Genomic DNA, 56,766 nt, shown 5'->3' on the forward strand with positions numbered 1-56,766 from the left:
CCGGCCACCAGCGGGAACGCCGCCACCGCCGCCACCCTGCTCGCGTCCTGCCACGAGTGGCTCCCGAACGCGTACGCGAGATCGGAGGCGGCCGGCAGCGCCGCGGCGGCGAGCAGCACCGCGGCCGCCGTGCGCCGTTCGGCGCGCACGGCGAGCGAGTAGGCGACGACCACGGCGGGGGCCACGATGAGCGGGCTCAGCAGCAGGTGCAGGGGCGGCACCAGCATGCCGCACGCGGTCGTGGCCGCCATGGCGGCCAGGGGCGCCCGGTGCCGCGCGGGCAGCACGGCACAGGACGCCACGGCGATGAGGTAGGCGGCGGCGGGCGGCGGCGCCAGCGACTTGTCGTCGACCTGCAGCGCGCCGCCGAACAGGCAGAGCGCGAACGCGACCGCCGTGATCGTCCCCTCGCGCCACCACGCGCCGCGTGATCGCGAGCCACCGCCGCCCGGGTTCGCCATGGCCGGCTCAGCGCCCGTCGACGGGGAGCGGGGCGACCACGTCCGGCACGGTCGCGGAGGCGGGGGCGTCCGCGCTCAGTGCCCGACCCTCGATGTCCACGTTCGGCAGCACACGCTTCAGGCTACGCGGCAGCCACCAGGCCCGGTGCCCGAGCAGCGCCAGGACCGCGGGCGCGATCGCCATCCGGACCACGAACGCGTCGAAGGCGACCGCGGAGGCCAGGCCGAGGCCCATCGTCTGGATGGTCGGATTGCTCATCCCGACGAACCCGGTGAACACGCTGATCATGATGATCGCCGCGGCGGCCACCACGCGCCCGCTGTGCCGGAAACCGCCGACGATCGCCTCGCCGGGGGACGCGCCGTGGACGTAGGCCTCCCGCATCCGGGACAGCAGGAAGACCTCGTAGTCCATGGCGAGCCCGAACACGATCCCGATGATGAGGATCGGCATCAGCGACATGACGGGCCCGGTCTGCTCGATGCCGATCAGGTCCGCCGCCCAGCCCCACTGGAACACGGCGACCAGGACGCCGAACGCGGCGCCCACCGACAGCAGGAAGCCGAGCGCGGCCTTGACCGGGACCAGCACCGAGCGGAAGACCACCATCAGCAGCAGCACGGCCAGGCCGATGACGACGCTCAGGTAGGGGACGAGCGCGTCGGACATCGCCTCGGAGATGTCGATGTTCAGGGCGGTGGTGCCGGTCACCAGGACGTCGGCGCCCGTCCGGGCCTCGACGCCGGCGACCGCGTCCCGGATCGCGTGTACCACGTCCTTGGTCTTCTCGTCGGCCGGCGCGGTCCGCGGGACGGCGGTGAGGACGGCCGTGTCCTTGCCCCGGCTGAGAACCGGGTCACCGACCGACGCGACCCCCTCCACGCCCCGTACCGTCTCGACGACCTGGTCCGCGGCGGCTCGCGGGTCGGCGGACCCCCGCATGTCCACGACCACGGTGAGCGGGCCGTTGAAGCCGGGGCCGAAACCCTCCGACAGCAGGTCGTAGGCGCGGCGCTGGGTGGTCTCCACCGACTTGGACTCGTCGCCGGGCAGCCCGAGTTCCAGGCTCAGCGCCGGCACGGCGACCGCGCCGAGACCGAGCCCGGCGACCAGCAGCACGGTCACCGGCCGGCGCAGCACGAACCGCGCCCAGCGGGTGCCGAGCCCGGACGCGGCGGCCCCCGGGCGCCCGCCTTCCGGCACGCCGCCCTTGCGGACGGCGCGGGACAGGACCCGCCGGCCGAAGGAGCCGAACAATGCGGGCACCAGCGTCAGGGCGACGAGCACGGCGAGCGCCACCGCGCCCGCGCCGGCCAGCCCCATCTTGGTGAGCTCCGGGATCCCGACGACGCCCAGCCCGGCGAGGGCGATGAAGACGGTCGCGCCGGCGAAGACCACGGCGGACCCGGCCGTGCCCACCGCCCGTCCGGCGGCCTCCTCCGGCTCGCCGCCCCGGGCGCGCTCGTCGCGGAACCGGGAGGTGATGAAGAGCGCGTAGTCGATGCCGACCGCCAGCCCCAGCATCAGCGCCAGGATGGCGACGGTCGACGTCAGGCCCAGCGGCACCGCCAGCGCGGTGACCAGGCCGAACGCGATGGCCACACCCCAGAAGGCGGTCAGCAGCGACAGTCCGGCCGCGACCAGCGAGCCGAGCGCGAGGACCAGCACCACCGCCGCCACCACCACGCCGACGATCTCCGTCGTGCCGCCCGGCGCCTCTTCCGCGTCCAGGGCCGAACCGCCGATCTCCACGGTCAGCCCCGCGTCCCGGGCCCTGCCCGCGGCGTCCTCCAGGGCCCGCTTGGTCGGCCCGGTCAGGTCGACGGCGTCCGCGGTGTAGGTGATCGTGGAGTAGGCGATGGTGCCGTCCTTGCCGACGGCCCCGGTCGTGTAGGGGTCGGTGACCGACGCGACCTGGTCGCCGCCCTTCAGCGAGCCGAGCGCGTCCTCGACGGCGGCCTTGCTCGCGGCGGCCGTCACCCGCCGCCCGTCCGGGGCCTGGAACACCAGGCGGGCGTCGGCGCCCTGGGCGTTGCTCTGCGGAAAGCGCTCGTCCAGCAGGTCGAACGCCTTCTGCGACTCGGTGCCGGGCATGGAGAGGTCCTCGTCCTGCCCGGCCGGCGCCGTGGCGGCGGCGACCCCGGCCAGTACCAGGACGCCCAGCCACAGGCCGATCACGAGCCGGCGCCGCCGGAAGGCCCACCGCCCGATCCGGTAGAGAGATGTCGCCACGTGCTGATCACTCCAGACACCGCTAGGGAAGGGGAATGCGCGAGATCCGCGCGTCTCCAACACTTCCTTCCGGCGCCCCGCCGGGGCATCGTCTCCCGCCGCCGTCCTCCCCTAGTGCGCCCGGACCAGCAGCTACACGCGTCCTAGTGCCTGCGCACTAGCCGAACCGTGCGGCCATGGCGGGGCCCTGCCTCGCCGGGGCCAGGCGCAGCCCTCCCGCGTCCTTGATCGCGGGATACTGGGGGCATGGAAGAGCCGACTCCGCGCACCGGGCGGGCGCCCACGAGCGTCGACGTCGCCAGGCTCGCGGGGGTCTCGCAGGCCACGGTGTCCTACGTGCTGAACGACGCGCCCGGGATGCGGATCACCGAGGCCACCCGCGCCAAGGTCCGGGAGGCCGCGGCCAGCCTCGGCTACGTCCCGCACGCGTCCGCGCGGACGCTGCGCAGCGGCCGCAGCGACATCGTGCTCATGCCGCTGCCGAGGGCCGGCATGGGCGCCCTCGCCGCCGCCCACCTCGACGCCCTCGGTGAGGAGCTGCGCCGGCTCGGGTACAAGGTCGTGCTCTACGGCGACGACCGCGGCAAGGGCATCGGCGCGGCCCGCGACTGGGCGCAGTGGCGCCCGTCCGCCATCCTGGTCGAGGCGGGGCGGCTGACCAGGGCGGCCGTCCGCCAGCTCCACGACACCGGCATCCCCACGGTCGTGGCGCTCGGCGACGCTCCGTCCCCGCTGGTTCCCACCTTCGTCTTCGACAACGAGGCGATCGGCGCCCGCGCGGCCGAGCACCTGGCCGAGCGGGGACGCTCCTCCATCGCGGTGCTCATGCCGAGGGAGAAAGGGCTGGAGGTCTACAGCCGTCCTCGCCTCGCGGGCGTGAGCAGGGTCGCCGCCGCCCACGGGATCGACGTCCAGCCCGTCGACCTCGGCTTCGACGAGGAGGAAGCCGGGGGCCTGGTCGCCCGGTGGGCCGCCGACCCGCACCGCCCGGACGCGGTGTTCGCCTACAACGACGACTACGCGATGCTCATCATGAGGGCGCTGGAGGACGCCGGCCTCCGCGTTCCCGGCGACGTGGCGGTCGTCGGGGCCGACGACCTGCCGCTCGCGGCGCTGCTGCGGCCCCGGCTCACCTCCGTGCGCGTCATGGCCGGTCCGACGGCCGCGGACGTCGCCGAGCGCATCGACGCCATGGTGCGCGACCGCAGCCGCGACCCGTCGATCGTCTTCGAACTGGTCCGGGCCGAGATCGTGGTCCGCGAGTCGTCCTGAGGGGAGCCCCCGGCGGCCCGTGAGCCGAGCGGGCACCGCGCGGCCGTGCTCGCCGTCAGCGGCGACGGGCCGGCGCGATGACGCCCAGGCGCGCCCCCGCGGGGTCGGTCATGATCGCGAAGCGGCCGGGCGGGATGTCGGACGGCGGGACGCGGACCCGGGCGCCGAGCTCGGCGGCCAATGCGGCGGCGGCGTCGCAGTCGGCGACCTCGAAGTAGGGCGTCCAGCGCGGCACGGCATGGGGCGGCCACTGCTCGTCCATGCGGACCATCCCGGCCACCGCCCGGTCGCCGATCTTGAAGTTGGTGTAGGTCGGGCCGTAGTACTCCCGCTCGGCGGCGCGCCAGCCGAAGACCGCCCCGTAGAAGGCGCGGGCCCGGTCGACGTCGCGGCACGCCAGCTCGACCCAGCACAGCGTCGACGGCTCGCCGGCCACCTCGGCCCCCTGGTGCTGGTCGGGTTCCCAGACGGCGAAGGACGCGCCCTCCGGGTCGGCGAACAGCGCCATCCGCCCGAACTGGGTGACCTGCACCGGCCCGGTCAGCTCCCGGCCGCCCGCCGCCAGGACGGCGTCCGCGCTGGCGCCGATGCCGGCGGTGCGGAAGAAGCACGTCCAGGAGGGCGGCAGGGTGTCGTCGGCCATCGGCTGCAGGCCGGCGACCTGCGGCCCCTGAGGTCCGCCGAGCGTGCACATCTCGTAGTCGCCGAGCGTGTCCACGGTCACCGTGTAGGTCGACCAGCCGAACAGTCCGGAGTAGAACCTCTTGGACGCCTCCAGGTCGGGCGTGCCCAGTTCGGCCCAAGTCGGCGTTCCAGGTGCGTATTCGGTCACCTCCGGCATGGCACCCACGCTAGAAGCGGGCGCGCAATATCCGCGGATGCCCTCGTGACCGGGCGTGCAAAGACCGCTTCAAGCGTTGTCTCCTTGACGCGCGCCGGAACCGGATGCTAAACAGTCGTTCAGCATTAAACACCTGTTCAGCATGGCCCGTCGACCGCCGCCCCCCGGCGAGACGGCCCCCTTCCCCACGACCCCCCCTGGAGGTGCGGCAGGTGAACGCCGGCGGCGAGATCTACTGGGACCCCTACGACGCTGCGCTCGCGCAGGACCCGTACCCGACCTACCGGCGGCTCCGCGAGGAGATGCCGCTCTACCACAACGGCAAGCACGACTTCTACGCCCTCACCCGGGCCGCCGACGTGGCGCGCGGGCTGCCGGACTGGCGGACGTTCTCCTCCGCCCGCGGCGACATCCTGGAGATCGTCCAGTCGGGCCTGGAGATCCCGTCGGGCACCGTCATCTTCGAGGACCCGCCGACCCACGACATCCACCGCCGCCTGCTGTCCCGGCTCTTCACCCCCCGGCGGATCGCGATGCTGGAGCCGAAGGTGCGCGACTTCTGCGTCCGCACCCTCGACCCGCTCACCGGCCTGGACGGCTTCGACCTGGTCGCCGCCGTCGGCGCGGAACTGCCGATGCGGGTCATCGGCATGCTGCTCGGCATCCCCGAGGCGGACCAGCCCGCGATCCGCGACATGGTGGACGACTCGCTGCGCACCGAGGACGGCGGCCGCATGGACCTCGACGGCGGCGCGGTCCTCAACGCCGAGGCGTTCGGCGAGTACATCGACTGGCGCCGCGAGCACCCGTCCGACGACCTCATGACCGAGCTGCTGACCGCCGAGTTCGAGGACGAGCACGGCGAGACGCGCACCCTCACCCGCGACGAGGTGCTCACCTACGTCTCGGTCGTCGCGGGCGCGGGCAACGAGACGACCGGGCGCCTCATCGGCTGGGCCGGGGCCGTCCTGGCACGCCACCCCGGCGCCCGCCGCGAACTGGTCGCCGACCCGTCGCTGATCCCCAACGCCATCGAGGAGATCCTGCGGTACGAGCCGACCGGCCACTCCATCGCCCGCTACGTCACCCGGGACGTGGAGCTGCACGGCCAGACCGTCCCGGCCGGGAGCGCCATCGTGTTCATCGTCGCCTCCGCCAACCGCGACGAAGACCGCTACCCCGACCCCGACCGCTTCGACATCCACCGCAGCATGGGCCACCTGCTCACCTTCGGCCTCGGCGGCCACTACTGCCTGGGCGCCGCGCTGGCCCGCCTGGAGGGCAGGATCGCCCTGGAAGAGATCCTGAAACGCTTCCCCACCTGGGAGGTCGACTGGGACAACGCCAAGCTCGCCCAGACCTCGACCGTCCGAGGCTGGGAGACCCTCCCCCTGATCGTCGGCACGTCCGCCTGACCACTCCCCGCCGGCGCCGGTGACCGGATCCGGGCGCCCTGGCCACCGTCCCGCCACGCGGCGCGTCTACCGGTTGTGCATCTTCGGCAGCCCACCAGGTCTCGCCGTCCTGCCGTACTGGTGGCTGTGATGGCGGCCATCGCCGCCGTCCTGGTCGTGGTGGCGGTCGGCGTCCTGGTGCACGCGCACGACGACACGCCCAAGCCCCGGCGCGCCGCCGTCCCGCCACCCACGGCGCCGCCCGCGACCTACGATCTGGCCGCGCGCCTGGCCTGCCACGACGCCCTCCTGGGCGTGGAAGGCACGGCCAGCGCGAACGAGACCGCCATGCAGCAGGCCGTGACGGCCGCGGAGGAGACCACTGTGGAGGCGCTGCGGGACATCCAGATCAAGTACGCGCCGACCGGCCGCCCCCCGGACGGCCCCACGCTGCAAGAGGCGGCGCGAGCAATAGGCCAATGGTGCAACGAACACCACGTGACCTGATCAGTCCACACCCAGTGCGCTTGCGTGCGAAACGCGATGGCCACTCCGTCCCTCTGTCCAGCACCGATCGCACCCCGCGGCACGCTCGGCCGTCGGCCCCACTCCACGCCATGGGTCCCTCCCAGGTTCACGGCACGTCCCCTAGTGGCCACGGCGATGCCCGTGTCCGCGGATGGGTTGCTGCGGATCTCGCATCGCCGCTGGGATCGCCATCTCCAGGTCGGGCGGAACGAGAGGACGCGGCCCGTGCAGACACAGGACCCGGACGAGGTCGAGGACGACGGGCACGGCCCCTGGCGCCGGCGGCTGGAAGTGCTCGGTGCGATCGCGGGCGTCATCGGCGCGATCGCGGCGGTGATCGCCTTGAAGCCGGTGGTACTCCCAGACCACGGTGCAGCGGACGACCGGCCGTCCCGGCCGGCGACGTTCGCCTTCACCGATCCAGAGCCGGAGACGGTGGTGAAGACCAAATGCTCGTTCGAGGCGCGGGGCCAAGGGACCCCGCCCCCCGGCAAGAGCATCGCGGTGGCGACCCAGGAGTTGAACGAGCGGTACTACTTCGAGTCGGCCGTCCATATCGAGCAAGGCAGGTGGACGGTCCCGATCCAGGTCGGCACCTCCGACACCCGCAAAGGGACGCGGTTTCAGCTCAGCGCGGTTTTGATGGACGCGGCCTGGGAGCGGTACTTGGGCGGGGTGACCGACGAGCAGGGCGCGACCTACTGGTCCTCCGAGGGCACGCCGGGAAGCGTAACCCTCAACACCCGCTGGACCACCCCGCCAACCACACCACCCAGCCCCGGCGTTTCATAGCCGAGACCCGATCAGGGCTCCGGCGTGCAGGTGCGCCTGACCTGTAACTTCGTGCGGGCCGGGGGTGGCGCGTCGGTTCGGTTGGTGGAGTTGTAGCGTGCGCTCCGTGGACGAGTTGTGCTTTCGGGGGAAAGATCGGTTCCGGCCGTCTTGGCTGCATTTCGCGGTTCTGGGCCTCGGGTTGGTCGTCGAAGGGGCCTTGACCTTCTCCCGGCTGGGCGTCGTCGGTTCGTGCGTGCTGCTGGGCGGGACGGCCCTGCTCGTCGGTCTGGGCAACGCCCTGGCGTTCCGGAGCTGGACCAGCGTCGGGGCGGCCGGCATCACCATCTGCCGGGGGATCGGGCGTGGTCGTGTTCACCCGTGGCGGGAGATCCGGTGGATCGACGTACGGGAGACCAAGAGCCAGTACGGGAGGGTGCTCGCGGCTCGTATCACCCTCGCGAACGGGCGGCGTCGGTCGTTGCCCGCGCTCCAGCACAGTGACCGGTATCCCGACCCCGATTTCCAGGCGGACTTTCAGCGGGTGCTCAACTGGTGGGAGTCGAGCACGGACCCGGCCGCGCGGTCACGGCCGCCGGAGCGGGTGCGGAAGCAGGCGACGCCCCAGATGATCGGACTCGTGCTGGGCGTGCTCATCACGGTCATCGTCGTGCTCGGCGTTCGCTGAGCGGACCGTCCGGACGGGTGACCAGGATGCCGTGGCCGTCGCTGACGTGGCGAGGGCGGCGGCGTCGCGCATGGCGCCGTTGATGACGACGCCGGCCCAGCCCCGGCGGCAGCGGGTCCAGTGACCTGCGCATCTCCAGCAGGTCCCGTGCCTCCTCGGCCCGAGAAGGTCGACGACGATTCACGGGGACGGGGCGAGCACGCGTCAGCTCGGCGGCCGGAGGTTCCGGTGCCGCCGAGCTGATGCGGATTCGCTGGTCGCCGCCGCGTCGGAGGCGTCGTCAGGTCGGTTCTCGTGTGGTCAGAGGATGCCGCGAGCGGCGAACGCCGACTGCGCGGCCTGTGCCGCCTGCGGACCGTACAGGCGCTGCGCCGCCGCGACCGTGGCCTGAGCGGCCGCCTTGAACGAGGTGTCCGGCGAGAACGCGAACTGCGCCTCGACGATCAGGGTGTCGGCCTTGGCCGCGCCGAGGGACTGGCGGATGTCCCAGAGCGCGCGCGACCAGATCTCGCCGTCGGCGTGGACCTCGCCGACGACGTCCTCGGGGTAGTGCTTGGTGCCGTCCAGCCTCCGCAGGCAGTGCGTCGGGCCGGGCGTGTAGGCCACCGAGTCCCAGTCGGCGACGCACGCCTCGGGCGTCTTGGTGGGCACGCCGGTCGCCCAACTGGTGACCGCCACCGCCAGGTAGTCGCCGAACGCCTCGCCGATCGCGCCCGACTCGGCGTTCGTCCCGAACCCGGGGACCTGGCCGTCCTGCACGGAGTGCCCGTACTCGTGGACGATCACTTCGGCGTCCTCGGCGTCGTCCACGCCGCCCTTGCCGAGCGTGATGTTGGCCTTGTTCCCCTTGAAGAACGAGTTGTCGCCGCCGTACTGGTTGATCCGCAGCTCGATCTGCCGCTGGTTGACGGGGCGCAGCGCGGACCCGAACCCGAGATGCTGCAGATACCGCTGCGCGGTCGTCACCCAGTAGTACCCCATGACCTGCTCGAACTGGTCGGTGTCACGGTGGTAGGCGGGCAGCGCGCCGCCGGTGATCCGGACCGCCTTGCCGGTCTCGCTCTTGACCGCCACGTACCGTCCGGTCAGCGTCCCCGACCCGTCGAGGTCGGTGAGGGTGACGTTCCGGTACGCGGGCGCCAGCGCGGCGTAGTCGGCGTCCTTGGCGTCGGTGAGCGACTCGTCACCGAGCTGCTGGACGGGATTGGGAAAGAAGACGGTCCCCGTGGCGGTGCCGCCGGAGTCCGCGGCCGAGACGGCCGACAGCGATCCCACTAGGGGAAACGCCATGACGGCCGCCAGGGCGAGACGTTGTGTCCTGCGCATGTGCGGACGCTATGGGCGGTCCATTCGGGGGGACAGGTCCAATTCGCGTCGGATCCCAAGTCTGTCTGACCCTGCCCGCCGGGGTCGCCGAAGGCTGGCGACCTTTGTCCTAGAACGCCCGCCGCGAACTGATTACACACGTCAGCGGAGGGCGCCGAGGCCAGCCGGATCCGGCCGCGCCGCGACCCCGGCCGGCGTCTCCTCGCGTCCAGCCCGCACCACCGAGACGAGGAGACCCATGGCCCCACGACGGACCTCCGCGACGGCGTCCGAGCCGGGGCGGGCTCTCCTCAGCGGCTGCCGGCGTGCCGTTTGATCTGGGCGGACGACATCTCGGGGGCGCGCGGCGACGCCGGCGGAGTCTCCGGGGCGCCGAGGCCGTACTGCACCGCGGCACGGGTGAGGTCGGCCTTGTTGCGGAGGCCGAGCTTCTGCCGGATGCGCTGGACGTAGGTGTCGATCGTCGCCTTGGACAGGCCGAGCTTCGAGCTGATCTGCTTGTGCGTCCAGCCCTCGGCGACCAGGGTCAGCACCTGCCCCTCCCGCTGGGTGAGGCCGCTCTGCAGGACGACCGAGGCGGGAGCGGGAGGCCCGGTGGGCTCGCAGAAGAGTTCCCCGCCGACCGAGCCGAAAAGGAAGAAGCGGTCCCGGGCCACGATGCTGAGGGCGACGATGAGGGTGCTGGCCTCGGTGGTCATGTCGAGGTAGCCGTGCAGCCCGGCGCGGATCAGCGTGGACAGCCGGTCGCGGTCGAGCATCTGGGAGATGCCGAGCACCAGGGAGCGCTCCGTCCAGCCGCGCAGGTCGTCGAGGAAGCGGTCGTCGATGATCTGCGGGAGGGCGAGCAGCAGGATGGGCGGCTCGCACGTTTCCTGGAGGAGCGCGTTCACTTCTCCGGCCGTCTGGATCGCGGTCACGCGGTAGAACCGCGAGGCCGACTCCAATGCGCTGAGGACGCCTCTCATCAGAAGCGAACCGTCGTGCAGGAATAACACGAGTTGCGGGGCGCGGTCGGCGTTGGCGGCGTCGATGATTTCGAGTACCGAGGGGGAGCGGATGTCGTCCGGTCTGTGTCCCAAGCTCATCAATCCTTCAGGGTGCCAGGTCTCCGAGCGTCTGTGCGAGGCGCGCTCCGAGGGCGGCGGGCGCATCGGTGGTGCGCCCGCCGTTCCCGACCTCGCGGTGGTGCGGATCTCCTTTTCCGTGAGCCGCCCAGCCGGCCGCATGGCGGCGCGCGTTCGGGTCCCCCGGTCTGGACAGCGACGTGATGGCGGTGTTCAGGGGCGGCATCGGCCGGTGTTCGTACTGGGCGAGCAGTTGGTAGTCGGCGCGGAAAGCGGGCTCGAAGACCTCGCGCATATCGTCGACCGCGGCGATCTCCGGCGGTATGCGGCCCTGCGAGACGAGCCGGCGCCAGAATTCCGCCGACTCCAGTGCCAGCAGTTCCCGCGGCGTGCGGTTGACGACGTCCGGCGGCGGATATGAGCTCACGACGAGGCGCACTGGCGGGGGACCGCCGAGTTCCTGGACGCGGTGCGCCACCAGGAAGGCCAGCAGGGCTCCCGAGCAGTCGCCGAAGAGGGCGTACGGGCGGGACAGGTGCGGGAGCAGCGCCTCGGCCAGCTCGGCCGTCAAGGGGGCCAGCTCCGTGCGCGGGGGTTCCCCGAACCTGGCCTCCCGGCCCGGCAGGGCCACCGCCCAGAGGTCGATCCAGCCGGGCAGCCGCCGGGCGAGGCCGGTGAAGACGTTGGGCCCGGCGCCCGCGTTGGGGAAGGCGAACAGGCGGATCGCCGGTTCCGCGGTATCCCCCGTCAGGCGCGTCAGCCAGAGGCCGTCCCCGGTCATTCGCGATGGGGGGCCGCGCGTCCGACGACCTCCGAGAACTCGCCGAGGGTGGGGGCGTCGAAGATGTCGAGGATCGTGAGTGAGCGGCCCAGGCGCTCGCGGACCCGGGTGAGGATCCGGGCCGCCGTCAGGGAGTCGCCGCCGAGCTCGAAGAACGATTCGTGGTCCCCGACCGGGCGCCCCAGGACCTCCGCCCAGATGGCCCTCAGTTCCGCGTCGGTGTCGTCCGGTGCCAGTGCGAAGCCCGCCATGCCGTCGCGTCCTCCCGGAGTGATCAACAACTTGTGTGCATGGTAAGTGACTCCATGGCGGTCTTCCTTGTCAATCAAATGAGACGTTGCTGTTCTTTCGGATGGCTCATTAATGGGACATCGGACCGTGCGACGGGGCGCGGACCTCCGAAGAGTGACTTGTCCGGCGCGACGCGCGGTTGATCGACTTACCGCGTGAGCAAGGCACCGATCATCCGCGTCGGGGACCGCGCCCGGCGGTGCGCCCGGCGGTGCGCCGGGTGAGCGGCCGCGTCGCGGTCGCGCTGACGGACGTGGCCAAGCACTTCCGGCAGGGCCGGCGGACGGTCGCCCAGCGGATCCGCCGGGCGCCCGACACCCGGCGGGAGGTCCCGGCGATCGACGGCGTGGACCTCGCCGTCCGCGACCGCGAGGTCTTCGGGCTGGTCGGGCCGAACGGCGCCGGCAAGTCGACCACCGTGCGGGTGATCGCGACGCTGCTGGAGCCGACCCGCGGCGCCGTCGAGGTGTGCGGGGTCGACGCGGTCGCGCACCCGCGGGAGGCGCGGCGGCACCTCGGCGTGGTGATCGGCGGGGAGCGCAGCGTCTACTGGAAGCTGACCGGCCGGGAGAACCTGGAGTACTTCGCGGCGCTGTACCACCTGCCGCCGCGCGAGACGCCGGGCCGGATCGAGCGGGTGCTGCGCGACGTGGAGCTGCTGGACCGCGCTGACGACTACGCCGAGCGCTACTCGACGGGCATGCGGCAGCGCCTGTCGCTGGCGCGCGCGCTGCTCCAGGAGCCGGCCGTGCTGCTGCTGGACGAGCCGACGTCCGGCCTGGACCCGCGCTCGGCCGAGCGGCTCCGCGAGCAGGTCCGCCGGCTGCGGGACGCCGGCCACTGCGTGCTGATCACCACGCACGACATGGCGGAGGCCGACCAGGTCTGCGACCGGGTCGCCGTCATCGACCGGGGCCGCGTCGCCCGGCTCGGCACCCCGGCCGAGCTGAAGCGGCTGGTCAAGGCCACCCAGGTCGCCCGGGTGCGGCTCGTCCTGCGGGACCGGGCCGGCGACAGCGACCTGCTGGAGTCGGTGGGCCGGTTCGCGACGGTGGCGGACAAGTCCGTCGACGGGCTCCGCGCCGAGATGACCCTGCACCTGGCGCCGGGCGTGGACCTCCTGCCGCGGCTGGTGGAGGCGGCCAACCGGCACGGCGCGACGATCCACGGGGTGGACGTCGAGCCGGTGACGCTGCACGACGTCTTCCTCGCGGTCACCGCCCCGGGGACGGCGGAATGAACCGCGCGGAGGCCGAGCTGCGCGCGATCGCCGCGACGACCCGCAAGGAGCTGCGGCTGATGCGCCGTTATCCCGCGGAGATCGTGGCGCTGGCCGTCTGGATGCTGCTGCTGCCGCTCGCGTACATCGCGCAGGCGACGGCCTTCAGCGGCGGCGGCCCGGCGTCCGTCGCCGCGTTCGAGCGGCGGGCGGGCACCGACGATTACGTCGCCTTCCTCTATCTCGGCTGGTCCGTCTACCTGTGGATCACCGCGGTCCTGTGGGGGCCGGGCCTGGCGCTGCGGCAGGAGCGCCAGCGCGGCTCCTTCGAGACCATGTTCGCCAGCCCGGCGTCCCGGTTCACCCTGCTGTTCGGCGGCGCCCCGGCGCAGATCGTCCCCGTGCTGGTGGTGTTCGCGAGCGCCGCCGCGTCGATGCGGCTGCTGTTCGGCGTGCCGCTGGACGGCGGGGACCTCGTCCGCTGGCTCGCCGTGCTCGCCCTCGCCTTCCCCGTGCTCATGGCGCTCGGCGCGGTGTTCGCGACGGCCTCGCTGTCGCTGCAGGACGCGTCCGGCGCCCTGCAGATCTCGCGGGGCGCGTTCACCCTCCTGTGCGGGGTGACCTATCCGCTCGCCGTCCTGCCGGAGCCGCTGCGCGCCGTCGGCAAGGCGCTGCCGCCGACGCAGGTGCTGGACGCCCTGCGCGCCGTGACGGCCGGGCACGAGGGCCTCGCGGCCCGGCTTCCCGGGCTGGCGGTCCTGCTCGGCGAGGCCGTCGTCGCCGCCGCGCTCGCCATGGCGCTGCTCTGGCTGAGCGTCCGGCACGCGCGCCGGGCAGGGAAGCTGGGGCTCTTCTGATGGCCGGGACGACGGGACGGGAGGGCCCGCTGACCTGGTACCAGGAGGCCGTCTGGTGGAGCCAGTACTGGAACCCGCCGGACGAGACCTACCCGCCGATGGCGGACGTCTGGTACCTGCCGGAACGTCCCACGGCGGAGGCGGTGCGCGCGGTGTTCGCGGAACTCGCGGCCCGGCACGAGGTCCTGCGCACCAGCCTGCCGCTGGGTGAGGACGGCCTGCCCCACCAGCGGCTCCACGCGCCTGGCGCGGCGCCGATGCCACTCCGTTCCGTCCCCTTGGGCGAGCTCCGCGAGGACGTGGCCGGGGTGCTCGGCGGCTTCCGCCGTCCCGGCACCGGCGATCCGGACGGTCCGCGCTGGCGGGCGGTGCTCGGCGTGAAGGAGGGGCGGGTCCCGGCCGTCGCCTTCGCCGGTGACCGGTCGGTCATGGACGGCGGGGCCGTCGCCGGACTGCGCCACCAGTTCCTGGCCGCGCTCCGCGGCCGCCGCGGCGTTCCACCGGAGGCGGGCGCGCTCGTGCAGCCGCTCGCCCGCGCGGACCATGAGCGCTCCGCCGCCGGACGGGCCAAGGCCGACGCGGCGCTCGGCCGTCTCGCCGGCGTGTTCGGCCGGGCTCCGGGCCCGCTGTTCACCGGCCCGCCGGCGCCGCCCGGCACGCCGCGGTACGTGGAGGCGTCGACGCGCTCGCCGGACCTGGCGGCCCGCGCCGCGCAGGCCGCCCGGATCCACCGGGTCACGCTGCCGAGCATCGTGCTCGCGGCCTTCGCGTCGGTGCTGGCCCTGCGCACGGGACGGTCCGGCGTGCCCATCCGGAGCCTGTGCGCGAACCGGACGACGGCGGCCGAGCGCGCGAGCGTCCTCGGGCTGTACCAGCCGGCCTACCTGATCCTCGACCTGTCCGGGGACCCGGTCATGTCCGACGTGGTGCGGCGGACGTGGCGGGAGTCCCTCAGCGCCTACGCGCACTCCGAATACCCGCCTGACGAGTTCCGCGAGACCGTGGTGCGCGCCGCGCGCGGACGCGGGTTCGTCCCGGAGTTCCAGCTCGACTACGACTTCCTGCCCGCGCCCGGTTCCGCCACGGCACGTGCCTCGGCGGGACGGGCGGCGGGAAACGCGGAGCCGCCCGTCGAGCACAGCGGCAGCGACCAGGGCCGTCCCGATTACGCCCTGTTCCAGGCGCGGATGCTCGGCGAGGAGCTGATGCTCGCGCTCGACGCCGACACCGCGCTCGTTCCCCGCGCCGAGATCGACCGGCTGCTGTCCTGGACGGTGCGCGCGCTGTTCCGCCTGGCCGACGCCTCCGCCGGCGCCCTGCGCTGCAGTGAGTTCGGCGCGGCGATCGGGCTGGAGCAGGAGGGCACGGAACGAGCGCAGGAGCCGACCGTCCTCGCCGACGCGGCGGCGGACCCGGCGGCCGAACGGGCCTTACGTGAGGCGTTCCTGACCGCGCACAGGGGAGTGGGCGACGTGGATCTCCGCGACGACTACGTGGCGGCCGGCGGACGGCTCCGGAAGGTGCCCCGCACGGTGCGCGCGCTCGCCGGTCACGGCTTCGGCGGACTGCGGGCCGAGCACGTCGAGACGCCGGTGAGCCTGCGGACGGTCGCGGCCTCCCTGCGGCGCGAGCCGTGCGAGGCCGGGCGATGACGGGCGGCGCCGTCCCGGCGGCCGAGCGGTTCCGCGAGCTGGCGCGCGACCGCCCCGACGAGCCCGCGCTGATCGTGGACGGCGGGCCCGCCGCCCCGGACACGGTGGTGAGCCGGGAGGAACTGGACGCTGCATCGGCGGACCTCGCCGCGCGGCTCGCGGTTCCGGCCGCCGCGACCCCGCGGCCGCCCGTGGTGGTGATCGACGCGGCGAACGACGCGCGGACCGTGATCGCGTTCGCGGCCTGCATGCGCGCGCGGCTGCCGTTCCTGCCCCTGGACCCGCTGATGCCGGAGGCGGAGGCGGCGCGGGTGCTCGACGCGCTGTCCGCGCACCGGTCCCCGGTGACCTTGGAGGACACCGCCTCCTCGCCGGGCAGGCCCGGCGTCGCGGAGGGCCGGGGAGGATACCTGCTGGCCACGGGCGGCTCGTCCGGGACGCCCCGCCTGATCGAGCATCCGCGCCCGCTCGACCACGACCCGGCGCGAGTACCGAACGCGATGCTGCGGGCCGTGGGATGGCGCGGCGGGCAGCGCCAGCTCATCGCGGGTCCGCTGCACCACGCCGCGCCGTTCATGTGCTGCTGGGAGGGCCTGCTGGGCGGCGACACGCTGGTGGTGCTGCCGCGCTTCGACCCCCGCCGGATGCTCCGCGCCATCGACGCGCACGCGGTCGAGTGGGCGCAGCTCACGCCCGTCCATCTCCAGTGGGGCCTGGCGGCGCTGGAGCGGTCCGCGTACTCGCTGCGCTCGCTCAACGCCGTGATGCACACCGCCGCGCCCTGTCCCGCCGAGGTCAAGCGCGCCTGGATCGACGTGCTCGGCCCGACGCGCCTCTACGAGGTCTACGGGGCCACCGAGGCGGTCGGGACCACGCTGCTGCGCGGCGACGAGTGGCTGGAACGGCCGGGCAGCGTCGGCCGGGGCTTCTGCACGCAGATCCGCATCGTCGACGAGGACGGGCGGCTCGTCCCGCCCGGCGTCGAGGGCGAGGTGTTCATGCGCCGCACCACCGGCCGCGACGCGGTGGGCCGGGAGCTCGGCGGCCCGTCCGGCGGCGTCCGCTGGACGGTCGACGGCTTCGCCGGGGTCGGCGACGTCGGCCGCCTCGACGCCGGCGGGTACCTGTACCTCGCGGCCCGCCGCCACGACATGGTGATCGTCGGCGGCGGCAACGTCTATCCCGCCGAGGTCGAGGCGGCGCTCGCCGAGCATCCCGACATCCTCGACGTCGCGGCCGTGGGCCGGGCCGACGGGCAGCTCGGCGGGCGGCTGCTCGCCCTGGTGATCAGGCGGCCGGGCAGCGCGCTCACCGAGGCCGCCGTGACGGAGTTCGCGCGCGGCCGGCTCGCCCCGCACAAGGTGCCGTGGACGGTGCGGTTCGTGACGGAGCTGCCGCGCACGGAGGCGGGCAAGCTGCACCGGCGCCGCCTCGCCGAACAGGAGGTGACGGGTGTCTGATCTCGACGACGGAGCCGGCGGGCCGGGAGGCGCCGGGGGCCGTTCCCCCTCGGGAGGCACTGACACGGTCGTCCCGGACCTCGGGACGCGGCGGGTCGAAGCGGTCCTGCGGGCCCATCCGGACGTGCGCGAGGCCGTCCTGCTGCCGGGCTTCGGCGACGGCCCGGGGGAGACGGCGCTGGTGGTGCCGCACGGGTACGCCGTCGGACCCGAGCTGGCCGCGCACGTGGCCGCGGAGCTCGGGATCGCGGCGATCCCGGCGACCATCGCGCTGCTGCCGGAGATCCCCCGCGGCCCGGACGGGGCGCCCGACGCGGCGGCCGTCCGTGAGCGGCTCGCCTCCTGGCCCGCCGTGTACCGCTTCGAACTGCCGCGCACCTCCGCCGAACGGCGCGTCGCCGCCCTCTGGTGCCGGGTCCTCGACCGCAAATGGGTCGGCGTGCACGACGACTTCATCGAGCTCGGCGGCGACTCGCGGACGGCCGCGCTGCTGCTGGCCGAGCTGCGCGCGGAGCCGGGCGCGGACGTCACGATGGGGGACCTGTTCGAGCTCGCCACCGTGGCGCGGCTCGCCGAGCGGTTCGGGCCCGCCGATGGCTGAGCCCGCGCCCGGGGGACGCCCGCCTGGGGACGATCTCGCCGCCGAGCTGCGCCGGCACGCCGCGCGGCTGCTCCCGGCGGCCATGGTCCCCAGCCTGATCGTGGAGCTTCCGGAGCTGCCGAGGACGCCGAGCGGCAAGCTCGACCGCGCGGCCCTCCCGGCGCCGGACACCGCTCACGGCCCCCTGCGGGCCGAGCCGGGCGACGAGCGGGAGGCGGCGCTCGCGGAGATCTTCGCGGAGGTGCTGGGGCTCCCGGCGGCGGCGGTCGGCGCCGACGACGACTTCTTCCGGCTCGGCGGCACGTCCGTGCACGCGGTCCGAGCTCTGGCGCGGATTTCCGGGCGCTTCGGGACCCGCGTCCCGCCGCTGCGGTTCTTCCAGGAGCCCACCGTCCGGCGGCTCGCGCGCGTCCTGAGGGAAGGGGCCGGCTCGTGACGTCGGACGCCCGCGAGGCGGCGCCGCCGGTGAGCGCGTACGCGCCGCCGCCCGTCCAGGAGACGATGTGGCTGCGCGAACGGCTGCTGCCGGGCACCGCGATGCACAACCTGGCCGCGGCGCACGAGATCGACGGGCCCGTGGACGCCGGCGTCCTCGCCGCGGCGATACGGCGGGTCGCGGCCCGGCACGATGCGCTGCGCACCACGTTCCACGAGGTCGCCGGACGGCCGGAGGCGCGGGTCCACGCGGACGCGCCGGTCGAGCTGGCCGAGGTCGACGCGACCGGCTGCGCGGACTGGCGCGACCCGGCGAGGGCCGAGGCGACCCGGCCCTTCGACCTGACCCGCCCGCCGCTGCTGCGCGCCCTGCTCTTCCGGCGGCCGGCGGGCCGCTCGGCGCTCGTCCTCGTCGTCCACCACCTGGTGGCCGACGCCTGGTCGCTCGGGATCCTGTGGGAGGAGATAGGAGACGCCTACAACGCCGGCCTGCGCGGCGAACCGTGGACGCCTCCGCCGCCCCTCTCCTACGGCGACCACGCGCGGCGCCGGAACGCGGCAGGCAGTGATGGCCGCCGCGACCGGACGGCGGCCTTCTGGCGCGACCGGCTGGCGACGGCGCCGCCGTTCACCGTCGTCCCGCCGGACCGGCCGCGCCCGGCGGGGGCGGCGACCGGCGGCGCCACGCACGAGGTCCGGCTCGACGCCAGGCTGCGGGACCGGCTGGCGGCGTTCGCGAGCGCGCGTCGCGCGTCGCCGTTCATGGTGCTCGCCGCCGTGTGGAGCGCCGTCCTCGCCCGGTACGCCGGGCAGGACGACGTGGTGTTCGGCGTTCCCGCGTCCGGGCGGGACCGGCCGGACGTGGAGCGCGTCGTCGGCCTGTTCGCGAGTCCGTTCCCGCTGCGTGTGGCCGTGGACGTCGCGGAGCCGTTCGAGGCGCTGGTCGCGCGGGTGCGGCGGGAGCTGCTCGAATCGATGGCCCACCAGGACGTGTCGATGCTGGAGCTGGCGGACGCGGCCCGGGCACCGCGGCAGCTGGACACGACACCGGTGTTCCAGATCCTGTTCACGCTGTTCCGGACGGACCACCGGCCGCTGGAACTGGCGGGCGCCCGCTGCCGCTACGTGTCGGGGCTCGTGGAGGCGGTGCAGACCGACCTGGCGTTGACGGCGACGATGCCGAACACGGGGGAGCTGCGGTTCCAGCTGCACTACAGCACCGGCCTGTACGACGCGGAGACCGCGCGGTGCCTGCTGGGATGCGTGGGCGATCTCCTCCGCGACGCTCTCGAGCGCCCCGGCGTGCCGCTCCGCGAACTGCGCATGACCAGCGGACCCACGGCCGGGGTTCCGGCTGCCGTGTTGCCTTCCGCGGATGCCGTGGGAGGTGAGACGGCACCGGAGATGGTGCGTCGCATGGCGGCGGCCATGCCGGGGGCCGTCGCGGTGTCCGACGGGACGCGTTCGCTGACGTACGCCGAGCTGGACCGGCGGGTCGAGCGGTTCGCCGGCCGGCTGCGCGCGGCGGGCGCCGGTCGGGGCGATCTGGTGGCGCTCCTCCTGCCCCGCAGCGCCGACCTGGTCGTCGCGATGCTCGGCGCGTGGCGGGCGGGCGCCGCCTACCTCCCGCTCGACCCCGCGCATCCGCCGGACCGTCTCGCGTCCCTGCTGGCCGACGCGAGGCCGGTGGTCGTCGTGGGCTCCTCTGCGTCCGGCGCGCCCGCGTCCTCCGGCTTGCCGGTGCTGCTCGTGGACCGGGACGGCGGCGAGGTCACCGCATCCGCTGGTGCCTTGCACGCGCCCGCACCTGATGATCTGGCGTACGTCATCTACACGTCCGGGTCGACCGGCGGGCCCAAGGGCGTGGAGGTGCCCCACCAGGCCGTCGCGCACCTGTTCCGGGCGATGGCCCGGCGGCCCGGGCTGGACCGGACCGACGCCGTCCTCGCGCTGACGAACCCGACGTTCGACATCTCCCTCGCCGAGCTGATCCTCCCGCTCAGCGTGGGCGCCCGCATCGTCATCGCGCCCCCGGGCGCCGAGCACGACCCGCGGGACGTCGCCGGGCTCGTCCGGGACGCGGGGGTGACCACCGTCCAGGCGACGCCGACCGGCTGGCGGAACCTGCTGCTCGCCGCACCGGCGGGCCAATGGCTGCGGCGCGCCTGGTGCGGCGGCGAGGCGCTCGACGCCGCGCTCGCCGACCGCCTCACCGGCCTGGCAGGCGAGGCGTGGAACCTGTACGGGCCGACCGAGACCACCGTGTGGTCGCTCGCCGCGCGGCTGCGGGCCGGCGCCGCGACCGTCCCGCTCGGCTCCCCGCTCGGGGACACGACCGCGATCGTCCGCGACGGATGGCATGAGCCCGCCCCGCCCGGCGTCGTGGGTGAGCTGTGGATCGGCGGACCGGGCGTCGCGCGCGCGTACCGGGACCGGCCCACCCTCACCGCGGAACGGTTCGTGCCGGACGCCGGCGGCGCGGTCACGTACCGGACCGGCGACCTCGTACGGCTCCGCCCCGCCGGCGGGCTGGAGTACCTCGGCCGGATGGACCGGCAGGTCAAGCTGAACGGCCACCGGATCGAGCCGGGCGAGGTGGAGGCGGTGCTCCGCGAGCATCCCGCGATCGCCGACGCGGCCGTCGTCCTGCGCGACGACCTCCCGGGCGGTCCCCGGCTCGTCGCGTACGTCACCCGCCGCCCGGAAGGCGGTGCGCCGTGAGCGGCGGCTCCCTGTACTCGTGGTTCGCCGCGGGCGCCGCGCGCCATCCGGACGCCGTCGCTCTAGAGGTGGGGAACGAGAACTGGACCTACGCCGAGCTGGAGCATGCAGCTGCCGTGACCGCCGCGCTCATGGCACGGCGGCGGGGCGAGCCGCCCCGGCGGGTCGGCCTGCTCTGCGCCCGCACGCTGCCCGCCTACGCCGGCTACCTGGCGGCGTTGCGCCTCGGTGCCGCCGTCGTGCCGCTCGGCCCCGGGTATCCGGCGCCCCGCAACCGGGCCATGGCCGAGGCCACGGGGATCGACGTCCTGCTCACGGACGAGCCCGGAGCCGCGCGGGCGGCCGGGATCGCGGCGGCGGCGCGGGCGGTGATCGTCGAGCTGCCCCGCTCACCGCGCGGCCTCGCGCAGACTTCCTCGCCGCCTGCGCCCCCGCCCGCGTCCGTCGAGCCGGGCGACATCGCGTACATCCTGTTCACCTCGGGGTCGACGGGCGTGCCGAAGGGCGTGCCCGTCACGCACGCCAACGTCACGGCCTTCCTGCGCTCGTGCGCCGAGCGGTATCCGGTCGTCAAGGGCGACCGGGTGTCGCACACCTTCGAGCTGACCTTCGACCCCTCCGTCTGCGACCTGTTCCTGACCTGGAGCGGGGGCGCGACCGTCGTCGTCCCGGTGGGGAACGAGGCGCTGCGGCCGTCGGCGTACGTGAACCGCAGGGGCATCACGCACTGGTTCTCGGTGCCGTACGCGGTGTCCCTCGGCCTGCGCGCCGGGGGAGTCGAGCCGGGCTCCATGCCCGGCCTGCGGCGCACGCGCTTCGGCGGCGACCGGCTGACCGCGCGGCAGGCGGCGGCCTGGGCCGAGGCCGCGCCGCACAGCGCCGTCGAGAACACCTACGGGCCCACCGAGGCGGCGGTGTTCTGCACGGCCTACGAGCTGCCGCGATCACCGTCGGACTGGCCCGTCACCTCCAACGGCACCGTGCCCATCGGCCGCCCGCTGCCGACGGTGGAGCACGTCGTCATCGGCCCTGACGGGCGGCCCGCGGCGGAGGGCGAGCTGTGCCTGCGCGGCGAGCAGCGCTTTCCCGGCTACCTCGACTCCCGGTCCGACGCCGGGCGCTTCTACGCCCTTCCACCGGCGGCGCCCGCGCGGGTGCCGTGCCGGCCGGGACCCTACGGGCCCGAGCACTGGTACCGCACCGGCGACCGGGTGCGCGTCGAGGACGGCCTGCTCGTCCATCTCGGCCGGCTCGACCAGCAGGTCAAGGTGCGCGGCTACCGCGTCGAGCCGGGCGAGGTCGAGGCGGTGCTGCGGCGGCACCCGGACGTCGCCGACGCCGTCGTCTTCCCGGCGGGGGACGGAGACGAGCGCGGCCTCGCGGCGATCTACACCGGCCGCCCGGTGCCCGCGGCGGACCTGGCGGCGGCGGTCCTCGGCGCCCTGCCCCCGCACATGCTGCCGGGCTCGTTCGAGCACCGGGCGGAGCTGCCCGTCAACGGCAACGGGAAGGTCGACCGGGCCCGCGCGGCGGCGGCGGGCGCGGCGGCCGGGGGCGCCGCGCGCGGCCCCGTGAAGAGGATCGGATAGCGAGGAGCCACCATGATCGGCACCCTGACCACGCTCGAGCACTGCCTTCCCGGCGACTACGAACGCCTCGCCAAGTGGTTCTCCTCGGCGTCCGGATGGTACGCCCTCGGAAAGCAGAAACTGTTCTCCGCCGACGACCTGAGGAACGAGAACCTGCACGGCAAGACGCACTTCCTCATCGTGGTGGAGAACGGCAGCAAGCGGCGCGTCGGCGCGGTCACCTGGACGGAGAAGGAGGAGTACGAGGGCAGCTACGTGATCGGCACCGGCGTCGGGGATCCCGAACTCTACGATCGGGGACTCGGCGCGGAGGCCAGCGTCCTGCTGCTCAACTATCTCTTCCACATGAAGAACGCGCACCGGGTCGAATTCCTCTTCGGCCTGTACAACAAGCACGCGCTTCCCGCGCTGACGCAGTGGAACGTCACGCTCGAAGGGATCCTGCGCGACTACTTCTATCTCGACGGCGAGTACCAGGACGCCGCACTGTGCTCGGTGCTGCGCGATGAGTTCTACGAGTTCGCCGCCGCGGGCGGATTCCTGTCGACCCTGGACGAGATTCCGCGCGCCGACAAGGAGGAGGCGCGGGCGCTGGTGAGCGAGCATCTCGCGAAAATGCCGGACCGCCATCTCGCGGACCTGTTCGGACGGCCCCGTCCGGTCGCCCCGCATCGCCGGGAACGACCGCTCTGACCAGCGGTGACACGGGTCAGACCTCCAAAAAGAGACTGTCCGGCCGCCGCCGGACGTGGTGGTATCGGGATCATCGTCCACGGAAGGAACGCCGAGGGTGCACGAGGTGGAGTCGGCGATGCTGGGCATCGTCCGGGACGCCTGGGAGAAACGCCTGGGAAAGCGCGGCCTCGGCGTCGAGGTGAACTTCTTCGACTTCGGCGGGACCTCGCGGATCATCGCCGAGGTGCGCGCCGACCTCATGGCGGGACTCGGACGCGAGATACCCCTCGTGGCGTTCTACCGCCACCAGAACATCAGAGCCCTGGCCCGCCATCTGGCGGGCGGCGCCGACGCCTCCCCCGAGGCCGGGAGAGCGCGCCGGCCCGCGCCGGGCGGGCGGCAGCGGGCACTGCGCGGCGCGGCACGCGCCCGCCGGACGGAAGGTGAGGCGTAAATGGCCGACGACATTCGGGAGAACGATGTCGCGATAGTCGGGATGGCGTGCCGCTTTCCCGGCGCGAACGACGTCCGCGAATACTGGGACAACCTCGTCAAGGGCGTCGAGGCCATCCGTTTCCTGACCGACGACGAGCTGCGCGCCGCCGGCGTTCCGGAGCGCTTCGTCAACGACCCGAACTATGTCAAGGCCTGTCCGATGATCGACGACATGGACGGGTTCGACGCGGCGTTCTTCGGCTACACCGCGCGCGACGCCGAACTGCGCGACCCGCAGGGCCGGCTGTTCCTGGAGACCTGCCACAGCGCGCTGGAGGACGCCGGATACGACGTCGGCCGCTACTCCGGGACCGTCGGCGTGTTCGGCGGGGCGGGGGAGTACCGGTACGGCTCGGACAACGTGCGGCGCAACAGCGCGGCCGTGGACGCCGCCGGCGGGATGAGCGTCGCGACCGCCACCGAGCCCGACTACCTGGCCACCACCGTCTCCTACCGGCTCGGGCTCCAGGGCCCGAGCTTCACCGTCCAGACCGCGTGCTCCACGGCGCTGGTGGCGATCCATCTCGGCTGCCAGTCGCTGCAGATGGGCGAGTGCGACATGGCCCTGGTCGGCGCCGTGGACGTCCGCCTGCCGTACGGGCGCGGCCACTGGCGGGTCGACGGCGGGATCGGTTCGGCGGACGGGCACGTCCGGGCGTTCGACGCCGCCGCGTCCGGGACCATTTTCGGCAGCGGGGTCGGGGTGCTGGCGGTGAAGCGGCTCGCGGACGCCCGCGCCGACGGCGACCACGTGTACGCGGTCATCCGCGGCTCCGCGATCAACAACGACGGCGCCGCCCGCGCCGGGTACACCGCCCCGGGCGTCGAGGGGCAGACGCGGCTGATCGTGGAGGCGCTGGCGGTCGCGCAGGTGGCGCCGGAGTCGATCGGGTACGTCGAGGCGCACGGCACCGGCACCCTCGTCGGCGACCCGATCGAGGTGACGGCGCTCAGCGACGCGTTCCGCGCGGCGGGGGCCGCCGCCGAGCAGTACTGCGCGCTCGGTTCGGTGAAGACGAACGTGGGGCACCTCGGCGCGGCGGCGGGCGTCGCCGGGATCATCAAGGCCTGCCTGGCGGTCCGGCACGGGGTGATCCCGCCGACGCTGCACTTCCAGGAGCCGAACCCGGCGATCGACTTCGCCTCCAGCCCGTTCTACGTCAACACCGAGCCGGTGCCGTGGGCGGGACCGCGGCGCGCCGGGGTGAGCTCGTTCGGCATCGGCGGCACCAACGCGCACATCGTCCTGGAGGAGCCGCCGGAGGACGTGCGGGTCCCCGATGAGCGCCCATCACCGCAGGTCATCGCCCTGTCGGCGCGTACGGGCGGCGCTCTCGCCGCGATGGCCGCGCGGCTCGGCGAGCACCTCGGGGAGCCGGATCCGCCGCCCCTCGCCGACGTGGCGTGGACGCTGCAACACGGCCGCCGCGAGTTCCCGTACCGCCGCACGGTGGTGGCGGCGACCGTGCAGGACGCCGCCGCGGCCCTGCGGGACCTGGCCGGCACGGCGGCCTCCACCCGGCCCGTCCCGGTGGAGGGGCGCGGCGTGGCGCTGCTCTTCCCCGGCCAGGGCGCCCAGTACCCCGGCATGGGGGAGGGCCTCTACCGGACGCAGAAGGTGTTCCGCACCGTGATCGACGAGTGCGCCGAGGTGCTGGAGCCCCTCATCGGCGCCGACCTGCGCGACCTGCTGTACGGAGGCGCGACGGGCGAGGCGCTCGCGCGGACGCGGCTCGCCCAGCCCGCCCTCTTCGCCGTCGAGTACGCGGTCGCGCGGCTGTTCGCCTCCTGGGGGGTTGCACCCGACGCGCTGCTCGGGCACAGCATCGGCGAGTACACGGCCGCCTGCCTCGCGGGCGTCATGTCCTTCGAGGACGCCCTCGCGGTCGTCGCGGCGCGGGGCGAGCTGATGCAGGGCATGCCGCCGGGCTCCATGGCCGCGGTGCCGCTGCCCGAGCACCTGGTCGTTCCGATGCTCCTCGGCGGCATCGAGGTGGCTGCGGTCAACGGCCCAGCGGCGACCGTCGTCGCCGGCCCCGACGCCGCCGTGGACGCCTTCGAGAAGCGCCTCGAACCGTGGGGCGTGCGCTGCGGCCGGCTGGTCACCTCGCACGCGTTCCACAGCGGCATGATGGACGCGATCGTCGAGCCGTTCCGGGAACGCGTCGCGAGCGTGCGGCTGAACGAGCCGCGCATCCCGTTCCTGTCCAACGTCACCGGCACCTGGATCACCGCCGAGCAGGCCACCGACCCCGGCTACTGGGCCGCGCACCTGCGCAGCGCCGTCCGCTTCGCCGACTGCGTGCGGACTCTCGCCGACGGGGCGGACCGCGTCCTGCTGGAAGCGGGCCCCGGCCGGACCCTCACCGGCGCGGCGCGGCAGTGCCTCCTCGGCGCCCGGACCGTCCTCGCCACCTCGATGCGGCACCCGCTCGGCGAGGACGACGACGAGGTCCTCGCCCTGGAGGCCCTCGGCAGGCTCTGGAGCGCCGGCGTCCCCGTGGGCTGGGACGGCGCCGCGGGCGGCGACCGCCGCCGCGTGCCGCTGCCGGTCTACCCGTTCGAGCGGCGGAGGTACTGGCTGGACCCGGACCCCGCCGGGGCCGCCGGTCAGGACGAGGAGGAGCACGACGAGGGCGCCCGCCCGGTGGAGCGCGCCGTCTACGCGCCTGTCTGGACGGAACGCCCGATCGGCACCGAGGTCCCGGCGGTGCCGGACGCTTCCCGGTGGCTGCTGCTGACCCCCGGCACCGGGCCGGTGGAGGATCTCGCGGACCGGCTGGAGGCCGAGGGGGCGCGCGTCGTCCGCGTCACCGCCGGGCCCGGGTTCGCCGAGACGGGCACGGACCGGTTCGCGGTGCGTCCCGCCGAACGCGACGACTACGAGGCCCTCCTCGGCGCGCTCGGCGACGGCGCGTTCCCCACCCATGTCGTGCACGGCTGGACGGCCACCGACGCCGAACCCGACCCGCTCGCCCCCGAGGCCGTCGAGCGGGCCTGCGACCTCGGCTTCTACTCGCTGCTCCTGCTGGCGCAGGCGCTGGAGGACCGCCTCCCGGACGAGCCCGTCCGGATCGTCGCCGTCAGCACCAACATGCAGGACGTCTCCGGCGAGGGCGCCAACGAGCCCGGCAAGGCGACGCTGCTCGGCCCCGCCATCCTGATGAACCGCGAGCTGCGGCACGTGAGCTGCCGCAGCGTGGACCTCGCCGCGCCCGCCCGCCAGCCGTCCGACGTCGTCGCCGGCCAGTTGCTCCGCGAATGCCTGCGCGACGACGACGCGGACCGGCAGGTCGCCTGGCGCGGCCTCAAGCGCTGGGCCTGGTCGTACACCGGCGTCCCCGTCGAGGTCCCCGAGGAGAAGCCCGCCCTCCTGCGCGAGGGCGGCACCTACCTCATCACCGGCGGGCTCGGCGGGATCGGCCTCACCACCGCCAAGGAACTGGCCCGGACGGCGCGCGCGAACCTCGTCCTGCTCGGCCGCACCGCGCCGCCCGACCGCGACGCGTGGCCCGGCCTCCTCGCCGATGAAGGCACGGACGAGGCCACCAGGCGTCTGCTCGGCGAGCTGGCGGAGATCGAGAAGCTGGGCGGGACCGTCCTGGCCCGCGCCTGCGACGTGACCGACGAGGACGCGCTGGCGGCGGCGGTCGCCGAGGCCGCCGAGCGGTTCGGCCGCGTCGACGGCGTCTTCCACTCGGCGGGCGTCGCGGGCGGCGGGCTGCTCGCCGTCCGCGACCGGGAGGCCGCCCGCCGCGTCCTCGCCCCCAAGGTCGCCGGGACCCTCGCCCTGCACCGCGTCCTCGGCGACGACGTGGACTTCGTCGTCCTGTACTCCTCGATCACCTCGGTCGTCGGCGACTTCGGGCAGGTGGACTACTGCGCCGCGAACAACTTCCTCGACTCCTACGCCCGCCGCCGCGCCGCGTCCGGGGCGCGGGTCCTGTCGGTCAGCTGGGGCGCCTGGCGCGACGTCGGCATGGCCGTGGACGCCGCCCGCATCACCCCGAACGTGTTCCGCGAGATGCGGGGCGGCAAGTGGTCCGAGCCCGCCGAGCACCCGCTGCTCGGACGCCGCCTGCACGACCTGTCGGACGACGTGGTGTTCTCCACGGTGCTCGGCCCCGAGTCGCACTGGATGCTCACCGACCACCGGGTCGGCGACATCCCGCTGATGCCCGGGTCGGGATGCCTGGAGATGATCCGGGCGGCGGCCGTCACGGCCCTCGGCGCGGGGGAGGACGAGCACGTCGAGATGACCGACGTCGTGTTCCTCGGACCGATCGAGGTCCGCACGGACCAGGAGATGCGGATCACGCTTCGTCCCGCGCAGGACGGCTTCCACGACGCCTCCTTCACGGTCGCGCCCGCCGACGCCGACGACCCCGCCGCCTGGACGGAACGGGTCCGGGCGCGGGTGCGGACGGTGCCGGCGACGCCGGCGCCCGTACACGACGTCGAGGCGGTCCGCGCCGCGTGCGCCGACCACCGCTTCGAACCCACCCCGGACTTCCGCTCCCGGGGGATCGTCGACTTCGGGCCGCACTGGTACAGCGTCGAGCGGGTCGACATCGGCGCGCGCAGGCAGCTCGGCACCGTCGCGCTGCCGGCGGAGTTCCGCGCCGAGTGCGGCCAGTACGTGCTGCACCCGGGCCTGTTCGACGACGCGGTCTCCAACGCCCGCGTCATCGAGGGCATCCGCAAGGGCAACAAGTACCTGCCGCTGAGCTACCGGCGCATCCTCGTCCGGGCGCCGCTCCCGCCCCGCTTCCACGTCGACGTCCGCGAGCTCGACGACGCCGAGGGGGAGATCGTCGCCGCCGACATCCGCGTCATGGCCCCCGACGGCACCGAGCTGGCGGAGATCGAGCAGTACGCGCTGCGGCGGGTGGACCCCGCGGCGTTCGCCGAGGGCGCCGCCGAGGGCCCACGGGCGGAGCCGGGCCCGGCGGGCGCGCCGGCCCCCGCGGCGGCGCCGGACCGCGCCGACTGGATGATCACACCCGCGACCGGCATGGACGCGCTGCGGGCGCTGCTCGGCGCGTGGGGCGCCGCGCCGCACCTCGTCGTCTGCCCGGAGGGCCTGGAGGCGAACCTGCGCCGCGTCGAGTCCCTCACCGGCGACGTGCTCGAACGCGAGCTCGGCGGCGGCGCGGTGGTCGCCACGACCGCCGCCCAGGGCGAGCGGCTCCTCGACACCCCCTACGCCGCGCCCGAGACGCCCCTCCAGCAGCGGATCGCCGCCCTGTGGTCGGACGCCTTCGGCATCCGGGAGATCGGCCTCGACGACGACTTCGCCGAGCTCGGCGGGAACTCGCTCATGGCCGTGCAGCTCGCCTGGCGCGTCCGGCAGCACTTCGACGTGGAGGTCACGGTGGCGCGGCTGTTCCGCCGCCCCACCGTCCGCGCCCTGGCCGAACTGGTGGAGAACGAGCAGGGCGCGCGCTGAGCGTCCGGGAAAGGTTGCGACGATGACGGGATCCTTCATCGCGGCGGACGAGCTGCGGACGGCGGCGAACCCGCTGCTGCTCGGCCCCGGCGCGCACGGGCTGCGCGCCACCGCCGACCGCGCGCGGATGGCCGAGGAGGCGGGCGCCGGGCAGCTGTGGCTCAGCCAGGTCCCCGACAACCACGACTCGGCGCTCGTCGCCGCGGGCTGCGCCGCCGCGACCCGCTCGATGCGCGTCGGGACCGCGGTCACCCCGGTGGCGGGACGCCATCCGGTGCTGGCTGCGCAGGCCGCCTCCGCGCTCGCCGACCTGTCCGAGGGGCGGTTCGCGCTCGGGCTCGGAGCCGGCCACCCGTTCATCAACGAGTTCGTGCTCGGCCTCGACCCCGTCCCGCCGGTCGCGGCGATGCGCGAATACCTGACGATCGTCCGGACCCTGCTGCGCGAGGGCCGGGTCGACTTCGTCGGACGCCACCACACCGCGCACGCCTCCAACGTGACCGGGCACGGCGCCGACGTCCCGATCCTGCTCGGCGGCATGCGGCCGAAGATGATCGAGCTCGCGGCGGAGCTGGCCGACGGGCTGCTGCTGTGGCTCGCCCCGCTCCGCTACGTGGAGGAGCACGTCCTGCCCGCCGTCCACGACGCCTGCGCGCGGGTCGGCCGCGACCCCGCGACGCTGCCCGTCCTCGTGGAGGTCCCCGTCTACCTGGCCGACGACCACCCGAACCTGTACTCCGACCTGGAGGGCCTCATCACCCAGTACGCGATGATGCCGTCGTACCGGCACGTGTTCGAGGCGTCCGGGTTCGGGGACAGGCTCGCGACCGGCGAGATCGACCGCGCGATGACCGACGCGATCGCGATCGCCGGGGACGCCGCCGAGATCGCCGGGCGGCTCGAGGAGTTCCGGACGCTCGGCTGCGTGCCGGTCCCCGCGACCGCCATCGGCGACCGGCCGCTGGAGCTGGACACCCCCGACGCGTTCGCCCGCTTCCTCAAGGCGGTCTGCGTTGCCTGAGCCGGTGGCGCCGCCCGGCCGGTGGACGCGCTTCGCGCTGCCGGCGAGCGCGCCGCGGGTCCGGCTCATCTGCCTGCCGTGCGCCGGGGGAGGCGCGACGGCCTACCGCTCGTGGGTGCGCGAGCTCGCGGGGGCGGGCGTCGACGTCTGGCCCGTCCAGCTGCCCGGCAGGGAGAACCGGTTCGAGGAGGACCTTCCCGGCTCCATGGAGGACCTCGTCGAGGTGCTGCTCGACGAGCTCGGCCCGGCGCTCCGCGCGGCGCCGTACGCCCTGTTCGGGCACAGCATGGGCGCCAGCATCGCGCTGGCGCTGGCCTTCGGGGCGCGGGCGCGGGGGCTGCCCGCGCCGGTGCGGCTGTTCCCGTCCGCCGGCCGCCCCCCGAACCGCCCCGATCCGGACCCGCCCGCCCACAGCCTGCCGAAGGCGGCGTTCGCCGAGCGGCTGCGCGCCTACGACGCCGGTTCGCTCCTGCTCCGCGAACCCGAGCTGCTGGACATGTTCCTGCCCAAGCTGCGCGGCGACTTCGCGCTGTTCGAGAACTACCGTCCGCCGGACGAGGAGCCCCTGGACTGCCCGTTCACCGTCCTCGGCGGGCTCGACGACGCCTCCGTGCCCGCCGCCCTCCTGCCCGCCTGGGCGGACTACACGCGGGGCGCCTTCGAGGTCCGGCTGGTGGCGGGCGGCCACCTGTTCCTGGACTCCGCGCGCGACGCCGTCGTCCGGCTGGTGCGCGCCAGGCTCGTGCCGGAGGCGGCGGGATGAGCCGGGATGCGGCGTTGATGAGCGCGGAGGCGGCGGGGATGAGCGCGGAGGCGGCGGGGATGAGCGCGGAGGCGGCGGGGATGAGCGCGGAGGCGGCGGGATGAGCCCGGACGCGCGCGCACTGCTGGCGGTGGCGCGCAAGGAGCTGCGCGTCCTGCGTCGGTACCCGCTGACCCTGCTGAACACGATGCTGTTCATGCCCCTGTACCAGCTCGTCCTGCCCGTGCTGCTCCTCGGCACCGCGTTCCTCGTGAAGGGGCGCTCCCTGGGCATGGACGAGCTCACCGGCACCTCCGACTTCGGCGGATGGCTGTCCGCCGGCCTCGTGGGCGCGACCGTCACCGGCACCGTCCTGTCCGGGCCCGCCCAGGCCATGGCCTCGGAGCGGGGCCTCGGCACGCTGGAGCAGACCTGGGCCATGCCGGTGAGCCGCCGCGCCCTCGTGCTCGGCCTGATGACCTGCATGACCGGGCTGAGCCTGCTGGCCGGCGTGACGATGGCGGTCCTGGTGAGCCTGGTGGCGGGCGCCAGCTATGGGCCGGGGACCGTGCTGGTCCTGCCGGTGTTCGCCGCGCTGGTGCCGGGCCTGGCGGGGATGGGGCTCCTCAGCGCGTCGCTGTCGCTGCTCTGGCGGCAGGCCGTCGGGCTCACCGACAACCTCGGCTACGTCGTGACCGTCCTCGCCGGTGTCACGTTCCCCGTGGCGGTGCTCTGGGACGCGCTGCGCCCCGTCTCCTACCTCATCCCCACCACGTGGGCGATCGACCTGAGCCGCCGCGCCGCGCTCGGCGCGGACTCCCTCTACCCGCCCGCCGTGGAGGTGTGCGCCCTGCTGGCCACCTCGGGCCTGTTCCTCGCTGGCGGCACCGCGCTGTTCGGCCGGATGGAGCGCCGGATGCGCGCGGAGGGAGCGCTCGGCCAGCACTGACCAGCACCGTCCCATTTATGGGACAGCTCTCGGAAGTAGTGGTTTCGGGGATTATTGAAATGGCGCCTCCTTTCTATGATCAAAGGCATGTCGGTGACTCCTGAAATCGGTTCGCAGGCGGATCCCGGAGCGGCCGGGCACCATCTGCGCCAGGTCTTTCCGGACGGCGAGATATTCGTCGTGTCGGACGATGCGGAACTGAACCGGTACGCGGCCGGGCTGGGCATGCGGGCCCTGCCGCTCGAGGAAGCCCCCGGGCTGCCGGACGACGCCAACGTCGTCCTGCTCCTGCGCGCGCGGCTCGTCAGCCGCGACCTGCGCAGGCTGTTCCGCCGCATGCGGGTGCTGCTGGTCCCGATCGCCAGCTTCGACCCGTCCCTGCCGGTGGCCGAGTACACCCTCCGCCTCGTCCGCGCCACCGACTACACCGCGGCGTGCGAGTGGAACCGCTACTGGGCGCGGAGCATCTCCGAGCAGCCGGGACCGCTCGTCTTCGAGGGCAACGGCACCGACCTGACCTGCTCGTTCGCCGACCGGCTCAGCGCCGACGCGTGGCTCGACCCGCACATCGGCCCCGGCAAGTGGGTCAGCGTGGCGAGCTTCTGCGAGTTCTCCATCACCGCCCCTTCCTCGTCCGACTGGCGCGGGGCCTTCGACATCGCCGGCACGGCGGTCGCGTCCGGGCTGCTCGTCGCGCGGGACGCGCGCGTCCGGCCGGAGGGCGACGAGCGGATCCGCCGGGCCGCCCGGCTGCGCGAGGAGATCGTCGCGCGGGCGCCGATCGAGCTGCGGCTCGCCGACGGGGTGCTCACCTCGGTGACGGCCGGCGGCGTGGACTACACCGGCGCCGTGATCGACGTGACCAACCCCGGCTACGCCGGGCACACGCTCGAACTCGGCCTCGGCACCAACATGAACCTCCTCCCGCTGGTGGACTGGGAGCTGAACTCCCAGCTCAACGAGGGGGCCGGGACGCTGCACCTCGGCTTCGGCGAGGGCATGACGGGCGCGCACATGGACTTCGTCGTGGCCGAGTGCGGGCACCGGTTCCAGGAAGGCGGCGCGGGCGCACCGCGCTGAACCCCCACCACTTCGCGAGAGGAGGAGAGACATGCGCGAGCTGACGATCAACGACCAGTCCTGGAACGTCGACGAGGACGACACCCTCGTCGAGGGCGCCGAGCGGCTGGAGTCGGCCGACCCCGTCGAGGCGGCGTCGCTCAGCTACGGCTACGCCAGGATCTAGCCGGTCGGGCGCGGGGGCGGCCTGCCCGTCCCCGCGCCCGGTCGCCCACCTCAGCAGCGGAACGGAGCGGGGAACGCGATGGCCGAGCGGACGCGCTACACGGTGATCTCGGCGGACTGCCACGGCGGCGCGGACCTCCTGGAGTACCGCGAGCACCTCGACCCGGCGTACCGGGAGGAGTTCGACGCCTGGGCGGTCTCCTACGAGGTGCCCTACGAGGACCTCAAGGGCGAGGACGGGACCCGCAACTGGGACTCCGACCGGCGCCTGCGCGAGTTGGAGCAGGACGGGACCGTCGCCGAGGTCCTGTTCCCCAACACGATCCCGCCGTTCTTCTCCGCGTCCTCGCTCGGCAGCCAGCGGGCCGCCGAGAGCGCCGCGGACCTGCGCCGCCGCTGGGCGGGCCTGCGCGCCCACAACCGCTGGCTGGCCGGCTTCTGCGCCGCGGCGCCGGGCCGCCGCGCCGGGGTCTTCCAGGTGATGCTCCACGACGTCGGCGAGGCCGTCGCCGAGATCGAGCGCGCCGCCGCGGCCGGGCTGCGCGGCGGGCTGCTGCTGCCCGGCACCCCGCCCGGGTCCGGCCTGCCGCCGCTGTACTACCACGAGTACTACGACCCGATCTGGCGCGCCTGCGTCGAGGCCGGGCTGCCGGTGAACGTGCACAGCGGCAGCGCCGCGCCCCGCGCGGGCGACCGTCCCGAGGACCACGTGCTGTTCATGCTGGAGCTGCGCTGGTGGGACCAGCGGACCCTGCGGCACCTCATCCTCGGCGGCGTGCTGGAGCGCCACCCCGAGCTGACCGTCGTCTTCACCGAGGAGGGGCTCGGCTGGATCCCGAACGCGCTCCGCGCGATGGACGGCTTCGTCGACTCCATGCGCACCGCGTCCGGCAGCGGAGACCTCAGCCACGGCGCGACCGTGGCCCGGAACCTGTCGCTGCGGCCGAGCGAGTACTGGCGGCGCCAGTGCTACGCCGGGGCCAGCTTCATGCACCCGTCCGAGACCGCGATCCGGGCCTCGATCGGCGTGTCCCGGATCATGTGGGGGAGCGACTACCCGCACACCGAGGCGACCTACCCCTACAGCGAGTCCGCCATCCGGCTGGCCTACGCCGGGGTGCCCGAGGACGAGGTCGAGCTGATGCTGGCCGGCAACGCCGCCCGCGTCTTCGGGTTCGACCTGGAGGCGCTCGCCCGGCACGCCGAACGGGTCGGCCCCGAGCGGGACGGCGTCACGGCGGGCGTGGACCCCGCGTCCCTGCCCGCCGGTGTGGCGAAGAGCCCCGCATTCGCCGGCATCACCCCCGGCTCCAGCAGGACGCGGTGGGTCGACAACCGCAAGGCGTAGGCGACTCCGTGTAGTGGTCGCGGTCAGCCGCCGGTGACGGCGGGCGCGACCTCCTTCATGAAGCGGCGCAGGTCACGGACGCCTCCCGCCGGATCGACCATCTGGACGACGAAGTGCCGCACGCCGAGGTCGCGGTCGGCGCACAGCCGCCGCGCCAGCTCCCGCGGCGGCCCCGTCAGGACGAAGCCGGGGACGTCGGCGCGGTGCGAGAAGGCGATCTCGTAGTTCGCCGACACCCGCGCCTTGCCCGTCCGGGGGATCAGCTCGCCCAGCCGCGCGGTGTCGGGCGCCCAGCAGTTCCACCAGTCCGCCCGCTCGCGCGCCAGCGCCATCGTCCCGTCGCCGACGCCGCCGATGGTCAGCGGGATCCGGGACTGGACGGCGGCCGGGCCGCCCTGCGGGTCCCGCACGGTGAAGAACTCGCCGGCGTGGTCGACGGGCCGTCCGCTGACGACGAGGCCGAGGACGTCCAGCAGTTCGGCCAGCCGGGCCCGCCGCACGCGGGGCGGGTCCGCGGTGAAGCCCAGGCCGGTCAACTCGGACGGTGACGAGCCCCAGCCGAGCCCGAGGTTGAGCCGCCCGCCGCTGATCTGGTCGAGCGTCACCGCCATGCGGCCGAGCAGCACCGGGTTCCGGAACGACTCGCACAGCACCAGGTGCCCCACGCGGACGGTGCTGGTCCGGGCCGCGATCGCCGTCGCGACCGTCCAGCCCTCCAGCGCTCCGCCGGGCACCCCCGGCAGCGCCAGGTGGTCCATGAACCACACGGCCTCGAAGCCGAGGTCCTCCGCGGCCTCCGCCAGCGTCGCCAGCTGCGCGAAGCTCCGCCTGACCTGCGGCAGGTACAGCCCGAACGTCGGCGTCACGCGCCGGTCTCCACGTGCAGGAGGCGCTCCGCCTCGTCCAGGACCCGCCCGCACTCGTCGATCGACCCGGACACGGCGACCGCGTAGGCGATCCGCCCGTACCGGATGTCGCGGGACGGCGGGGACACCGTCTCGCCCGGCTCGGCGAGCGTCACGGCGCGCACCACCTCGGGCGGCAGCCGCTCCTCGTCGAACCGGATCGCCCGGATCGTCGTGTCGTCGCGCTCGGGGTGGAAGAACCGGATCCCGGCCGTGAGCTTCCGGTCCGGGGCGAGGACGGGCGGCAGCCCGCACGCCGCGGCCGCCGACACCAGCCCCGGGTCGATCCCGGTGGCGTACCGGCCGAGCAGCGACAGCAGGTCGCCGCCCAGCCGCCCGTTCAGCTCGATTACCTTGGGGCCGCGCCGGGTCAGCCGCATCTCGGTGAACGTGACGCCCTCGGTGAAGCCGAGCGCCGAATGCGCGGCCTGCAGGACCTGCATGACGCGCAGATCGGCCAGCAGCGGGTCGGCGCCGTCCACGAAATGCCCGAGCTCGGCGAAGAACGGCGCGTAGCCGACGACCTTGCGGGCCAGGTAGATCGGCTGCACCCGGCCCCGGTGCACCACCGAGTCGATGCTGATCTCCGGCCCGTCCAGATACTCCTCGACCAGCACCGGCGTCTCGTAGCGCGGCGCCCCGGCCGCACGCGCGCCGGCCGACCACGGGAACCACGATGCGAGCTCCTCGGGGCCGTCCACCCGGACGATCCCGATGCTGCCGGCGAGCCCGCGCGGCTTCAGCACCGCCGGGTACCCGGTCCGCTCGGCGGCGCGCAGCGCCTCGTCGGTCCGCGACACCGCGATCGACAGCGGCTGCGGGACGCCCGCCCCGGCCAGCGCGGACCGCGTGAGGTACTTGTCGCTGCAGGCGACGACCATCTCCGGCTTCCCGCCCGGCAGGTCCAGGCTCTCGGCGACGTACGCGGCCGGGACCGCCAGGTCGTCGGACCAGCTGACCACGCCGCGCACCTCGCCGGCGGCCGCGATCCGGACGGCCTCCCGGATCAGCGCGGGCACGTCGAAGACGTCGTCGAAGACCGTGCTGCCGCAGATGTGCGGCCGTTCCCAGGTCGGTTCGGCGCGGCAGAACAAATGGACCCGGTAATCGACTCCGACGGACTCCAGAAGATGGCCGCGAAAAAGCTCGGACCCGTGGCCGATGACGAGGAGGAGCGGTCGAGTGTCAGGCATGCGGATCCCTTCTCCCGCACGGCGGCCGATGGCCGCTTCCGCATGATCGAATCTACAGTGCATAAAGTGAAAATAAAAGGACGGGAACGCGGACGGGCCCGTCCGGCGGCACGGCGGAGAGGACGGCCATGAGCGATGACTTCCTGGACCTCGACGGGGTCGCGCAGGCCGGGCTCGTCCGCACCGGGCGGCTGAGCCCGGCCGAACTCGTCGCCGCCGCCATCGACCGGATCGAGCGCCTCGACCCGGTGCTCGGCGCGCTCGCCGCGGAACGGTTCGAGCGCGCGCGCGACGAGGCCGCCCGGCCCGCCCGGCCCGCCCGCGGCGCCTTCGCGGGCGTCCCGTTCCTGCTCAAGGACGCCGTGCAGCACTCGGCCGGCGACCGCTACCAGCACGGCATGACCTACCTGCGCGAGCATCCATGGTTCTCGCCCGCCGACACCGCGCTCACCGGCCGCTACCGCGCGGCCGGGCTCGTCCTCCTGGGCCGGACGAAGGTCCCCGAGCTCACCATGTCGCCCACCACCGAGCCGCTCGCCCACGGCCCCGCCCGCAACCCGTGGGACACCACGCGCTCGTCCGGCGGCTCCAGCGGCGGCTCCGCGGTGGCCGTCGCCTCCGGCATGGTCGCCTTCGCGCACGGGAACGACATGGGCGGCTCCATCAGGATCCCGGCGTCGTGCTGCGGCCTCGTCGGCCTCAAACCCTCCCGCGCCCGCATGACCCTCGCCCCCTACGCCTCGTACTGGGGGCCGCTCACCCACGAGCACGTGCTGACCCGCACCGTCCGCGACAGCGCCGCCGTCCTGGACGCCACCGCCGGCCCCACCCCCGGCGACCTCACCGCGGCCCCGCCCCCGTCCCGTCCCTGGACGGCGGAGCTCGACGCCGACCCCGGGCGCCTGCACATCGGCCTTCTCCAGGAACGGCCGTCCGGCGGGCCGGTCGTCCCCGAGTGCGTCACCGCGGTGAACGCCACGGCCCGAATGCTGGAGTCGCTCGGCCACCACGTCCGGGTACTCGCCCCCGGCGCCTTCGCCGACGCCGGCGGCGTCTCGGCCATGGGACTCGTGATCGCCACCTCCGTCGCCCGCGACGTCACCGCCTGGGAACGGCGCATCGGCGTCCCCATGCACGACCTCGAACCGGGAACCGCCGCGGCCGTCACCCGAGGCTCCGCGACCACCACCGCCCAGCTCCTGGACGCCCTGGACGTCCTGGCGCGGTGGAGCCGCCGCATCGTGCGCGCCTCCAGCGCGGTCGACATCGTCCTGAGCCCCACCCTGCCGGGACTCCCGCCGCCTCTGGGCACGCTGAGCGGCGACCGCCCGCTCAGCGAAACGGCACCGGCCTGGACCGCCATGGCGGAACTGGCCGTCCTCAGCAACATCTCCGGCCAGCCCGCGATCTCCCTCCCGCTGCATCGGACCGAGACCGGCCTGCCGATCGGCGTCCAGCTGACCGCCCCGTACGCACGGGAAGACCTCCTCTTCCGGCTGTCCTCCCAACTCGAACGAACCGCCCCCTGGCCCCAGACCCCGTCCCACCTCGCCCGATCCTGACCGCTGGGGCTGTGACCGCATAGGTTCGCCGTTGTGCTGGTGTACCTCAGCGGTAGCCGGCCAGGCCGTCCGCAAGTTCTGCTTCGTCGCCGTCGCGGATCGCGTAGAGGGCTTGCTGCAGGGCGAACGTGCCGCGGATCGCGGCGATGCGGGTGAGGAGCCCGTGGTTCGACCAGCCGCCCAGAGCGAGCACCCGCTCCAGGAGCTCAGGGCCGTAGCCGGCACCGATCGCTGCGAAGTCTTCGGCCGGGTCGCCGAGTGCGACATCGTCCCAGTCGAGCACTCCGGAGAGGCGCGGCAGCCCGTGCGTCCACTCCCACAGGACGTTCTCGGCACCGAGGTCGCCATGCACCACCGCTCGGGTGAGGTGGGGAAGGCCGTCGAGTGCCGTGAGTTCCCGACCGGCCCGCAGGCGCCCGCTGTCGGACATGAGCTGGAACAACTCCGCGCGCACGTTCTCCGCGAACAGCCGCCACCGGTCTGCTGGTGCCTGCGGCAGGACTGCGCGTACCGTCTCGTCGGTGCCCGCCCGGGCCAGGCCGGACAGCAGCATGGCGTACTGCGCCGCCACGGCGTCGAACACTCGGGCATCGTTGAGGGCGTCGGCCTGCAGCGGTTCGCCGGGAATGCGGCCGAGTACCAGGAACGGCGCCTCGTCGGTGTCGTGGACGCCGCCCCGGAGCAGCGGCTCAGGTGTGCGGAAGCCGAGGTCGAGGCCGGCGAGTGCGCGCAGTGCGGCGGCCCGCTGGGGCAACCGGGCAGCCGCCGCCCGGGTTCGGGGCAGGCACACGACACGGTCCGACCCAATGACCACGATGTGGAATTGCCCCTGACGTACTGCGAGGTCGTCCGGCTCGTCGTCGGGCAGCAGACGGCCCAGCAGAGCGCGATGCGTCGCACGGATGCTCACGAGCGTGACCTCTGGATCCTTCGATGCGGCGGAGGTGATGTGCATGGAGTGCTGTCAGGCCCCGCCGGCCGACGGCGGTGAATCGGTTGTACCCGTTCAGATGGTAGTCGTGTGACTACAGATAGTGATATTCGTGGTTTTCCGGTTCCCGACACCCCGAAAGAGGACCCATGATCACGCGCTTGTCCCTGGCCGGCCTCGCCCTGGCCGCCGCTCTCGCCCCGGGCACTCCCGCCCTCGCTTCCACGAGACCAGCTCAGGTCGCTGGTCCCGGCTACACATGTGACCGCCTGGTGTGGCAGGGCGGGAACCAATGGGACGGGGTCGATCGCTGCGTTCCGTCTGGGGGCGCATTTCCCAGCGGCCCCCTCGTGGACCCCTTCACCATCACCAGCCGGGAAACCGGCGCCACCTTCACCTGCACCCCGGATTCCTTCGGGCATGCCGGCACCGCCCAGACGCCCCAGCGGGTCATCGGCAACCGTTGCTCCCCATGACGGACCCGGCTTGACGCTCGGCGGGGCGCGGTCACCGCGTCCCGCCCGCCCTTCCGTCGCCGGCCCGCCCCCTTCCAGTCCACGACCGGCGACTGCCGTGGGCGGTCTTGGACTCAAGCAGGGGATGAGTCGAGACCGATGTTGTCCAGCTCGGTCACGTCCTCTGGTGAGAGGGCAAGGCCCGCGCCGGCGATGTTCTCGCGCAGGTGTGCCGTCGACGACGTGCCGGGGATGAGCAGGATGTTCGGTGATCGCCGCAGCAACCAGGCCAGCGCGACGGACATCGGTGCCGCGTCCAGCCGGGCGGCGACCGCCGAGAGCGCCGACGACTGAAGCGGGGTGAAGCCCCCGAGGGGGAAGAAGGGGACGTACGCGACACCGTCGGCGGCGAGCCGGTCGATGAGCTTGTCGTCGTGCCGGTGGGCGAGGTTGTACATGTTCTGCACGCACACGATCGGCGCGATGCTCCGCGCCTCGGCGACCTGCCCTTCCGTGGCGTTGCTGACCCCGAGGTGGCGGATCAGTCCTTCCTGCTGGAGTTCGGCGAGCGTCTCGAACGCCTCGGCGAGCGAGCCTGCCTGGGGGCCTTCGGCGTTACCGAGCCGGAGGTTGACCAGGTCGAGTACGTCGAGCCCGAGGGAGTCGAGGTTGTCGTGGACCTGGCGGCGCAGATCGTCGGGTCGCCGGGCCGGGGGCCAGCCGCCCTGTTCGTCGCGGGTCGCGCCCACCTTGGTCACGATGTGCAGCGACGCGGGATAGGGGTGCAGTGCCTCGCGGATCAGCTCGTTGGTGACGCGCGGCCCGTAGGCGTCGCTGGTGTCGATGTGGGTGATACCGAGATCGACCGCTTCGCGCAGAACGGCCAGGGCGCCCTCGCGATCGGCGGGCGGCCCCATGACGCCCGGTCCGGCCAGTTGCATGGCGCCGTAGCCGAACCGGGTGACGGTCAGGTCCCCCAGGGTCCAGGTGCCGCCGGGCAGAGTGCTCATCCTTGTTGCCTTTCGTCGTACGGAAGGGGGTGGCGCCTGCGGCGTCCCTGCATCAGCATGGAAGAGGGGACTTCCCAATGGGAAGTAGGCACCCTAGGGTGCGTAACCCACCCATCGGTGAGAGGTCGGTCAGTGACGACGATGAAGGCGGTCGAGAAGAGGGCCCAGGCCAAGGCGGAGTACAACGCGTTCCTGGCGGTATGTCCGAGCCGGCAATTGCTCGACAGGATCTCCAACAAGTGGGTCGTCCTGATCCTGTGTGCGCTGGGCGGCGACAACAGCGCCCGCCAGGGCGAGGTGGCGAACGCGGACGGCCCGAAGGCGATGCGCTACTCCGAGCTCGCTCGCCTTCTGGCCGGGGTCAGCCAGAAGATGCTGACCCAGACGCTCCGGTCGCTGGAGCGCGACGGTCTGCTCACCCGTACCGTGACGCCGACCGTCCCCGTCACCGTCACCTACGAGCTGACCGACCTCGGGCTCTCGCTCCACCACCTGACGCGCGGGCTCAGAAGCTGGGCGCAGACGCACATGGACGAGGTCCTGGCGAACCGCGAGGACCACGACGCTCGCACCCGCTGACGGACCGGGCGGGATCGTCCGCCGGGCACGCTGCCCGTTACCGAAGGTGATGATGGACCCGCGACGCATAGCACTCAACCGGCGGCACAGCCAGGAGATGGGTTCGCTGTTCGCGAGATTCCTCGACGCCCATCCCGATGTCGAATCCGAGGTCCCCTCGGCCCAGATGACCGACGAGCAGGATGCCGCGTGGACGGAGTTCAGCGCCGAACTCCTTCGCCGTCACCAGGCCGAGCGCTCGGCTCTCGCCGACATCCTCGAAGCCGAACAACGCCAACGCGAAGCCCCATGACCGAACGCTTCAGTCGGCCTAGGTGATCGTCAGCGCATAGCGGACCGAGGTTCGGAAGTCGCCGCTGTCACCCCGGATGACGACCTGGTGCTTGCCAGCGGCCAACGGGTCCGGCTCGTCCGTCCTCTCCCTCCGTTCGGGCACCGACCGCGCGGTCTTCGTCGGGGACATGCTGCACAGCCCCGTCCAAGACCCGCCGCGCCTTTCTCTCCCGCGCCGCCGAACAGCGAGAACTCATCATCCCGGCCCACTGGCCCGGACACGGGGCCGCCGAAATCCGAAAGAACGGGGACGGCTTCCGCATCACCGCATGGGGCGCCTTGCCTCGCGGTTGACCCGGCGTGGAGGACGCCGGAGCCTCGTTCAGCGGGCCGGCGTTTCCGTCGCGGACGGGCTCTCGGGTCCCCGGGGCGTTCGGCCGAAGTGCGGGGCCAGGAGGTGGGCCGACGTCTGACGGGTCGCGAGGACGATCGCGCCGAACACCTCGGCGCGGTCGCCGAGGCGGCTGCCGGTGACGGTGATGCCCTGGTCGAGCGGCGAGGGCAGGCGGTGCAGCAGCACGTCGCGGATCCCGTCCAGCAGCGGGCGGCCGACCCTGGCGACCTCGCCGCCGACGATCACCATCCGCGGTTCGAGCATCGCGCAGATGTCGGCCAGCGCCCGTCCGATCATGTGGCCGGCGTCGGTGACCACCCGCCGCGCCCCCGGATCGTCGGCGGCGAGCAGGGCCACCAGATCGGCGATCGTGGTGTCCGGGCCGCGGGTGCGGGTGAACGCCGCCGTGAGCGCCCGCGCGCCGACGACGGTCTCCAGGCAGCCGCGGTTCCCGCAGCGGCAGACGTAGCCCCCGTCGACCACGGCGATGTGGCCGAGCTCGCCCGCGGCCCCGGTGGCGCCCTGGTAGGGGCGGCCGTCCAGGATCAGCCCGGCGCCCACCCCGTCGGACAGCATGACGTAGATCAGGTCGTCGACGCCGTGCCCCGCGCCGAAGGTCCACTCGGCGAGGGCGCCGAGGTTGGCGTCGTTGCCCACGTGGACGGGCAGCCCGATGCGCTCCCTCAGGCGTTCCGCGACGTCGACGTCGGTCCAGTCGGACAGCATCGAGGGCAGGCTGAGCGTGTGCGACCGCGACCGGACGGGAGCCGACACCGCGACGCCCATGCCGAAGACGCGCCCGGCGTCGCGCCCGACGGTGGCGACCAGGTCGAGGGCGGTGCCGGCGATGAAGTCCAGGGCCTCGTCCGGCCGGTGGTCGACGTCGATCTCGTGGTAGCGCTCGCCGAGCACGCCGCCGGACAGGTCGGCGAGGAGCACGCGGATGTCGGTGTGGCGCAGATGCACGCCGAGCAGCCCGCCGCCCTCCGGGTTCAGGGTGAGCGGGGTCGCGGGACGGCCTCCCCGGGGCGCGGACGGCACCGCGCCCTCCGCCGACTCGGTCAGCACGCCTTCGGCCAGCAGGTCGTTGACGAGGCCGGAGACGGTCGTCCGGGACAGGCCGGTCGCCCGGGCGATGTCGACCCTGCTGATCCGGCCGTGCCGCCGGACGGCGTCGATGACCAGCAGCCGGTTGCGCGACCGCAGGGAGGTGAGGGAGCCGGGCGCATCGTCCATGGCCGCAACCCTACGAGGTTTATCCGTACTCCGTTCAAACTATGGCCATTTGTGGTCTCTTTTGTTCTTGACGCTGATTAACCGGCGTTTCTACAGTTCAGCAAAGCCGGCGGCCGGGCAGGGCCCGCCTCCCACCCCTTGGAGTTGGCATGCGCAAGAAGACATCGGCGCTGGTTGCCAAAGACACGGTCCTCCGCAAAGGCATCGTCTGCCTGACCGCCCTGACGGCGGCCGCGGCGGTCACCCTTTCCGCGTGCGGGGACGGATCCGACGACTCGGCCGGCCCGTCGAGTACGGCGGTGAAGGGGAAGGTCGGCGTGATCCTGCCCGACACGACCTCGTCCACCCGGTGGGAGAGCTTCGACCGGCCGTACCTGGAGCAGGCGTTCAAGGCGGCGGGCGTCCAGTACGACATCCAGAACGCGGAAGGCTCGACGCAGCGGTTCCAGACGATCGCCGACCAGATGCTCACGAGCGGGGTCAGCGTCCTGCTCGTGACCGGGCTCGACTCCAACTCCGCGGCGGCGGTGCAGCGCAAGGCCCAGTCGCAGGGCGTCAAGACGATCGACTACGACCGGCTGACGCTCGGCGGAGTGTCCGACTACTACGTCTCCTTCGACAACGTCAGGGTCGGCGAGGAACTGGGCAAGGGCCTGCAGAAGTGCCTGGGCGACAAGGCGGCCAACATCGCCTACCTGGACGGCTCGCCGACGGACAACAACGCCACGCTGTTCGCCCAGGGCGCGCACAACATCCTCGACAAGGTCTCCAAGTACAAGAAGGTGGCGGAGCAGCCGGTCCCGGACTGGAAGCCGGAGAAGGCGGCGACCATTTTCGAGCAGATGTACACCGAGCAGCACGGCAAGATCGACGGTGTCCTGGCCGCCAACGACAACCTCGGCAACGCCGCGGTGGCGGTGGTCAAGAAGAACGGGCAGGGCGGAAAGGTCGCCATCACGGGCCAGGACGCGACCTTGCAGGGCTTGCAGAACATCCTGGACGGCTCGCAGTGCATGACCGTCTACAAGCCCGTCAAGCAGGAGGCGGACGCCGCCTCCAAGCTCGCCATCTCCCTGCTGAAGGGCCAGAAGGGCGAGACGAGCGCCACCGTGAAGGACCCGCAGGGCAAGCGCGATGTGCCGTCCGTGCTGCTGATCCCGATCGGGATCTTCAAGGACAACGTCAAGCAGGTCGTCGACGACGGCTTCGTCAAGGCCGCCGACCTGTGCAAGGGCGCCTACGCGTCCAAATGCAAGGACGCCGGCATCCAGTAGGCCCGAGCGACCACCCCTGGACGACACACCGCCGTTTTACCTGTGCGGTTCGTTCTGGCGGCGGGTGGCGTGGATGGTGCCGAGGAGGTCGAGGGCCTGGGCGTCGGCGCTGCCCGGCTCGGCGTGGTAGATCACGAGCTGCTGGCCGGGGGCGTCGCGTACGTCGAAGGCCTGGTAGGTGAGCGTGAGCGGGCCGACGTCCGGGTGCAGGAAGTGCTTGGCGTCCTGGGTCTTGCCCCGTACCGTGTGGGCGTTCCAGAGACGGGCGAAGTCCGCGCTCTGATCGGCGAGGGTGCGGACGAGCTCGGCCAGCCGCGGGTCGTCCGGGTCGGAGCCCGCCGCATGGCGGAGGTTGGCGACGGTGGCCTGGGCCGCCCGGTCCCAGTCGGTGTAGAAGCGCCGGCCGGCCGGGTCGAGGAAGGTCATGCGGGCCAGGTTGTCGGCCGGTTCGAACGGGGCGTAGAGGGCGTCGGCCAGAGCGTTGGCCGCGAGGATGTCCAGGGTCCGGTTCATCACGAACGCCGGGGTGTGGGGATAGCCGTCCATCAACTGGCGCAGCGCCGGGCTGACCCGTTCGGCGGCCCGCGTGGAGGGCCGGTCGTCCGGGATGGTCCCGGCCAGCCGGAACAGGTGCGCCCGGGCGTCGGTGTCGAGGCGCAGCGCGCGGGCGAGGGCGTCGAGCACCTGGCCTGAGGGGTTGCGCTCGCGTCCCTGTTCCAGGCGGGTGTAGTAGTCGGCGTTCACTCCGGCCAGGACGGCGACCTCCTCGCGGCGCAGCCCGGCGACTCTGCGGGTCCCGTAGCTCGCCATGCCGACGTCTTCCGGCCGCAGGGCGGCGCGGCGCGCGCGCAGGAATTCCCCCAGGTGGTTGCCGTCCATGCGGCCAGGCTATGCGGCGGTCGCGTGTGCTGCCTGGGTGCGCCGCACCCAGGCAGCACACGTCCTGGTCGATGCCCTCTGACCTGCGCAGACTCGATGAAGCGGGCCAAAGCTCGCGGACCGAGCAGACGATGGCGAAGACGAATCCGGAGGACCCCATGACGACACGACGACTCGCCGGCAGGGTCGCGCTGATCACCGGCGCGACCGGCGGCATCGGCGCGGCGACCGCCGAGCTCTTCGCCCGCGAAGGCGCCCGCCTCGTGATCACCGACGTCGCCGACGGACCGCTGCGGGACCTGGCCCGCCGGATCGAGGCGCTCGGCGCGGAGGTCGTCGCCGCCCGCCTCGACGTCTCCTCGGCGCGCGAGTGGGCGGAGGCGATCACCGTCGTGCGCGAGCGCTTCGGCACCCTGAACGTCCTGGTGAACCTGGCCGGAATCGTGGACTGGCCGGGCATCGAGGACACGGCGGAGGACGCCTGGGACCGCGTCATCGACGTGAACCAGAAGGGCACCTGGCTCGGCATGAAGGCGGCGATGCCGCTCCTGCGCGCGAGCGGCAACGGCTCGGTGATCAACACCTCGTCGGTGCTCGGGCTCGTCGGCAGCGGCTCCGCCGCGGCCTACCAGGCGTCCAAGGGCGCGGTGCGCCTGCTGAGCAAGACCGCCGCGGTCGAGTACGCGTGCCAGGGCGTGCGGGTCAACTCCGTGCATCCCGGGGTGATCGCCACGCCGATGATCCAGGAGATCCTGGACGAGCAGGGCGACCGGCAGCCCGACATCCAGCGCACCCCGATGCGCCGGGCCGGGCGCGCCGCCGAGGTCGCGCCCGCTTACCTCTTCCTCGCCTGCGACGACTCGTCGTTCGTCACCGGCTCCGAACTCGTGATCGACGGCGGGCTCACCGCGCACTGAGCAGCCGGACCGAGCCGCTGTGGCTTGGTCCCGCGCCGCCGGGACCCGGCCTGAGAAGGAAGGAAAAGACTGATGACATCCGCGAATCCGTCCACCGGAACCGGCGAGTTCGCCGGAAAGGTCGCCCTCGTCACCGGGGCCGCGCGCGGCGTGGGCAGGGAGACGGCCGGGCTGCTGCACCGCCGTGGCGCCCGGATCGTCGCCGTCGATCAGCGGGAGGAGGTGGAGGATCTGGCCACGGAGTTTCCCGGCGTGCATCCGCTGATCGGCGACGTCGCGGACGAGGCGGTGGCCGCGCGGGCGGTGCGGCAGGCCGTCGAGATGTTCGGCGGTCTGGACATCCTGGTCAACAATGCAGGCCGCGCCCTGAACAAGCCGATCACGGACACGACGGCGCGCGACTGGGACGCGCTGATGGCCGTCAACGCGCGCGGCGCGTTCTTCTTCGCCCGCGAGGCCTTCCGCGCGATGCGGGAGCGCGGCGGCGGCGCGATCGTGAGCACGGGCTCCTACGTCTGCACGGTCGGCATGCCGGACGGCGCCGCCTACGCGGCGTCCAAGGGCGCCCTGGCCCAGCTCACCAAGGTCCTCGCCGTCGAGGGCGGCCCGCTCGGCATCCGGGCGAACATCGTGGCCGCGGGCGTCATCGAGACCGACTTCCTCGACACCTTCCGCACCGACAGCCGCGCATACCTGGCGTCCTTCGCCGGAGCGCAGCCGCTCGGCCGGGTGGCCCGGCCCGAGGAGATCGCCGAGGTGCTCTGCTTCCTCGCCTCACCGCGTGCCGGCTTCGTCACCGGCGCCGTGGTCGCCGCCGACGGCGGCTTCACCGCGATATGACGATCACGAACGGCGGAACGCGGCCCCGTGTCGCCCTGCAACCCGATCTCGCCATGTCTCGACGTGCCTGAGCTGAATGTCTGCTTCTGAAGCGGCATAACCCGGGATGGATTCGGTGTCCGGACGCCGGTGGGACGACACACCTTGCCGTACTTGCTTAACTATGGACGATCTTGTCGTTACTGTCGTACCCCAGGGTCGGCGACGGGGTCACCGGAGGTAACGATGCGGTCCGGACGGTGGGTGCTCGTCGTCTGGCTGATCATCGGAGCGCTCGCGGCGGGGCAGCGCCACTACTACGCCAAGTTCGACGGGAGCTGCGCCGATTTCGCCACGATCGGGATCACTCTGGTCTCCGGTCCGCTCAACTACATCGGCCTCAACCCCACCGCCTCCTGCAAGGTCCCCCAACCGAGCAAGTGAAAGGCGGCGGGGTGCGGGCCGGTGAGCAGCTGGCGGGTCGGTACCTGCTGGTCAGGCCCCTGGGGCAGGGGGCGATGGGCGAGGTGTGGCAGGCGCGGGACTTGCGCCTGGATCGGGACGTCGCGGTGAAGGTCATGCTGCTGCGCGCGACCAGCGAAGCGACACGGCTCGCACTGGCCCGATTCGGCCGGGAGGGCAAGGCCGCCGCGCGGCTCAGCCACCCGCACATCGCCGACGTCCACGACATCGGCGACCATGACGGGCAGCCGTTCCTGGTGCTGCCCTTGCTGCCCGGTCCCGACCTGGCCACGCTGCTGGAACAGCACCCCGGCGGGCTGCCGGTGCGGCAGGCCCTCGAATACTGCGCCCAGGCCGCGGACGGCCTGGCGGCCGCGCACGCCGCCGGGGTGATCCACCGCGATGTCAAACCCGCCAACCTCATCCTCGACCAGCAAGGCCGGGTCAAGGTGTGCGACTTCGGCATAGCCCGCCTGGACGACGCGACCGCCGGCCTGTCGGCGACGGGATCGGTGCTCGGCACACCCCACTACATGGCCCCCGAACAGGCCGACGGGCAGACCACCACCCCCGCGGCCGATGTCTACGCCCTCGGCGCCACCCTGTTCCGCCTGCTCACCGGACGCGTGCTGTTCCCCGGCGACAACCTGCTCGCCATCGTGGGCCAGCACCTGCACAAACCTCCGCCCGCTCCCAGCAGCCTGCGGCCCGCGATCCCCCGCGCCGTGGACGACTACCTGCTCGCCCTGCTGGCCAAAGATCCCTTCGCCAGACCGCCCAGCGACACCGTTCCTGCCCGGCTCCGGAGCCTCGCCACCGCCGGCAGCGGGGGCGAGGTCCTGCCCACCGGCGCGCAGCGGCCGTCCCGCACCGGCGGCCCGCACCATGAACGAGCACTCGGCCCCTTGCCCGACGCGAGGAGCTACAAGCTGCCCCCGGCCTCCCTGCTGGTACGCGGCCCGGCACCCAAGCCGCGCACGAAGGCCAACGACACGGTCGTCAACGCGCTCGCCGGAGTGCTGGAGCAGTTCGGCATCGACGCGCAGGTCACCGGGTTCACCCGGGGCCCGACGATCACCCGGTACGACATCGAGCCCGGCCCGGCCGTGAAGGTGGAACAGGTCACCGCGCTGACGAGGAACATCGCGTACGCGGTCAGAAGCGTGGACGTGCGGATCATCTCTCCGGCCTCCGGGAAGTCGGCGATCGGCGTGGAGGTCCCGAACACCGACAAGGACGTCGTCAACCTCGGCGACGTGCTCCGCTCGCCCGCCGCGGCCGACGAGCCCCATCCGCTGGCCGTCGGCCTCGGCAAGGACGTCGAGGGCCGCACGGTGGTGGCGAACCTGGCGAAGATGCCGCACCTCCTCATCGCGGGCGCGACGGGTGCGGGCAAGGCGACGTGCGTCAACGGGCTGATCACGTCCGTGCTGATGCGGGCGGCGCCGGACGAGGCGCAGATGATTCTCATCGACCCCAAGCGCGTCGATCTAACGATGTACCAGGACATCCCGCACCTGATCACGCCGATCATCAACGACCCGAACAAGGCGGCCAGGGCCCTGCGGTGGGTGGTCGGCGAGATGGATCGCCGGTACGACGACCTCGCCGCGTCCGGGTTCCGGCACATCGACGACTTCAACAAGGCGGTGAAGACCGGGAAGCTCACCGCGCCGCCCGGCAGCGAGCGCGCCTACACGCCCTACCCCTACATGCTCGTCATCGTGGACGAGCTCGCCGACCTGATGATGGTCGCGCCCCGCGACGTCGAGGACTCGGTCGTGCGCATCACCCAGCTCGCCCGCGCCGCCGGCATCCACCTCGTCCTCGCGACGGAGCGCCTCTCGGTGGACGTCTTCACCAGCCCCATAAGGGCCAACGTGCCGTCGCGGCTGGCGTTCGCGACGTCCTCGCTGTCCGACAGCCGCGTCATCCTCGACCAGCCTGGCGCGGAGAAGCTGATCGGGCAGGGCGACGCGCTGTTCCTGCCGATGGGCGCCAGCAAGCCGATGCGCATCCAGAACGCCTACGTGTCGGAGAAGGAGATCCACGGCATCGTCGAGCAGTGCAAGAACCAGATGGCCCCCGCCTACCGGGAGGACATCATCTCGGATTCGCCAAGGCAGAACGGCTGACGGACCTGACGGAGGTGCCGATGGGACTGATTCAGATCGGGGTCGTCGGGTCGGCTGTGCTTCTGCGGCTGACGGCTTTCGGCTGGTTCGCCATCATCTCGATCATCGTGAGCGCCTTTTCGTTCGGCATCGTGCCGGCGATCGTGCTGGGGCCGCTGGTCTACGCCGGATTCTCCGCGCCGCAGTCAGCATGGCCTCTGCTCGTCACGGCCGACGTTCTGCTTCTGGTATGTGCGTTGACTTTCGAAGACGGCGGCGACAACTCGTCCACGAGTCCGCTGCAGGTGCTCACCGGCAGTCGTGCACTGTCCGGTCGCGCCATTGACAGAGCGTGCCGCTTCTCCGGCATCGTCTACCTGTTCACGCTTCCGGCACTGGTGATCTGGACAATTGCCAGCTAGCCGCTACAGGAGGGCACATCCCGGGGCGCAGACGATTACCATCGGCCCTCGACCTCAGCTCACCGATTTGGATCCGGAAAGGCCCCCGTGACGCATCCTCGTCCCACCCCGTCCCCGACTGCGCCGCCGTGGCCGCACTGCGGTCACGGTTCCAGCGAGCAGGATCCGGTCGGCTGCCGGGGCATACACGTCCCCGGCCACACGGCCTGTCTCACCCACCTGACGCGCGCAGACTGCAGCTCCTTTCTGAACGACCTGCGCCCCCGCGCGGACCTCGACCTGCGCGGCACGACCTTCGAAGACGACCGTCTCTGGAATTCGCTGCTCGATGCCCTGCGCGACATCGACAGCGGGGAGCCCACCTTCGGCGACGTCCGGTTCACGTCGGCGGTCTTCGACCTCCACGCGTGGTTCGAGTCGGTGACCTTCGACGGCGCCGCCGTGTTCGACGCGGCGGTCTTCCGGGACAAAGGGTGGTTCCCGGCCGCGACCTTCGCATGGTCCGCCTCTTTCGAGGGGACGACCTTCGAGGTCTATGGCGGCTTTGGGGACGCGACCTTCGAGCACACCGCCTCCTTCAAGGGGGCGGCCTTCATCGGCGAGGCAGCCTTCGAAAGGGCGACCTTCGAGGGCGCGGTCTCCTTCGAGGGGGTGACGTTCAAGGAGTACACCCAATTCGAAGAGGCGACTTTCCAATCCACCGCCGACTTCACGTCGGCGAACTTCGGGGCGGTCGCCGTGTTCGAGGAGGCGGCTTTCGAGGGCCGTGCCCGATTCACCGAAAAGACCTTCAACGCCACTGAGGGCCTGCGTTCGGCCACATTCAGACACGATCCGACGCTGATCGCCTGAGGCCGCCCATCACGGCAGCATCAGGTCGCGGGCGCCGCGGGCCACATCGGGCACCGCTGCACGCCGTCGCCGTACACCGAGGACGGTCATCGCTACGCTCCGCCGCCCGCCTTCGCCTTTCCGGTTCCGGCGGGTTCGCCGAGCCAGGTGGCCAGGGCGTCCCGCAGGCCTTAGTGGTCGCACTGCATGTCCGCCGCCCAGGCGACGTACCCGTCCGGCCGCACCAGCAGGGACGGGCCGGGGCAGCCGGGTGCGGCCACGGCGAGCCGCTCGTCGAACCCGGCGGGCGCCGCACCGGCGGTGACCAGGACGGTGCGGCCGTCGCGGCACCGCTCGTCGAGGGTGCCGCCGTCGGCGAGGGGCACGTCGGGGGCGGGCATGCCGGTGAGCGCGTGGTCACCGGGCAGGTCGTAGCCGCGTCCGATCCCGGTGATGTTCTTCAGCACGTAGGTTCGCGCCAGCGGGGGCGTCGCCGCGGACGGTCGCGGCGAGCTTCCAACCGAGGTTCATCGCGTCGCCGATCCCGAGGTTGAGGCCCTGCCCGCCGGCGGGGGAGTGGATGTGCGCGGCGTCGTCGGCAAGCAGGATCCGGCTGCGCCGGTTGGCCGCGACTTGACGGGCCGCGTCGGTGTAGCGCGTCGCGGTGAGCACCCGGGTGACGGCCAGGTCGACGCCCGCGACGCGCCGCACGCTCGCGCGGATCTCGTCGGCGGTCACCGGCTCGTCGCGTCCGGGCGGCGGCGCGTACTCCACGGTGTGCAGGCGTCCGGGGACGGGCCCGTGGACGTAGGCGCCGCGGTCGGTGCGGACCCAGCCGCCGACCGGGAGCGCGTCCAGCCCGCTGGCCTCCACCATCGCCTGCCGCCCGGTGAACTCCGCGTCGGTGCCGGGGAAGGCGAACCCGGCCAGGGCGCGGACGGTGCTGCGGCCGCCGTCGCAGTCGACGAGCCATCGCGCGCGGACGATGCGCCCGGCGGCGAGCACGTACACGCCGTCCTCGCCGACGTCCAGGCCGGTGAGCGGGGTGCCGCGGCGGATCTCGGCACCGAGCGCGGCGGCGCGGGCGGCGAGGATCTCCTCCAGGTCGAGCTCGACCTCATGGCCGACGCCGTCATGGCCGAGCGGACGCCGCCCGTCCCGTCCGGGGACTGGCGCGCCGACCTGCGCGCCCTGGCTGGCGAGGCGCGCGCCGCCGCGCTCGCCCATCCCTGGTTTCCGCGCTCGGCGGGCTCGGGCTGTCCCCGGACGCGATGCTGACCGCCGTCACCACCGTCCGGTTCTTCGTCGACGGCGCGGTGGCGAGTGAACTGGCCCAGCGAGGGCTGGACATGGACGCCTGGATGAGCGCCCAGGGCGCCTATGGAGACGCGATCATCACCGGGGGCCGGTACCCGCGGCTGGCACGCGTGATGGTCGAGGCCGAGGGGCCGCACGCCCGCGACCGCGCCGAGCGTTGCTTCCATGACGGTCTCGAGCACGTCCTGGACGGCATCGCCCACCGGATCCGACTGTCCTGACCCGCCATGCCTCCGCGCCGGACAGCGTTGCGAGTCGGCCCAGGGAAACCTCCCTCATGACGGCCGGTCATGGGCGGAAGTTCAACGAGTTGGTTCGGAGAAGGTGGAGCTGGCGTTCAGCTGCTCGCCGCAAGAGGTGGCTACCCTTCGGAATGAAGTGCTGACCTTGAGTGATGTATGGATGGAGGGGAGTGGGCATCCGGCGCGGACGTGGCAACCGGTGACGCAGTCGGACGAGGCGCCCGCTCGAACGTGGGGTCTCGGACGGGTTCGGTGGATGGCTGGGGGACTGGGGATGGGCGGTGCGGACGGGCGCGGGATGGGCTGGCTCGCGCTGGAGGCCTTCGATCCGGCGCCGGTCGCGGTCGCGTTGACGATCGGGCCGGACCACCGTCTGGTGTACACCAACCTCGCCTACCGGGCCTTCGTCGGGGACCGTCCGCTCGGCGAGCCGATCGGACGGGCGTTCGGCGTCGCGGCGAAGCAGGACTACGGCGACCTGTTCGATCGGGTGCTGGAGACCGGTGAACCGGTCAGCCTCGTCGAGGCGCCGGTGCGGCCGGCCGCCGCGGACGCCGGCGATGAGGAGCGGTACTTCTCCTTCACCCTTTCGCGGTTCACCCACGACCGGCCGGGGGTCCTGGTGGTCGCCGTCGACGTGACCGAGCAGGCCGCCGCGGTCCGGCGCGCGGATCGGGCCACCGAGGAGCAGAAGCGGTCGCGCCGCCGGTTCGAGAGCCTGGTGTGGATCAACGCGCAGGTCGTGTGGGTGTCGGACGCGGCCGGCAAGGTGATCGAATCGAGTGGCGGCTGGGAGCGGATCACCGGGCAGAGCCGGGAGGAGTTCCTCGGCGAGGGCTGGACGCAGGCGCTGCACCCCGACGACCGCGAGCCCACGTTGCGGTCGTGGGACCGGACCCGCCGGCACGCCCGCCCCTGGCACCACGTCTACCGGGTCCGCACGCGCGAGGGCGAGTACCGGCACTTCGAGGTGCGGTCCGCGCCGGTGGTCGAAAACGGCGTCGTCACCGAGTGGATCGGCACCTGTTTCGACATCGAGCAGGAGTGGCGGGAGCGGCAGCGCCGCGAGCTGCTGGATCGCGCCGCCGCGGCCGCCGCGGAGCAGCCCGGACTGACCGAGATGTTCGCCGCGCTCGCCGATGTCCTGGTTCCCGCGCTCGCCGACGGATGCGGCGTGCACTTGCTCCCCGATCTCGGTGACCGTCCCGCCGGCGCCCCGATCACCGCCCAGCGCGTCGCCACCGCCGCGGACCGCGGGCTTCGGCAGCAGGCGCCCGCGGTCGAGCAGCGGTTCGCTCCCGACAGCGGGTTCGCCCGCGCGCTGGAGCGGCGCAGGCCGCTGCAGCGCACCTTTCCGCCGGGCCGGCCGCCGGCCGGCCTGCTGCCCAAGACCACCACGGACTGGCTGGCCGAGACCGGCGCCACCAGCGTCGTGCTGATGCCGGTCGTCGTCGACGGCGCCGTGGCGGCGGCGGTCACCGCCGCGCGGCGCGGCGACCGCGGGCCGATGAGCCGCGACGACATCGCCCTCATGCGGCAGATCTTCGAGCACACCCACGACGCGCTGAGCGGCGCCGTCCAGTTCCACCGGACCCAGCAGATCGCGCTGGCCCTGCAGCACGGGCTGCTCGCCGAGCCTCCCGCGCTCAGCGACCTGCGGATCGTCGCGCGGTACATGGCGAGCCCCGCGGCCGCCGAGGTGGGAGGCGACTGGTACGACTCGTTCGTCCTTCCCGACGGCGCGACCCTGGTGGCCATCGGCGACGTCGCGGGCCACGATCTGGCCGCCGCCGTCGGCATGAGCCAGCTCCGGAACATGCTGCGCGTGCTGACGGCCGATCGCCTCGCCCCGCCCGGCGAGATCCTGCGCCGCCTGAACAACGCCATGGAGACGGTCGCGCCCGAGGCGACGGCGACCTGCGTCCTGGCGCGCGTCGAGGAACCCGGACCCGGGCGGTGGCAGCTCAACTACGCCGTCGCCGGGCACCCGCCGCCGCTCCTGGTCACGTCCGGCGGCGATGGCCGCTTCCTCCAGGAGGGCGTCAACCCCCTGCTGGGCTTCCCTTTCGACCAGACCTACGAAAGCTCGACCGAGCCGCTCCCACCCGGCTCCACCGTGCTGCTGTACACCGACGGCCTCGTGGAACGCCCCGGCGAGCACCTGGACGCCGGCCTGGACCGCCTTCGCCGCCAGGCCTGCACGCTCGCGCACCGGCGCCTCGATCTCCTGTGCGACGGCCTCCTGGACGACCTGCCCACCACCGGCACCGACGACATCGCCATGATCGCCGTCCGGACTCCCGAAACCGCTACACCGGCAGCCTCGACCAAGCCGCAGAACTAACGACCCGGCCGACGACGACACTCTGTGCGCCCAAGGATCCATGCGGCGCATCGCTTCCGCATCGCCGGGCTACAGTTCCGATCATGCCTGCTGACTTGCATGAGAGCGCCGTGGTGGCCGACGCGCACAACGACCTGCTGATGGCGGTGGTGGCCCGTCCGCCCGCGCGGTGGGCGTCGTTCTTCCGGGAGCGATGGCTGCCGCAGCTGCGCGCGGGCGGGGTCGATCTGCAGGTGCTCCCGGTGTTCATCGACAGCCAGTTCAGGCCCGAGGGCGCGCTGCGCGAGACGCTCCGGATGATCGAGTGCGCGCACGTGATCGCCGAGGGGAACCCCGAGGACGTCCGGCTCTGCCACGACGGGGCGCAGATCGACGCGGCGCTGGCCGAGGGGAGGATCGCGCTGGTCCTGGCGCTGGAGAGCATGCCCGGACTGGACGCCGACATCGAACTCCTCGCGACCGTGCATCGGCTCGGCGTGCGGGTCGCGTCGATGGCGCACTGGGGACGCACCCCGCTCGCCGACGGCAGCGGCGAGGACGCCACCGCGAGCCGGCTGACCGCCGCCGGCGTCCAGGCCGTCGCCGAGATGGAACGGCTCGGGATCCTGCTGGACATCTCCCACCTCGGCGCCACCGGGGTGGAGCACGTCCTGGAACTGGCGTCCCGGCCGGTGATCGCCACCCACTCCAGCGCCCGCGCCCTGCGCGACCACCACCGCAACCTGACCGACGACCAGATCCGGGGCGTCGCGGCGACCGGCGGCGTGGTCTGCGTGAACTTCCTGCCGGGCTTCCTGTCCGACGATCCGTCCGGCTACACCCTCGCCCGGCTCGCCGAGCACATCGAGCACGTCGCCTCGGTGGCGGGCATCGACCACGTCGGCCTGGGGCCCGACTTCGTCCACGAGGTCTACGCCGACCTCACCCCGCCCTGCTGCGAGGACCCCGCGGCCAACGCCGGCTTCGACGTCATGGCCACGCTCCCCGGACTGGCCGGCCCCTCCGGCCTGCCCCTGCTCACCGGCGAACTGCTGGCCCGCGGCCTGCCCGAACCCGACATCCGCAAGATCCTCGGCGGCAACCTCCACCGGCTGCTCGCCGCCATCTCACCTGACCCACCCGCCGGAGCGGCCGACCCTGACGGATATCGGCTGTGAAGAAGCCATGAGGAGGGTATTGATCCATGCCGCGCCACGCTGACGGCGCTGGGAAAGGCCGACCGCCTCATGGTGCGGCGGCGAGGACCGGGGGACGGGGAGGCGCCCGATGAAGGCGATCGTGGTGACGGACGAGGCCGCGGGAACGGCCGGGATGACGCTGGCGGAGCGGCCCGAGCCGCCGGCGGCGATCAACGACGTCGTCGTCGAGGTCCATGCGTCGGGATTCGTCCCGACCGAGCTGACGTGGCCCTCGACCTGGACCGATCGCCTCGGTCGCGACCGGACGCCGTCGGTCCCCGGGCACGAGCTCGCCGGAGTGGTCACCACCGTGGGCTATGGCACGACGGGGGTGTCGGTGGGGCAGCGGGTGTTCGGCCTCACCGACTGGCATCGCGACGGCACCCTGGCGGAGTACGTGGCGATGGAGGCGCGCAACCTCGCGCCGCTGCCGGGCGACGTCGACTTCACGGTGGGTGCGAGCCTGCCGATCTCGGGCCTGACCGCGTGGCAGGGGCTGTTCGAGCACGGCCGCCTTCAGGCGGGGCAGAGCGTCCTGGTGCACGGCGCGGCGGGCGCGGTCGGATCGATGGTGACGCAGCTGGCGCGTGAGGCCGGCGCCCACGTCATCGGCACCGGACGCGCCGCCGACCGTCAGAAGGCGCTCGGCTTCGGCGCGATGGAGTTCGTCGACCTGGAGGGCGACGCGCTGGAAGACGCCGGCGGAGTCGACCTGGTCTTCGACGTCATCGGCGGCGACGTCCAGAGACGGTCCGCGGCTCTGGTCCGTCCCGGAGGGACGCTGGTGTCGGTCGTCGGACCGGTCGAGGCGCGGCCCGCCGACGGGCTGGCGGTCGATTTCGTCGTCGAGTCCGATCGGGCCCAGCTGGGTGAGATCGTGCGGCGGGTGCGTGACGGGCGGCTGCGGACGAACATCGGCGACGTCGCGTCCCTCGATGATGCCGTCGCGGCCTTCAACCCGACCGGGCGGCGCAAGGGAAAGACGATCATCAGCGTCCGTCCGTGAGGACTCCAATGACTGCAACTCCGGCGCCCTGCCAATTGTCGCTCGTCGCGGAACTGCTCAAGGAGTGGAGTTGTCCGGGGTGGAGAGGCCGTCCAGGAGGACGGTGAGGTAGGCGTCGGTGAGGCCGGGGTCGGTCCGGGCGATGGCCGGCGCGGTGGCGATGACGAGGGCGCTGGTCGCTGCGAGGTCGAGGTCGGTGCGGATGTGCCCGTCGCGGCGGGCGCCTTCGATCATCTCCTCGACGGCGCCGACCAGGTCGGCGCGCAGCGCGGTGGTGAGGGGCAGGTCGAGGCCCGTCAGCTGGTCGTTCATGGC

General features: G+C 73.1%; 52 protein-coding genes (2 of these 52 running past the window's edge). 36 read left to right on the forward strand and 16 right to left on the reverse strand.

Annotated elements, in window-relative coordinates; all coding sequences use genetic code 11:
- On the reverse strand, positions 1 to 461 hold the 5' portion of the coding sequence (locus tag F9B16_RS00275; RefSeq protein ID WP_151537736.1) for a sensor histidine kinase. The gene continues 799 nt to the left of window position 1, outside the view; 461 of the gene's 1,260 nt are visible here — the first part of the coding sequence; it begins with the start codon at positions 459 to 461; the stop codon falls past the left edge of the window.
- 7 nt (positions 462 to 468) lie between these two features.
- Positions 469 to 2,694 (reverse strand): MMPL family transporter, encoded by a 2,226-nt coding sequence (locus F9B16_RS00280; protein WP_151537737.1) that lies wholly within the window; start codon positions 2,692 to 2,694, stop codon positions 469 to 471.
- A 246-nt stretch (positions 2,695 to 2,940) separates the two neighbouring features.
- On the opposite strand from F9B16_RS00280, the gene F9B16_RS00285 reads away from it, so the two are divergent.
- The gene (locus F9B16_RS00285) at positions 2,941 to 3,966 is read left to right on the forward strand and encodes a LacI family DNA-binding transcriptional regulator (protein WP_151537738.1); all 1,026 of its coding nucleotides are present in this window, start codon (positions 2,941 to 2,943) and stop codon (positions 3,964 to 3,966) included.
- Positions 3,967 to 4,021: 55 nt separating this feature from the next.
- Here F9B16_RS00285 and F9B16_RS00290 read toward each other — a convergent pair whose 3' ends face one another.
- Complete coding sequence (locus F9B16_RS00290) at positions 4,022 to 4,807, reverse strand: VOC family protein (protein ID WP_151537739.1); 786 nt, start codon at positions 4,805 to 4,807, stop codon at positions 4,022 to 4,024.
- 212 nt (positions 4,808 to 5,019) lie between these two features.
- Between F9B16_RS00290 and F9B16_RS00295 the strand changes: the two genes are divergently transcribed.
- From F9B16_RS00295 to F9B16_RS00310, 4 genes are all read left to right on the forward strand, one after another.
- Entirely contained in the window at positions 5,020 to 6,222 is a 1,203-nt protein-coding gene (locus F9B16_RS00295; protein WP_225991208.1) for a cytochrome P450, read from the forward strand.
- 129 nt (positions 6,223 to 6,351) lie between these two features.
- Entirely contained in the window at positions 6,352 to 6,708 is a 357-nt protein-coding gene (locus F9B16_RS00300; RefSeq protein ID WP_151537741.1) for a hypothetical protein, read from the forward strand.
- Between the two features lie 246 nt (positions 6,709 to 6,954).
- Positions 6,955 to 7,521: a hypothetical protein gene (locus F9B16_RS00305; protein ID WP_151537742.1), complete on the forward strand. Its 567-nt coding sequence runs from the start codon at positions 6,955 to 6,957 to the stop codon at positions 7,519 to 7,521.
- Positions 7,522 to 7,627: 106 nt separating this feature from the next.
- Positions 7,628 to 8,188: a PH domain-containing protein gene (locus F9B16_RS00310; protein ID WP_192808526.1), complete on the forward strand. Its 561-nt coding sequence runs from the start codon at positions 7,628 to 7,630 to the stop codon at positions 8,186 to 8,188.
- Positions 8,189 to 8,488: 300 nt separating this feature from the next.
- Here the strand turns inward: F9B16_RS00310 and F9B16_RS00320 are convergent, their stop codons facing one another.
- The 4 genes from F9B16_RS00320 to F9B16_RS00335 form a co-directional block, all read right to left on the reverse strand.
- Positions 8,489 to 9,514, reverse strand: coding sequence for a M4 family metallopeptidase (locus F9B16_RS00320; RefSeq protein WP_151537744.1), 1,026 nt, complete (start codon positions 9,512 to 9,514; stop codon positions 8,489 to 8,491).
- Positions 9,515 to 9,804: 290 nt separating this feature from the next.
- Complete coding sequence (locus F9B16_RS00325; protein ID WP_192808527.1) at positions 9,805 to 10,431, reverse strand: helix-turn-helix transcriptional regulator; 627 nt, start codon at positions 10,429 to 10,431, stop codon at positions 9,805 to 9,807.
- Between the two features lie 175 nt (positions 10,432 to 10,606).
- Positions 10,607 to 11,359: a thioesterase II family protein gene (locus F9B16_RS00330; RefSeq protein ID WP_151537746.1), complete on the reverse strand. Its 753-nt coding sequence runs from the start codon at positions 11,357 to 11,359 to the stop codon at positions 10,607 to 10,609.
- Positions 11,356 to 11,610 (reverse strand): acyl carrier protein, encoded by a 255-nt coding sequence (locus F9B16_RS00335; RefSeq protein ID WP_151537747.1) that lies wholly within the window; start codon positions 11,608 to 11,610, stop codon positions 11,356 to 11,358. The genes F9B16_RS00330 and F9B16_RS00335 overlap by 4 nt, the downstream gene beginning before the upstream one ends.
- Positions 11,611 to 11,870: 260 nt before the next feature.
- Between F9B16_RS00335 and F9B16_RS00340 the strand changes: the two genes are divergently transcribed.
- The 17 genes from F9B16_RS00340 (at position 11,871) to F9B16_RS00415 (ending at position 34,108) form a co-directional block, all read left to right on the forward strand.
- Entirely contained in the window at positions 11,871 to 12,890 is a 1,020-nt protein-coding gene (locus tag F9B16_RS00340; protein ID WP_225991209.1) for an ABC transporter ATP-binding protein, read from the forward strand.
- Positions 12,887 to 13,726 carry an ABC transporter permease gene (locus tag F9B16_RS00345; protein ID WP_151537748.1) on the forward strand — a complete coding sequence of 280 codons (840 nt, stop codon included), beginning with the start codon at positions 12,887 to 12,889 and terminating at the stop codon, positions 13,724 to 13,726. The genes F9B16_RS00340 and F9B16_RS00345 overlap by 4 nt, the downstream gene beginning before the upstream one ends.
- Positions 13,726 to 15,378, forward strand: coding sequence for a hypothetical protein (locus F9B16_RS00350; RefSeq protein ID WP_151537749.1), 1,653 nt, complete (start codon positions 13,726 to 13,728; stop codon positions 15,376 to 15,378). Before F9B16_RS00345 ends, F9B16_RS00350 begins: the two co-directional genes overlap by 1 nt.
- Positions 15,375 to 16,838, forward strand: a complete 1,464-nt coding sequence (locus tag F9B16_RS00355) for an AMP-binding protein (protein ID WP_151537750.1) — start codon at positions 15,375 to 15,377, stop codon at positions 16,836 to 16,838. Before F9B16_RS00350 ends, F9B16_RS00355 begins: the two co-directional genes overlap by 4 nt.
- Positions 16,831 to 17,439, forward strand: a complete 609-nt coding sequence (locus tag F9B16_RS00360; RefSeq protein ID WP_151537751.1) for a phosphopantetheine-binding protein — start codon at positions 16,831 to 16,833, stop codon at positions 17,437 to 17,439. Before F9B16_RS00355 ends, F9B16_RS00360 begins: the two co-directional genes overlap by 8 nt.
- Positions 17,432 to 17,875, forward strand: coding sequence for a phosphopantetheine-binding protein (locus F9B16_RS00365; protein ID WP_151537752.1), 444 nt, complete (start codon positions 17,432 to 17,434; stop codon positions 17,873 to 17,875). The genes F9B16_RS00360 and F9B16_RS00365 overlap by 8 nt, the downstream gene beginning before the upstream one ends.
- Positions 17,872 to 20,595, forward strand: a complete 2,724-nt coding sequence (locus tag F9B16_RS00370; RefSeq protein ID WP_151537753.1) for a non-ribosomal peptide synthetase — start codon at positions 17,872 to 17,874, stop codon at positions 20,593 to 20,595. Before F9B16_RS00365 ends, F9B16_RS00370 begins: the two co-directional genes overlap by 4 nt.
- A complete protein-coding gene (locus tag F9B16_RS00375; RefSeq protein ID WP_151537754.1) occupies positions 20,592 to 22,184 on the forward strand; it encodes an amino acid adenylation domain-containing protein in 1,593 nt (530 codons plus the stop codon). The genes F9B16_RS00370 and F9B16_RS00375 overlap by 4 nt, the downstream gene beginning before the upstream one ends.
- Before the next feature lie 12 nt (positions 22,185 to 22,196).
- Positions 22,197 to 22,877 (forward strand): GNAT family N-acetyltransferase, encoded by a 681-nt coding sequence (locus F9B16_RS00380; protein ID WP_151537755.1) that lies wholly within the window; start codon positions 22,197 to 22,199, stop codon positions 22,875 to 22,877.
- 97 nt (positions 22,878 to 22,974) lie between these two features.
- Positions 22,975 to 23,313: an acyl carrier protein gene (locus F9B16_RS00385; protein ID WP_216858169.1), complete on the forward strand. Its 339-nt coding sequence runs from the start codon at positions 22,975 to 22,977 to the stop codon at positions 23,311 to 23,313.
- Entirely contained in the window at positions 23,314 to 28,803 is a 5,490-nt protein-coding gene (locus F9B16_RS00390) for a type I polyketide synthase (protein ID WP_151537756.1), read from the forward strand. It abuts the gene before it with no gap.
- Between the two features lie 22 nt (positions 28,804 to 28,825).
- Complete coding sequence (locus F9B16_RS00395; protein WP_151537757.1) at positions 28,826 to 29,824, forward strand: LLM class flavin-dependent oxidoreductase; 999 nt, start codon at positions 28,826 to 28,828, stop codon at positions 29,822 to 29,824.
- Positions 29,817 to 30,587: a thioesterase II family protein gene (locus tag F9B16_RS00400; RefSeq protein WP_151537758.1), complete on the forward strand. Its 771-nt coding sequence runs from the start codon at positions 29,817 to 29,819 to the stop codon at positions 30,585 to 30,587. Before F9B16_RS00395 ends, F9B16_RS00400 begins: the two co-directional genes overlap by 8 nt.
- Before the next feature lie 100 nt (positions 30,588 to 30,687).
- Entirely contained in the window at positions 30,688 to 31,515 is an 828-nt protein-coding gene (locus F9B16_RS00405; protein WP_151537759.1) for an ABC transporter permease, read from the forward strand.
- An 87-nt stretch (positions 31,516 to 31,602) separates the two neighbouring features.
- Positions 31,603 to 32,595, forward strand: a complete 993-nt coding sequence (locus tag F9B16_RS00410; RefSeq protein ID WP_151537760.1) for a hypothetical protein — start codon at positions 31,603 to 31,605, stop codon at positions 32,593 to 32,595.
- Between the two features lie 31 nt (positions 32,596 to 32,626).
- Positions 32,627 to 32,761: a hypothetical protein gene (locus tag F9B16_RS53450; RefSeq protein WP_264159645.1), complete on the forward strand. Its 135-nt coding sequence runs from the start codon at positions 32,627 to 32,629 to the stop codon at positions 32,759 to 32,761.
- A gap of 78 nt (positions 32,762 to 32,839) precedes the next feature.
- Positions 32,840 to 34,108, forward strand: coding sequence for an amidohydrolase family protein (locus F9B16_RS00415; RefSeq protein ID WP_225991210.1), 1,269 nt, complete (start codon positions 32,840 to 32,842; stop codon positions 34,106 to 34,108).
- Positions 34,109 to 34,131: 23 nt separating this feature from the next.
- On the opposite strand, the gene F9B16_RS00420 is transcribed toward F9B16_RS00415, so the two are convergent.
- Both F9B16_RS00420 and F9B16_RS00425 read right to left on the reverse strand, forming a co-directional pair.
- Positions 34,132 to 34,974: an LLM class flavin-dependent oxidoreductase gene (locus F9B16_RS00420; RefSeq protein ID WP_192808528.1), complete on the reverse strand. Its 843-nt coding sequence runs from the start codon at positions 34,972 to 34,974 to the stop codon at positions 34,132 to 34,134.
- Complete coding sequence (locus tag F9B16_RS00425; protein WP_192808529.1) at positions 34,971 to 36,206, reverse strand: ATP-grasp domain-containing protein; 1,236 nt, start codon at positions 36,204 to 36,206, stop codon at positions 34,971 to 34,973. The genes F9B16_RS00420 and F9B16_RS00425 overlap by 4 nt, the downstream gene beginning before the upstream one ends.
- A gap of 128 nt (positions 36,207 to 36,334) precedes the next feature.
- Between F9B16_RS00425 and F9B16_RS00430 the strand changes: the two genes are divergently transcribed.
- Entirely contained in the window at positions 36,335 to 37,768 is a 1,434-nt protein-coding gene (locus F9B16_RS00430) for an amidase (RefSeq protein ID WP_151537763.1), read from the forward strand.
- A 46-nt stretch (positions 37,769 to 37,814) separates the two neighbouring features.
- Here F9B16_RS00430 and vph read toward each other — a convergent pair whose 3' ends face one another.
- Positions 37,815 to 38,678, reverse strand: coding sequence for a viomycin phosphotransferase (vph, locus tag F9B16_RS00435; protein ID WP_151537935.1), 864 nt, complete (start codon positions 38,676 to 38,678; stop codon positions 37,815 to 37,817).
- Between the two features lie 610 nt (positions 38,679 to 39,288).
- On the reverse strand, positions 39,289 to 40,164 hold the full coding sequence (locus tag F9B16_RS00440; protein ID WP_151537764.1) for an aldo/keto reductase family oxidoreductase: 876 nt from the start codon (positions 40,162 to 40,164) through the stop codon (positions 39,289 to 39,291).
- 141 nt (positions 40,165 to 40,305) lie between these two features.
- Between F9B16_RS00440 and F9B16_RS00445 the strand changes: the two genes are divergently transcribed.
- Both F9B16_RS00445 and F9B16_RS00450 read left to right on the forward strand, forming a co-directional pair.
- Positions 40,306 to 40,743: a winged helix-turn-helix transcriptional regulator gene (locus F9B16_RS00445; RefSeq protein WP_151537936.1), complete on the forward strand. Its 438-nt coding sequence runs from the start codon at positions 40,306 to 40,308 to the stop codon at positions 40,741 to 40,743.
- 97 nt (positions 40,744 to 40,840) lie between these two features.
- The gene (locus F9B16_RS00450; protein ID WP_151537765.1) at positions 40,841 to 41,035 is read left to right on the forward strand and encodes a hypothetical protein; all 195 of its coding nucleotides are present in this window, start codon (positions 40,841 to 40,843) and stop codon (positions 41,033 to 41,035) included.
- Between the two features lie 363 nt (positions 41,036 to 41,398).
- On the opposite strand, the gene F9B16_RS00460 is transcribed toward F9B16_RS00450, so the two are convergent.
- Positions 41,399 to 42,646 (reverse strand): ROK family transcriptional regulator, encoded by a 1,248-nt coding sequence (locus F9B16_RS00460; RefSeq protein ID WP_151537766.1) that lies wholly within the window; start codon positions 42,644 to 42,646, stop codon positions 41,399 to 41,401.
- Positions 42,647 to 42,795: 149 nt separating this feature from the next.
- On the opposite strand from F9B16_RS00460, the gene F9B16_RS00465 reads away from it, so the two are divergent.
- On the forward strand, positions 42,796 to 43,920 hold the full coding sequence (locus tag F9B16_RS00465) for a sugar ABC transporter substrate-binding protein (protein ID WP_151537767.1): 1,125 nt from the start codon (positions 42,796 to 42,798) through the stop codon (positions 43,918 to 43,920).
- A gap of 36 nt (positions 43,921 to 43,956) precedes the next feature.
- Here F9B16_RS00465 and F9B16_RS00470 read toward each other — a convergent pair whose 3' ends face one another.
- Positions 43,957 to 44,799, reverse strand: a complete 843-nt coding sequence (locus tag F9B16_RS00470) for a helix-turn-helix transcriptional regulator (protein ID WP_151537768.1) — start codon at positions 44,797 to 44,799, stop codon at positions 43,957 to 43,959.
- Positions 44,800 to 44,957: 158 nt separating this feature from the next.
- Between F9B16_RS00470 and F9B16_RS00475 the strand changes: the two genes are divergently transcribed.
- The 6 genes from F9B16_RS00475 to F9B16_RS00500 all read left to right on the forward strand — a co-directional run bounded on the left by F9B16_RS00475 (position 44,958) and on the right by F9B16_RS00500 (position 50,385).
- Positions 44,958 to 45,716 carry an SDR family NAD(P)-dependent oxidoreductase gene (locus tag F9B16_RS00475; RefSeq protein WP_151537769.1) on the forward strand — a complete coding sequence of 253 codons (759 nt, stop codon included), beginning with the start codon at positions 44,958 to 44,960 and terminating at the stop codon, positions 45,714 to 45,716.
- A gap of 72 nt (positions 45,717 to 45,788) precedes the next feature.
- Positions 45,789 to 46,556 carry an SDR family NAD(P)-dependent oxidoreductase gene (locus F9B16_RS00480; RefSeq protein WP_151537770.1) on the forward strand — a complete coding sequence of 256 codons (768 nt, stop codon included), beginning with the start codon at positions 45,789 to 45,791 and terminating at the stop codon, positions 46,554 to 46,556.
- Between the two features lie 225 nt (positions 46,557 to 46,781).
- Positions 46,782 to 46,979 (forward strand): hypothetical protein, encoded by a 198-nt coding sequence (locus F9B16_RS00485; protein WP_151537771.1) that lies wholly within the window; start codon positions 46,782 to 46,784, stop codon positions 46,977 to 46,979.
- An 11-nt stretch (positions 46,980 to 46,990) separates the two neighbouring features.
- Positions 46,991 to 49,132: a DNA translocase FtsK gene (locus tag F9B16_RS00490; RefSeq protein WP_151537772.1), complete on the forward strand. Its 2,142-nt coding sequence runs from the start codon at positions 46,991 to 46,993 to the stop codon at positions 49,130 to 49,132.
- A gap of 20 nt (positions 49,133 to 49,152) precedes the next feature.
- Positions 49,153 to 49,533 carry a hypothetical protein gene (locus F9B16_RS00495; RefSeq protein ID WP_151537773.1) on the forward strand — a complete coding sequence of 127 codons (381 nt, stop codon included), beginning with the start codon at positions 49,153 to 49,155 and terminating at the stop codon, positions 49,531 to 49,533.
- A gap of 87 nt (positions 49,534 to 49,620) precedes the next feature.
- Positions 49,621 to 50,385, forward strand: a complete 765-nt coding sequence (locus F9B16_RS00500; protein ID WP_151537774.1) for a pentapeptide repeat-containing protein — start codon at positions 49,621 to 49,623, stop codon at positions 50,383 to 50,385.
- Positions 50,386 to 50,555: 170 nt separating this feature from the next.
- Here F9B16_RS00500 and F9B16_RS52225 read toward each other — a convergent pair whose 3' ends face one another.
- The gene (locus F9B16_RS52225; RefSeq protein ID WP_225991213.1) at positions 50,556 to 50,831 is read right to left on the reverse strand and encodes an aromatic-ring hydroxylase C-terminal domain-containing protein; all 276 of its coding nucleotides are present in this window, start codon (positions 50,829 to 50,831) and stop codon (positions 50,556 to 50,558) included.
- Complete coding sequence (locus F9B16_RS00505; protein WP_225991214.1) at positions 50,782 to 51,591, reverse strand: FAD-dependent monooxygenase; 810 nt, start codon at positions 51,589 to 51,591, stop codon at positions 50,782 to 50,784. The genes F9B16_RS52225 and F9B16_RS00505 overlap by 50 nt, the downstream gene beginning before the upstream one ends.
- 2 nt (positions 51,592 to 51,593) lie before the next feature.
- Here F9B16_RS00505 and F9B16_RS00510 point away from each other — a divergent pair, with 2 nt between their 5' ends.
- From F9B16_RS00510 to F9B16_RS00525, 4 genes are all read left to right on the forward strand, one after another.
- Positions 51,594 to 51,902, forward strand: coding sequence for a TetR/AcrR family transcriptional regulator C-terminal domain-containing protein (locus F9B16_RS00510; RefSeq protein WP_225991237.1), 309 nt, complete (start codon positions 51,594 to 51,596; stop codon positions 51,900 to 51,902).
- Between the two features lie 277 nt (positions 51,903 to 52,179).
- Positions 52,180 to 54,267 (forward strand): SpoIIE family protein phosphatase, encoded by a 2,088-nt coding sequence (locus F9B16_RS00515; RefSeq protein WP_225991215.1) that lies wholly within the window; start codon positions 52,180 to 52,182, stop codon positions 54,265 to 54,267.
- An 83-nt stretch (positions 54,268 to 54,350) separates the two neighbouring features.
- Positions 54,351 to 55,424 (forward strand): dipeptidase, encoded by a 1,074-nt coding sequence (locus tag F9B16_RS00520; protein ID WP_151537776.1) that lies wholly within the window; start codon positions 54,351 to 54,353, stop codon positions 55,422 to 55,424.
- A 109-nt stretch (positions 55,425 to 55,533) separates the two neighbouring features.
- Positions 55,534 to 56,451: an NADP-dependent oxidoreductase gene (locus F9B16_RS00525; RefSeq protein ID WP_151537777.1), complete on the forward strand. Its 918-nt coding sequence runs from the start codon at positions 55,534 to 55,536 to the stop codon at positions 56,449 to 56,451.
- 57 nt (positions 56,452 to 56,508) lie between these two features.
- Here the strand turns inward: F9B16_RS00525 and F9B16_RS00530 are convergent, their stop codons facing one another.
- Positions 56,509 to 56,766, reverse strand: the final stretch of a protein-coding gene (locus F9B16_RS00530; protein WP_151537778.1) for a TetR/AcrR family transcriptional regulator. 306 nt of this gene lie beyond the right edge of the window; the window shows 258 of its 564 coding nt (coding positions 307-564); the start codon falls outside the window, past its right edge; it ends in the stop codon at positions 56,509 to 56,511.

It is taken from the genome of Actinomadura montaniterrae, from assembly GCF_008923365.1.
Lineage (GTDB): Bacteria > Actinomycetota > Actinomycetes > Streptosporangiales > Streptosporangiaceae > Spirillospora > Spirillospora montaniterrae.

Excerpts from the sequence above, each read along its gene's own strand:
- F9B16_RS00285 (WP_151537738.1), top strand. The coding sequence starts at position 2,941 with ATGGAAGAGCCGACTCCGCGCACCGGGCGGGCGCCCACGAGCGTCGAC.
- F9B16_RS00290 (WP_151537739.1), bottom strand. The coding sequence starts at position 4,807 with ATGCCGGAGGTGACCGAATACGCACCTGGAACGCCGACTTGGGCCGAA.
- F9B16_RS00300 (WP_151537741.1), top strand. The coding sequence starts at position 6,352 with ATGGCGGCCATCGCCGCCGTCCTGGTCGTGGTGGCGGTCGGCGTCCTG.
- F9B16_RS00320 (WP_151537744.1), bottom strand. The coding sequence starts at position 9,514 with ATGCGCAGGACACAACGTCTCGCCCTGGCGGCCGTCATGGCGTTTCCC.
- F9B16_RS00330 (WP_151537746.1), bottom strand. The coding sequence starts at position 11,359 with ATGACCGGGGACGGCCTCTGGCTGACGCGCCTGACGGGGGATACCGCG.
- F9B16_RS00335 (WP_151537747.1), bottom strand. The coding sequence starts at position 11,610 with ATGGCGGGCTTCGCACTGGCACCGGACGACACCGACGCGGAACTGAGG.
- F9B16_RS00345 (WP_151537748.1), top strand. The coding sequence starts at position 12,887 with ATGAACCGCGCGGAGGCCGAGCTGCGCGCGATCGCCGCGACGACCCGC.
- F9B16_RS00350 (WP_151537749.1), top strand. The coding sequence starts at position 13,726 with ATGGCCGGGACGACGGGACGGGAGGGCCCGCTGACCTGGTACCAGGAG.
- F9B16_RS00355 (WP_151537750.1), top strand. The coding sequence starts at position 15,375 with ATGACGGGCGGCGCCGTCCCGGCGGCCGAGCGGTTCCGCGAGCTGGCG.
- F9B16_RS00365 (WP_151537752.1), top strand. The coding sequence starts at position 17,432 with ATGGCTGAGCCCGCGCCCGGGGGACGCCCGCCTGGGGACGATCTCGCC.
- F9B16_RS00380 (WP_151537755.1), top strand. The coding sequence starts at position 22,197 with ATGATCGGCACCCTGACCACGCTCGAGCACTGCCTTCCCGGCGACTAC.
- F9B16_RS00390 (WP_151537756.1), top strand. The coding sequence starts at position 23,314 with ATGGCCGACGACATTCGGGAGAACGATGTCGCGATAGTCGGGATGGCG.
- F9B16_RS00395 (WP_151537757.1), top strand. The coding sequence starts at position 28,826 with ATGACGGGATCCTTCATCGCGGCGGACGAGCTGCGGACGGCGGCGAAC.
- F9B16_RS00405 (WP_151537759.1), top strand. The coding sequence starts at position 30,688 with ATGAGCCCGGACGCGCGCGCACTGCTGGCGGTGGCGCGCAAGGAGCTG.
- F9B16_RS00410 (WP_151537760.1), top strand. The coding sequence starts at position 31,603 with ATGTCGGTGACTCCTGAAATCGGTTCGCAGGCGGATCCCGGAGCGGCC.
- F9B16_RS53450 (WP_264159645.1), top strand. The coding sequence starts at position 32,627 with ATGCGCGAGCTGACGATCAACGACCAGTCCTGGAACGTCGACGAGGAC.
- F9B16_RS00415 (WP_225991210.1), top strand. The coding sequence starts at position 32,840 with ATGGCCGAGCGGACGCGCTACACGGTGATCTCGGCGGACTGCCACGGC.
- F9B16_RS00425 (WP_192808529.1), bottom strand. The coding sequence starts at position 36,206 with ATGCCTGACACTCGACCGCTCCTCCTCGTCATCGGCCACGGGTCCGAG.
- F9B16_RS00430 (WP_151537763.1), top strand. The coding sequence starts at position 36,335 with ATGAGCGATGACTTCCTGGACCTCGACGGGGTCGCGCAGGCCGGGCTC.
- F9B16_RS00440 (WP_151537764.1), bottom strand. The coding sequence starts at position 40,164 with ATGAGCACTCTGCCCGGCGGCACCTGGACCCTGGGGGACCTGACCGTC.
- F9B16_RS00445 (WP_151537936.1), top strand. The coding sequence starts at position 40,306 with ATGAAGGCGGTCGAGAAGAGGGCCCAGGCCAAGGCGGAGTACAACGCG.
- F9B16_RS00450 (WP_151537765.1), top strand. The coding sequence starts at position 40,841 with ATGGGTTCGCTGTTCGCGAGATTCCTCGACGCCCATCCCGATGTCGAA.
- F9B16_RS00460 (WP_151537766.1), bottom strand. The coding sequence starts at position 42,646 with ATGGACGATGCGCCCGGCTCCCTCACCTCCCTGCGGTCGCGCAACCGG.
- F9B16_RS00465 (WP_151537767.1), top strand. The coding sequence starts at position 42,796 with ATGCGCAAGAAGACATCGGCGCTGGTTGCCAAAGACACGGTCCTCCGC.
- F9B16_RS00470 (WP_151537768.1), bottom strand. The coding sequence starts at position 44,799 with ATGGACGGCAACCACCTGGGGGAATTCCTGCGCGCGCGCCGCGCCGCC.
- F9B16_RS00475 (WP_151537769.1), top strand. The coding sequence starts at position 44,958 with ATGACGACACGACGACTCGCCGGCAGGGTCGCGCTGATCACCGGCGCG.
- F9B16_RS00480 (WP_151537770.1), top strand. The coding sequence starts at position 45,789 with ATGACATCCGCGAATCCGTCCACCGGAACCGGCGAGTTCGCCGGAAAG.
- F9B16_RS00485 (WP_151537771.1), top strand. The coding sequence starts at position 46,782 with ATGCGGTCCGGACGGTGGGTGCTCGTCGTCTGGCTGATCATCGGAGCG.
- F9B16_RS00495 (WP_151537773.1), top strand. The coding sequence starts at position 49,153 with ATGGGACTGATTCAGATCGGGGTCGTCGGGTCGGCTGTGCTTCTGCGG.
- F9B16_RS00505 (WP_225991214.1), bottom strand. The coding sequence starts at position 51,591 with ATGGGCGAGCGCGGCGGCGCGCGCCTCGCCAGCCAGGGCGCGCAGGTC.
- F9B16_RS00515 (WP_225991215.1), top strand. The coding sequence starts at position 52,180 with ATGGCTGGGGGACTGGGGATGGGCGGTGCGGACGGGCGCGGGATGGGC.
- F9B16_RS00520 (WP_151537776.1), top strand. The coding sequence starts at position 54,351 with ATGCCTGCTGACTTGCATGAGAGCGCCGTGGTGGCCGACGCGCACAAC.
- F9B16_RS00525 (WP_151537777.1), top strand. The coding sequence starts at position 55,534 with ATGAAGGCGATCGTGGTGACGGACGAGGCCGCGGGAACGGCCGGGATG.